Source organism: Raoultibacter timonensis, from assembly GCF_900240215.1.
Taxonomy (GTDB): domain Bacteria; phylum Actinomycetota; class Coriobacteriia; order Coriobacteriales; family Eggerthellaceae; genus Raoultibacter; species Raoultibacter timonensis.
Genome location: NZ_LT964679.1, coordinates 1,063,356 through 1,121,026, shown reverse-complemented (window position 1 = coordinate 1,121,026; position 57,671 = coordinate 1,063,356). Strand labels below are relative to the sequence as shown.

The 57,671-nt window shown below is 59.7% G+C and carries 52 protein-coding genes and 1 pseudogene (1 of these 53 only partly in view); 49 read left to right on the top strand and 4 right to left on the bottom strand.

What is annotated here, in order from left to right; all coding sequences use genetic code 11:
• Window positions 1–820, top strand: the 3' portion of a protein-coding gene (gene queD, locus C1722_RS17110) for a 6-carboxytetrahydropterin synthase QueD (RefSeq protein WP_219724275.1). The gene continues 257 nt to the left of window position 1, outside the view; 820 of the gene's 1,077 nt are visible here — the last part of the coding sequence; its start codon lies off the left edge, out of view; the stop codon is at window positions 818–820.
• Window positions 821–1,184: 364 nt separating this feature from the next.
• Here the strand turns inward: queD and rpmB are convergent, their stop codons facing one another.
• Window positions 1,185–1,388, bottom strand: coding sequence for a 50S ribosomal protein L28 (gene rpmB, locus C1722_RS04955; protein WP_425319338.1), 204 nt, complete (start codon window positions 1,386–1,388; stop codon window positions 1,185–1,187).
• 203 nt (window positions 1,389–1,591) lie between these two features.
• Between rpmB and C1722_RS04950 the strand changes: the two genes are divergently transcribed.
• From C1722_RS04950 to mtnA, 45 genes and pseudogenes are all read left to right on the top strand, one after another.
• Window positions 1,592–1,939: an Asp23/Gls24 family envelope stress response protein gene (locus C1722_RS04950; RefSeq protein ID WP_102378257.1), complete on the top strand. Its 348-nt coding sequence runs from the start codon at window positions 1,592–1,594 to the stop codon at window positions 1,937–1,939.
• A 77-nt stretch (window positions 1,940–2,016) separates the two neighbouring features.
• Window positions 2,017–3,651 (top strand): DAK2 domain-containing protein, encoded by a 1,635-nt coding sequence (locus C1722_RS04945; protein WP_102378256.1) that lies wholly within the window; start codon window positions 2,017–2,019, stop codon window positions 3,649–3,651.
• A gap of 21 nt (window positions 3,652–3,672) precedes the next feature.
• Window positions 3,673–5,904 carry an ATP-dependent DNA helicase RecG gene (locus tag C1722_RS04940; protein ID WP_102378255.1) on the top strand — a complete coding sequence of 744 codons (2,232 nt, stop codon included), beginning with the start codon at window positions 3,673–3,675 and terminating at the stop codon, window positions 5,902–5,904.
• 2 nt (window positions 5,905–5,906) lie between these two features.
• On the top strand, window positions 5,907–6,506 hold the full coding sequence (rsmD, locus tag C1722_RS04935; protein ID WP_102378254.1) for a 16S rRNA (guanine(966)-N(2))-methyltransferase RsmD: 600 nt from the start codon (window positions 5,907–5,909) through the stop codon (window positions 6,504–6,506).
• Entirely contained in the window at window positions 6,503–6,985 is a 483-nt protein-coding gene (gene coaD, locus C1722_RS04930; protein ID WP_102378253.1) for a pantetheine-phosphate adenylyltransferase, read from the top strand. The genes rsmD and coaD overlap by 4 nt, the downstream gene beginning before the upstream one ends.
• A 61-nt stretch (window positions 6,986–7,046) precedes the next feature.
• Complete coding sequence (locus C1722_RS04925; RefSeq protein WP_180995038.1) at window positions 7,047–9,617, top strand: YfhO family protein; 2,571 nt, start codon at window positions 7,047–7,049, stop codon at window positions 9,615–9,617.
• Between the two features lie 97 nt (window positions 9,618–9,714).
• On the top strand, window positions 9,715–10,650 hold the full coding sequence (locus tag C1722_RS04920; protein WP_102378251.1) for a glycosyltransferase: 936 nt from the start codon (window positions 9,715–9,717) through the stop codon (window positions 10,648–10,650).
• A gap of 26 nt (window positions 10,651–10,676) precedes the next feature.
• A complete protein-coding gene (locus tag C1722_RS04915) occupies window positions 10,677–10,916 on the top strand; it encodes an acyl carrier protein (protein ID WP_102378250.1) in 240 nt (79 codons plus the stop codon).
• Window positions 10,917–10,941: 25 nt separating this feature from the next.
• Window positions 10,942–12,309, top strand: a complete 1,368-nt coding sequence (locus C1722_RS04910) for an AMP-binding protein (protein WP_102378249.1) — start codon at window positions 10,942–10,944, stop codon at window positions 12,307–12,309.
• The gene (locus C1722_RS04905) at window positions 12,303–13,346 is read left to right on the top strand and encodes a LuxE/PaaK family acyltransferase (protein ID WP_102378248.1); all 1,044 of its coding nucleotides are present in this window, start codon (window positions 12,303–12,305) and stop codon (window positions 13,344–13,346) included. The genes C1722_RS04910 and C1722_RS04905 overlap by 7 nt, the downstream gene beginning before the upstream one ends.
• On the top strand, window positions 13,333–14,547 hold the full coding sequence (locus C1722_RS04900) for an acyl-CoA reductase (protein ID WP_102378247.1): 1,215 nt from the start codon (window positions 13,333–13,335) through the stop codon (window positions 14,545–14,547). The genes C1722_RS04905 and C1722_RS04900 overlap by 14 nt, the downstream gene beginning before the upstream one ends.
• Window positions 14,548–14,554: 7 nt before the next feature.
• Window positions 14,555–15,298: an SDR family NAD(P)-dependent oxidoreductase gene (locus tag C1722_RS04895; protein ID WP_102378246.1), complete on the top strand. Its 744-nt coding sequence runs from the start codon at window positions 14,555–14,557 to the stop codon at window positions 15,296–15,298.
• Between the two features lie 31 nt (window positions 15,299–15,329).
• Window positions 15,330–16,124: a GNAT family N-acetyltransferase gene (locus C1722_RS04890; protein ID WP_102378245.1), complete on the top strand. Its 795-nt coding sequence runs from the start codon at window positions 15,330–15,332 to the stop codon at window positions 16,122–16,124.
• A gap of 246 nt (window positions 16,125–16,370) precedes the next feature.
• A complete protein-coding gene (yidC, locus tag C1722_RS04885) occupies window positions 16,371–18,284 on the top strand; it encodes a membrane protein insertase YidC (protein WP_102378244.1) in 1,914 nt (637 codons plus the stop codon).
• A 127-nt stretch (window positions 18,285–18,411) separates the two neighbouring features.
• The gene (locus C1722_RS04880) at window positions 18,412–20,406 is read left to right on the top strand and encodes a sulfatase-like hydrolase/transferase (protein ID WP_180995037.1); all 1,995 of its coding nucleotides are present in this window, start codon (window positions 18,412–18,414) and stop codon (window positions 20,404–20,406) included.
• An 85-nt stretch (window positions 20,407–20,491) separates the two neighbouring features.
• Window positions 20,492–21,448: a dTDP-glucose 4,6-dehydratase gene (locus C1722_RS04875; protein WP_102379542.1), complete on the top strand. Its 957-nt coding sequence runs from the start codon at window positions 20,492–20,494 to the stop codon at window positions 21,446–21,448.
• Window positions 21,448–22,527 carry a DegT/DnrJ/EryC1/StrS family aminotransferase gene (locus C1722_RS04870; RefSeq protein ID WP_102378242.1) on the top strand — a complete coding sequence of 360 codons (1,080 nt, stop codon included), beginning with the start codon at window positions 21,448–21,450 and terminating at the stop codon, window positions 22,525–22,527. Before C1722_RS04875 ends, C1722_RS04870 begins: the two co-directional genes overlap by 1 nt.
• A 17-nt stretch (window positions 22,528–22,544) precedes the next feature.
• A complete protein-coding gene (locus tag C1722_RS04865; RefSeq protein ID WP_102378241.1) occupies window positions 22,545–22,934 on the top strand; it encodes a DMT family transporter in 390 nt (129 codons plus the stop codon).
• Window positions 22,924–23,271, top strand: a complete 348-nt coding sequence (locus C1722_RS04860; protein ID WP_102378240.1) for an EamA family transporter — start codon at window positions 22,924–22,926, stop codon at window positions 23,269–23,271. The genes C1722_RS04865 and C1722_RS04860 overlap by 11 nt, the downstream gene beginning before the upstream one ends.
• Window positions 23,272–23,439: 168 nt before the next feature.
• A complete protein-coding gene (locus C1722_RS04855) occupies window positions 23,440–24,564 on the top strand; it encodes a DegT/DnrJ/EryC1/StrS family aminotransferase (RefSeq protein WP_102378239.1) in 1,125 nt (374 codons plus the stop codon).
• The gene (locus C1722_RS04850) at window positions 24,564–25,529 is read left to right on the top strand and encodes a Gfo/Idh/MocA family protein (protein WP_102378238.1); all 966 of its coding nucleotides are present in this window, start codon (window positions 24,564–24,566) and stop codon (window positions 25,527–25,529) included. The genes C1722_RS04855 and C1722_RS04850 overlap by 1 nt, the downstream gene beginning before the upstream one ends.
• A gap of 3 nt (window positions 25,530–25,532) precedes the next feature.
• Window positions 25,533–26,114 carry an acyltransferase gene (locus C1722_RS04845; protein ID WP_102378237.1) on the top strand — a complete coding sequence of 194 codons (582 nt, stop codon included), beginning with the start codon at window positions 25,533–25,535 and terminating at the stop codon, window positions 26,112–26,114.
• 257 nt (window positions 26,115–26,371) lie between these two features.
• Window positions 26,372–26,842 (top strand): ATP synthase subunit B family protein, encoded by a 471-nt coding sequence (locus C1722_RS04840; protein ID WP_102378236.1) that lies wholly within the window; start codon window positions 26,372–26,374, stop codon window positions 26,840–26,842.
• Window positions 26,842–27,387: a YceD family protein gene (locus C1722_RS04835; protein WP_102378235.1), complete on the top strand. Its 546-nt coding sequence runs from the start codon at window positions 26,842–26,844 to the stop codon at window positions 27,385–27,387. Before C1722_RS04840 ends, C1722_RS04835 begins: the two co-directional genes overlap by 1 nt.
• Window positions 27,388–27,430: 43 nt before the next feature.
• A pseudogene (locus tag C1722_RS17795) lies at window positions 27,431–29,547 on the top strand (ABC transporter transmembrane domain-containing protein).
• A 181-nt stretch (window positions 29,548–29,728) separates the two neighbouring features.
• Entirely contained in the window at window positions 29,729–29,908 is a 180-nt protein-coding gene (rpmF, locus tag C1722_RS04820) for a 50S ribosomal protein L32 (RefSeq protein ID WP_102378234.1), read from the top strand.
• A 328-nt stretch (window positions 29,909–30,236) separates the two neighbouring features.
• Complete coding sequence (plsX, locus tag C1722_RS04815) at window positions 30,237–31,280, top strand: phosphate acyltransferase PlsX (protein WP_102378233.1); 1,044 nt, start codon at window positions 30,237–30,239, stop codon at window positions 31,278–31,280.
• A gap of 5 nt (window positions 31,281–31,285) precedes the next feature.
• Window positions 31,286–32,149, top strand: a complete 864-nt coding sequence (gene rnc, locus C1722_RS04810; RefSeq protein WP_102379540.1) for a ribonuclease III — start codon at window positions 31,286–31,288, stop codon at window positions 32,147–32,149.
• A gap of 6 nt (window positions 32,150–32,155) precedes the next feature.
• Entirely contained in the window at window positions 32,156–35,698 is a 3,543-nt protein-coding gene (gene smc / locus C1722_RS04805; RefSeq protein ID WP_102378232.1) for a chromosome segregation protein SMC, read from the top strand.
• 1 nt (window position 35,699) lies between these two features.
• Window positions 35,700–36,620, top strand: a complete 921-nt coding sequence (gene ftsY / locus C1722_RS04800) for a signal recognition particle-docking protein FtsY (protein ID WP_102378231.1) — start codon at window positions 35,700–35,702, stop codon at window positions 36,618–36,620.
• 126 nt (window positions 36,621–36,746) lie between these two features.
• The gene (gene ffh / locus C1722_RS04795) at window positions 36,747–38,162 is read left to right on the top strand and encodes a signal recognition particle protein (protein WP_102378230.1); all 1,416 of its coding nucleotides are present in this window, start codon (window positions 36,747–36,749) and stop codon (window positions 38,160–38,162) included.
• Window positions 38,163–38,192: 30 nt separating this feature from the next.
• Window positions 38,193–38,939, top strand: a complete 747-nt coding sequence (locus C1722_RS04790) for an ABC transporter ATP-binding protein (protein WP_102378229.1) — start codon at window positions 38,193–38,195, stop codon at window positions 38,937–38,939.
• Window positions 38,933–39,772 (top strand): hypothetical protein, encoded by an 840-nt coding sequence (locus C1722_RS04785; protein WP_102378228.1) that lies wholly within the window; start codon window positions 38,933–38,935, stop codon window positions 39,770–39,772. Before C1722_RS04790 ends, C1722_RS04785 begins: the two co-directional genes overlap by 7 nt.
• Window positions 39,773–39,807: 35 nt before the next feature.
• Window positions 39,808–40,299: a GNAT family N-acetyltransferase gene (locus tag C1722_RS04780; protein ID WP_102378227.1), complete on the top strand. Its 492-nt coding sequence runs from the start codon at window positions 39,808–39,810 to the stop codon at window positions 40,297–40,299.
• 172 nt (window positions 40,300–40,471) lie between these two features.
• Complete coding sequence (gene rpsP, locus C1722_RS04775) at window positions 40,472–40,717, top strand: 30S ribosomal protein S16 (RefSeq protein WP_102378226.1); 246 nt, start codon at window positions 40,472–40,474, stop codon at window positions 40,715–40,717.
• 4 nt (window positions 40,718–40,721) lie between these two features.
• Window positions 40,722–40,976 carry a KH domain-containing protein gene (locus C1722_RS04770; protein ID WP_102378225.1) on the top strand — a complete coding sequence of 85 codons (255 nt, stop codon included), beginning with the start codon at window positions 40,722–40,724 and terminating at the stop codon, window positions 40,974–40,976.
• On the top strand, window positions 40,977–41,492 hold the full coding sequence (locus C1722_RS04765) for a ribosome maturation factor RimM (protein WP_102378224.1): 516 nt from the start codon (window positions 40,977–40,979) through the stop codon (window positions 41,490–41,492).
• Window positions 41,493–41,553: 61 nt separating this feature from the next.
• Entirely contained in the window at window positions 41,554–42,300 is a 747-nt protein-coding gene (gene trmD, locus C1722_RS04760; protein ID WP_102378223.1) for a tRNA (guanosine(37)-N1)-methyltransferase TrmD, read from the top strand.
• Window positions 42,301–42,373: 73 nt separating this feature from the next.
• On the top strand, window positions 42,374–42,940 hold the full coding sequence (gene lepB / locus C1722_RS04755; RefSeq protein WP_102379539.1) for a signal peptidase I: 567 nt from the start codon (window positions 42,374–42,376) through the stop codon (window positions 42,938–42,940).
• Between the two features lie 198 nt (window positions 42,941–43,138).
• Complete coding sequence (lepB, locus tag C1722_RS04750; RefSeq protein ID WP_102378222.1) at window positions 43,139–43,708, top strand: signal peptidase I; 570 nt, start codon at window positions 43,139–43,141, stop codon at window positions 43,706–43,708.
• 40 nt (window positions 43,709–43,748) lie between these two features.
• Window positions 43,749–44,699 carry a glycine--tRNA ligase subunit alpha gene (locus C1722_RS04745; RefSeq protein WP_102378221.1) on the top strand — a complete coding sequence of 317 codons (951 nt, stop codon included), beginning with the start codon at window positions 43,749–43,751 and terminating at the stop codon, window positions 44,697–44,699.
• A 1-nt stretch (window position 44,700) separates the two neighbouring features.
• Window positions 44,701–46,788: a glycine--tRNA ligase subunit beta gene (glyS, locus tag C1722_RS04740; RefSeq protein ID WP_102378220.1), complete on the top strand. Its 2,088-nt coding sequence runs from the start codon at window positions 44,701–44,703 to the stop codon at window positions 46,786–46,788.
• Window positions 46,789–46,792: 4 nt separating this feature from the next.
• Window positions 46,793–47,680: a pyruvate, water dikinase regulatory protein gene (locus tag C1722_RS04735; RefSeq protein ID WP_102378219.1), complete on the top strand. Its 888-nt coding sequence runs from the start codon at window positions 46,793–46,795 to the stop codon at window positions 47,678–47,680.
• Between the two features lie 575 nt (window positions 47,681–48,255).
• A complete protein-coding gene (ppdK, locus tag C1722_RS04730; protein WP_102378218.1) occupies window positions 48,256–50,994 on the top strand; it encodes a pyruvate, phosphate dikinase in 2,739 nt (912 codons plus the stop codon).
• 287 nt (window positions 50,995–51,281) lie between these two features.
• Window positions 51,282–52,316 (top strand): S-methyl-5-thioribose-1-phosphate isomerase, encoded by a 1,035-nt coding sequence (gene mtnA, locus C1722_RS04725; protein ID WP_244902448.1) that lies wholly within the window; start codon window positions 51,282–51,284, stop codon window positions 52,314–52,316.
• Between the two features lie 182 nt (window positions 52,317–52,498).
• Here mtnA and C1722_RS04720 read toward each other — a convergent pair whose 3' ends face one another.
• Together C1722_RS04720 and C1722_RS04715 are read right to left on the bottom strand one after the other, a co-directional pair.
• Window positions 52,499–52,813 (bottom strand): hypothetical protein, encoded by a 315-nt coding sequence (locus C1722_RS04720; RefSeq protein ID WP_146040603.1) that lies wholly within the window; start codon window positions 52,811–52,813, stop codon window positions 52,499–52,501.
• The gene (locus C1722_RS04715) at window positions 52,758–53,276 is read right to left on the bottom strand and encodes a hypothetical protein (protein WP_146040602.1); all 519 of its coding nucleotides are present in this window, start codon (window positions 53,274–53,276) and stop codon (window positions 52,758–52,760) included. The genes C1722_RS04720 and C1722_RS04715 overlap by 56 nt, the downstream gene beginning before the upstream one ends.
• A gap of 376 nt (window positions 53,277–53,652) precedes the next feature.
• Between C1722_RS04715 and C1722_RS04710 the strand changes: the two genes are divergently transcribed.
• From C1722_RS04710 to C1722_RS04700, 3 genes are all read left to right on the top strand, one after another.
• Window positions 53,653–54,696 carry a deoxyguanosinetriphosphate triphosphohydrolase gene (locus tag C1722_RS04710; RefSeq protein WP_102378215.1) on the top strand — a complete coding sequence of 348 codons (1,044 nt, stop codon included), beginning with the start codon at window positions 53,653–53,655 and terminating at the stop codon, window positions 54,694–54,696.
• A gap of 493 nt (window positions 54,697–55,189) precedes the next feature.
• Window positions 55,190–55,873, top strand: coding sequence for an AzlC family ABC transporter permease (locus tag C1722_RS04705; protein ID WP_102379537.1), 684 nt, complete (start codon window positions 55,190–55,192; stop codon window positions 55,871–55,873).
• Complete coding sequence (locus C1722_RS04700) at window positions 55,870–56,205, top strand: AzlD domain-containing protein (RefSeq protein ID WP_244902447.1); 336 nt, start codon at window positions 55,870–55,872, stop codon at window positions 56,203–56,205. The genes C1722_RS04705 and C1722_RS04700 overlap by 4 nt, the downstream gene beginning before the upstream one ends.
• Here the strand turns inward: C1722_RS04700 and C1722_RS04695 are convergent.
• The coding region (locus C1722_RS04695) for a UDP-glucose--hexose-1-phosphate uridylyltransferase (RefSeq protein WP_102378213.1) at window positions 56,195–57,671 on the bottom strand (1,477 nt) is incomplete at its 5' end. The two genes, C1722_RS04700 and C1722_RS04695, sit on opposite strands and share 11 nt — an antisense overlap.

Genomic DNA, 57,671 nt, shown 5'->3' with positions numbered 1-57,671 from the left:
GAAGAGCGAGGATCTCAAGCCCTTGTTCATGCGGGCGAAAGATCTGTTCTCCCGGTTCGCGAAAGCGTCGATCGCGCATGTGTACCGCACGGAGAACAAGCGCGCCGACGCGCTTGCGAACGAGACCATGGATGCGCGCGGCCCGGTGGGCAGCTACCTCGTGGCATGGGAAGAATCGCCGACGAACCTGTTCGACGTCGGAGCCGCGGCACCGCTGCGATCCGAAAAAACCGAAGCGATGTCGTTTGCGGAATGGAACGCCCGGACATCGAACGGCGAGGGCCCCGACCGGACGGCGTCCGCCGGCAGCCGCGATCAAGCTGAACCGTGCGCCGAGCGCTGCCAGGCGGCGCTGCACGAAAACGAACCGATGAAAGGGACATCCATGGAGCACAATCCCGCCTATTCCGGCCCCGGCCGGCTGACGGGCGAAACGTACGAACATGCGGGCGGCCATTACGAGCTGACGGTGAAGGATCACTTCGACGCGGCGCACGCCCTTCCGGGCTACGATGGTCCCTGCCGTTTCCTCCATGGGCATACCTGGGATATCGAGGTCACCATCGCAGGCCAGCACCTCGACGACGTGGGGATGCTCTACGACTTCAAAGACATAAAGCGCGATCTGCATGCGGTTCTCGAGAACTTCGACCATCGCTGCATCAACGAGGTCGCTCCGTTCGACATCATCAATCCGACCGCCGAGCACATGGCGCGCGTTATCTTCTACGAGCTTGAGAAAACGCTGCCCGCCCCGATTTCCCTCAAAGAGGTCGCCGTGTGGGAGAGCCCTGCTGCCCGCGTGGCGTATCGCCCGTAGGGCGCAAGCCCTCCCGAAAGGCTTCGGGCTCATGTATCCGAACCCGAAGTTTCTGGCAGAAAAACGAAGCAATTCGTCGCAATTCGTTATCGTTTCTGCGGGCGATGCCAGTGTCGACTCGCTGAACTGGGGTCACGCGGTGGCTGCGAGCGGAATCAGCCGTACGCGCTTCGCCCAGCGGCTACTCGCGACGAACTGCTTGCATTTTCTGCCACGATGAGGGGGTGCGGCGGCCCGATGCTTACGGCGGGCATGCGTCCGTTCGGGGCCGCGGGGCACCGGATCCCGGCCCGATGCGCACGGCGGGTCAAACGCAAAAAAGCCCGCCGCGAGGCGAGCTTTCGAGGCAAGCGAAAAGGAGGCTTTAGGCGCGCTCGATCTTTCCGGCCTTCATGCACTTGGTGCATACGTTGGCGCGCTTGACCTTTCCGTCGATCTTGACGGTGACCTTCTGAACGTTCGGACGGAAGGTGCGATTGGTCACTCGATGCGAGTGGCTGACGTTGCGCCCGGCGACCGGTGCTTTTCCGCAAATTTCACAAACCTTAGACATCTTAATCAACTCCATGTACGTTTCGGCATTAAACCGTTGATGACAAAAAAGCCTAAACACTATACCACAGGAAATCCGGCGCATACAAGAATTTTTAGTGTATTATCGCCCGTGGAGTTATCAGGCATTCTGCACAGCATCTGCCCCATGCGCTATACTGCTTAGCTAGTCTAAGCACATAGGTTTACCATAGCAAGCTTGTTCGCGAAAGGACCATCATGACCCAGACAATTCCGGGCAACCTTCATGTTGCCAACGACGTTCTGTCCGATCTCGTCGGCAATGCTGCGCTCGAATGCTATGGCGTCGTCGGCATGGCGGCTCCCACTGCCGCTGACGGAATAGCGAAGATCCTGCCGGCGTCGCGCCTGCGCCGCGGCGTCATCGTGACGACCACCGAAAAGGGCGTTCACGTCGATCTGTACGTCGTGATCGAGTACGGAACCAACATCAACGCCGTGTCCCAGAACCTTATCGACCAGGTCTCGTTCGCTCTGACCGAATACGCGCGCGTGCCGCTCGACGGCGTCGACGTTCACGTCCAGGGAATCAAGGTTCGCAAGTAGCCCGTACGGTATATGGAAGACCGCGCCCGGCCCGGGTGGGATCGCGTGCGGATTGCAAGCTAGGAGTAAGACTCAAGATGCCAGAATCATACACAACGAACGACCTTCTCAACGCCATCGCGGTCGCCTCGAAGGCGTTGGCCGAGCGTAAAGAAGAGGTCAATCGCCTGAACGTGTTCCCCGTACCCGACGGGGACACCGGCACCAACATGTCGCTGACGGTCGAGATGGTCGTCGACAACATCGCCAAGCTCCCCATCGGAGCGCACGGCGCGGAAATTCGCAAGGCAATCACGACCGGCGCGCTCATGGGCGCGCGCGGCAACTCCGGTGTCATTACCTCGCAAATTTTGCGCGGTCTGTGCGAGGGCAGCGCAGACTACGACGAGCTCACCACCGAGAGCATCGATGCGGCTTTCTCCCATTCTGCCGAAGTGGCGTTCCAAGCGGTGCGCAAGCCGGTCGAGGGAACGATCCTCACCGTTCTCAAGGACAGCGCCCTGGCTGCCAAGAAGGCGCGCAAGAAGAAGCTCGACGTGGAAGAAGCGCTCGAGTTCATCGTCTCGGAAGCCTACGCCTCGGTTCGGCGCACGCCCGATCTGCTCCCCGTCCTCAAGGACAACGGCGTGGTCGACGCCGGCGGATTCGGCCTCGCGATCCTCTTCGACGCATTCGCCTCCGCGCTCGTCGGCAAAGAGGGGCCTATGGTCGACGAGCTTGCGTTTGCGCGCGGCGCGGTTCCTCGGGTAGAGATCGAGCAGGTTAACGATTGGGAGGGCTCCCAGTACCGCTACTGCAACGAGTTCCTCGTCGATTCCGACAGCCTCGACAAGGACGAGGCGCTCGATTTCCTTGCCACGATGGGCGATTGCGAGCTCTGCGTGGGCGAGGCCCCCAAGTTCAAGGTCCATGTGCACTCGAACACTCCCGATAAAGTGCTCAAGTACTTCCTCGATCGCGGTCAGATCTCGGAGGTCCACATCCATAACATGCAGCTGCAAAGCGAAGCGCGCGCTGCGGGACTTGAGGCCGAAGAAGCCGAAGCCGAGCATAAGCCGATCGGTTTCGTGGCGGTGGCACCGGGCAGGGGCAACGCGAAGATACTCGAAAGCCTGGGCGTCGACGTCGTCGTTTCGGGCGGTCAGACCATGAACCCGTCGACAAAGGATCTGCTCGATGCGGTCAACAAGGTGAACGCCGATGCGGTCATCATCCTTCCCAACAACAAGAACATCATCATGGCCGCCCAGAGCTGTGCGGGGTTGTCCGACGTGCCGTGCGCGGTCGTGCCCACCACGAGCGTACCCCAGGCGTTTTCGGCTCTGTTCGGGTTCGACGAGGAAGCGAGCCTCGAGGAGAACGTCGAGTCGATGACCGAGGCGTACGAGGATGTGAAGACGGGCGAGGTGACCGTTGCCATCAAAGATGCGAAGGACGCCCACGACAATCCGATCAAGGAAGGCGACACCATCGGAATAGCCGACGGATCGATCGAAGCGGTCGGCAGCTCGATTGCCCAGGTGGTCATGGATCTGCTCGATGCGATGGGCGCAGGCGATGCCGATACGCTCACCATCCTTGCGGGCGAGGACATGACCGACGATGCGTTCGAGGAGCTCATCGGTGCCATCGAGGACGCATACGAGGATCTCGAGATCGATTCTCACCGCGGCGAACAGCCCCTCTATCCGATCGTCATGTCGGTCGAGTAGGCGTTTCCGAAAGCGAGTCGCTTGAGCACGCAAGCCACAACAGCATCCAATGGCAAGGCGGCGGGGGAGCGAACCCCCGACCGCCTTGCTGCTACTTTGGCCTTCGACGAGCCGGTGAGCCGCGTGCGGCTCGTCAGCCCCGTGCGGGCGAGCGCCCTCGCCAAGCTCGGCGTGCGAACCGTGCGCGATCTGCTCACGCACTTCCCGCGCCGCTACATCGATATGTCGCGCATCGAAGACGTGGCCCATGCGCAGATCGGCGAAATGGTTACGATTGCGGGCACCGTGCACGAGATCAAGCTCAAAAAACCCAAACCGCGCTTTTCGCTCGTCGAGATCGCGCTGACCGATCGGTCGGGTGTGCTCATGATCACCTGCTTCCGTCAGCCGTGGCTTATGGACCAGGTCAAGAAAGGCGATCGGCTCGCCGTTTCGGGAAAGCTCGAATTCAATTACGGGTTCAAGCGCATGACCAATCCCTTCATCGAGGAAGCGGACGATTCGTTCGACGAGCGCCATGGGCGCATCATCGCCGTCCATCCTGCGACCGAGAGGATATCGACTGCCTGGATGCGCAGGCTGGTGGGCAACGCGCTTTCTCTGTGCCGCGGGGCGTTTGACCCGCTGCCCGTCGATCTGAGAGCGAAGTACCGCCTTCCGAGCAGGATGAGCGCCCTTTCGTCGATTCATTTCCCCGTATCGATGGACGAGGTGGCGATGGCGCGGCGCCGCCTCGTATACGAAGAGGTGCTGATGCTCGAGCTTCACCTCATGATGGACGAAACGAGGCGCAGCGCAGGCAAGCCGGTGACGGCGCACGCGACGGACGGCTCCCATATGAGGGCGCTCGAGCAGAATCTTCCGTTCACGCTCACCGACGAGCAGGCTTCGGCCCGCGACGACATTCTGCGTGCGATGGCGGCCGATCAGGCGGCTAACCACATGCTGCTCGGCGATGTCGGCACCGGCAAGACCGTTGTCGCTTCGTTCGGGCTGGCGGCGGTTGCCGATACGGGTACGCAAGCGGCCATGATGGCACCCACCGAGGTTCTTGCCCGCCAATACGCCGGCAAGCTCGGTCCGCTGCTCGATGCTGCGGGCATCACCTGGGAGGTGCTGACGGGCTCGACTGCGCCGGCCGAGCGCGAGGCCGTCATCGAACGGGTTGCAGGCGGAACGGTAGACGTCCTGTTCGGCACCCATGCGCTGCTAGAAGACGATGTGCGGTTTCGCAACCTTACGTTCGTGGTCATCGACGAGCAGCAGCGCTTCGGGGTCGACCAACGTGCGGCGCTGCTTGCCAAGGGCGAAGCGCCCGATGCCCTCTATATGACGGCGACGCCCATTCCGCGTACGCTCGCGCTCGCGCTGTACGGCAACCTCACGTTGTCCTACATAAAGAACAGGCCGCTCAATAGCGCGGGGAACACGACGAAGGTCTACGCGAAAAGCGAGAGGGGCCGCGCCTACGACGCCGCGCTCGCCGCGCTCGCCGAGGGGCATCAGGTCTACGTTGTCTGTCCCCTTGTGGGAAAGCCCCATCCGAATTCCGAGGCCGAACGGAAGGCGAAGCGCGAAAACGACCTCGAGTCCGACGAATACGAGTACGCCGTCATCAGCATCGAGGACGAGTCCGATATCGAAGACGATGCGAAGGCGGCTATCCAGGAGGCGGCTTTCCTTCAGGAAAAGACCTTTTCGAGCTATAGGGTTGACCTTTTGCACGGAAAGATGAGCGGTGCGGAAAAGCAGGAGGTCATGGATCGGTTTCGGGCGGGGATAAGCCAGGTGCTTGTGGCGACGACCGTGATCGAGGTCGGCGTGGACGTTCCCAACGCAACGGTGATGATCATCGAAGACGCCGAACGGTTCGGCCTCTCGCAGCTTCATCAGCTGCGGGGACGCGTCGGGCGCGGCACAGAGCCCGGCGAGGTGTTCCTTGTTTCGGGATCGAAGGCGCCGTCCGCCCTCGAGCGCCTTGCGGCCATGGAGAAGACCGAGGACGGGTTCGAGCTCGCGAGCTACGATCTGTCGCTGCGCCGCGAGGGCGACATCCTCGGAAACCGCCAGCACGGCGCTTCGATGCTCAAGCTCGTGAACGTCGTGCGCGACGGCAAGATAATCGAAGCGGCCCATGCGGACGCCCGCGCGATGCTCGCCGAGGACGCGGCCCTCGAATCTGATCGCTATCGTGCGTTCGGGCGTGAAGTCAGGCTTGCGTTCAGAGGTTTTGACGAAGTAAAGGGAGGATAGGCGTGAGAATCGTAGCGGGAGAGTACCGAGGCCGTCCCCTGAAGGCTCCGAGGGGAGACGCCACGCGACCGACGACCGATCGAGTGCGCGAGGCCCTCATGAGCGTAGTAGCCAGTGCGCGAGGAGGCTTCGGCGATGCGGTTGTGCTCGACGCATTCGCCGGCTCGGGCGCGCTGGGATTGGAATCGCTGTCCCGCGGTGCCGCATCGGTCCACTTCTTCGAGCGCGACGGCGCTTCGATGCGCACGCTTGCCGACAACGTGAAGACCCTGGGGATCGAAACGCTCGGAAGGGGCGCGCGGGCGCGCCTTCATCGCGACGACGTGCTCAAGAATCCGCCGACCTACGCGAACCCCGCCTTCGACCTCGTGTTCCTCGATCCGCCGTACGCGATGGATCCGACAGCCGTCGCGGATCTCGTCGATGCGCTCGATCGGGCGGGCGCGCTTGCCCCCGACGCTCTCGTTTCGTACGAATATGCGAAATCGGACGATTCTGCGGTTGAGGGGGCATTCGCATCGCTACAATGGGAAACCGTTTCGAAAAAACACTACGGCGATACGGGAATCGCCTTGTTCGGAAGGATGCGCGAAAACTCATGAAGCGAGCAATGACGCCCGGCACGTTCGATCCGATAACCGAAGGCCATCTGGATGTGATCACGAGAGCCGCCCAGCTTGTCGACGAGATCATCGTAGCCGTTGCGGCCTCCCCGAAAAAGAAGCCGCTCTTCACGCTCGAAGAACGCGTCGCCCTCGCACGGCAGGCGACCTCGCATCTGCCGAACGTCCGCGTCGAGCCGTTCGACGAGCTGCTCGTCGACTTTGCCGAACGCATGGAAACCACGGTCGCCATCAAGGGCCTGCGAGCCATTACGGATTTCGAATACGAGTTCCAGATGACCGCCATCAACTACCAGATCGACCGCAACCTCGAAACGCTCTTCATCATGTCGCCGCCTGAGTACATGTACCTTTCGTCTTCGGTCGTACGCGAGATAGCGAGCCTTCATGGCGACGTGAGCCAGTTCGTCCCCCCCTGCGTGCGAGAAGCGCTCGAGAAGAAGTACGCCGAACAGTAAGAAATTTGATACCATACACAGAATTGTCGGGAATAGCGCGGAAAGAATAATGCGATCACCTATGAAACGTTATGGCTTAAGCTCTCTGTTCTACGCATTGTCGTTTTTGGCACCATGCGGCATTGTCGTTGCATCGTTTTTCATACTGTCCATGTACCCATTCGGGGATCGAGCGGTCTCGGTATGGGATCTGCAGATCACCTACACGTACTTTTACGAATGGTTCAGGGATTGCCTAGCCGGCAATCAAAACATTTTCTATTCGTTTTCAAAATCGCTTGGCGGAAACATGTACGCTGGATGGTCTGGGCTTTTGACGAGTCCCATCAATTGGCTCATCCTGCTTTGCGGCGACAACCCGATGGACTTCGTCACGCTCATGATCGTTCTCAAATTCGGGCTTGCCGGTCTGACGTCGTATTTCTATGTTAGGCGGAGGTTCGCGCTGTCGCGCCCGATCTCCCTGTGCTTGTCGGTCTGCTACTCCATGATGCTCTTTATGACGACGCAGTCCGCCAATCCCATGTGGATGGAAGTGGTGATCCTCCTACCTCTTGTCATGTACGGCGTCTACTGCATTGTTCATCGGGGCAAAGTCGTCTTCTTCTACGTGAGTCTCCTTGCAACCATTATTTGCAACTACTACAACGGATACATGGTCTGCCTGTTCAGCATAATGTTCTACCTGTTCGAAAGCTATCTGTTCGTTCCGCAGGCAAAGCGGGTGCGGGCCGGAATCATGGTCAATCCGGGCAGGTTTTCGATCGCGTTCTCCCTTGCGGTCTTTTCGTCTCTTTTCATACTGCTGCCAACGGTGTTAGGCTTGCTTGGCGGCAAGGGGGCTGTTCCCGGTGGACTGTTCACGTTCGAGTTCCGCTACGATCTCAATGATCTTGCTCGAAGCTTCTTCCTCGGCGTATACGAGAAAGAACAGCTTCCCCAGATGTACTGCGGTACGCTCACGCTCGTTTGCGCGATCTGGTTCTTCCTCAGCGATAAGATAGGGAAGCGCGAGAAGGTCGCTGCCGGCGTATTCATCGGCTTTATGGTGTTCTCGACGTGGTACGCACCGTTTGACCGGATCTGGCTTGGCTTGCGCGACGGCAATTCGTTCTACTGTCGCTTTACCTTTCTGGTCTCGGCCCTGTTTTTGTTCGTCGCAGCCCGGGCCTTATCGGTCGGGTGGGAACATCGATCGTACAAGGGGCTTGTTAAGGCGGCGGTGATCGTTGGGATCGTCGCGGTAGTCATCTACTGTGACGGGAACTTCCCCCGCACGCGGTTTTTCGTGGCGACGATCGCCATGTGCGTTGCCATACCGCTTGTCGTTATCTTGCTGGATAGATTCCGGGATAATGCTTTTCGTCGGTCCGCCCTTTCGGCGATCCTTGTTTTGGCGGTGAGCTTCGAGGCGCTCTTGAGCTGTCATGGGATTTTCAGGACACGGCTCGATTCGGACAATCCCAGTTATTATTCGCGCTATGGTTCGTATTACGAAGAAGGAGAGAACGCGCTTGAGGAGGTCGATGCCAAAGACGGAACCGACGTCAATGCCTATAGGTTGGAGAAAACGTACAATTTCCTTTCACCGTTCCGCCGTATCGCGCTCAACGAGACGATGGCGTTTGACTATGCGGGTATAGCGCTTTACGATTCGGCCTATGACGATCGGGTGCAAAACGTGCTTTCCCGCTTGGGATACACGCCTGATCGCGGCATCAGAACCAGCTACAACGATCCCATGATCGTATCCGATGCCCTGCTTGGCATCAGATACGTTTCCGATGACGAATGCCCGCCCGGGTTTGTCGAATCCGATATCGAATCGACGTGGGAGGGCAAGAAATTCTACGAAAACCCCTACGCTCTTCCCCTTGGGTACAAAGCGAGTTCGGAGATACTCGACGAGATCGAATTCGACGGAGACCCGTTCGAGTACCAAAACGAATTGGTGAACAAACTTGTCGGCGAAGAAGTCGATTGCATCGTCGACGTGAGGGGTCGCCTCGTCGAACGAGGCGATGGCGAATGGGTTTGGGAAATCGAGCTGCCTGCGGATGCTCCCGAGGGTGCTATCCTGTACGGCTACTTCGAGTATGGCTGGCAGCTCTCGGTCGATCTCTACGATAACGACGAATACCTCTACGTCTATCTTGACGATTGGTCGCAAGGAGTATTTCCGATAACCGCCGAAACCGAGGACGGGGTCCACTCGATCATGCTCAAGGGCGATATTCCCGAAAACGCAGACGACCTGGTTTTCCATGCCGCTTATGTTGATATGGATAAACTCGGGGCAGCGTGCGACAAGCTTGCCAGCCATCCTTTCGAAATCGACACGTTTAAGGACGGCGAAGTCGCGGGGACTTACGTTTCCGATGGCGATGGCGTGCTATTCACGACGATACCCTACGATGCGGGTTGGACGATCGAGGTGAACGGGACGGTGGTCGAACCCCAGGTAGTCCAAGACGCATTCATCGCCTTCGATGTCGAAGCTGGTGAAAACACAATCAAGATGACGTATTTCCCGCCTGCCCTTGGCCTCGCGGCGGGTTTGTCGGGGCTTGCGGTAGCCGGTTTCATTGCTTCTGCAGTTGCCATGCGCCGGAGGGATCGGCAGCTGCGCTGATGGGCAAGCTAGCCATTTTATGAAAAAGATCGGCGGTCTGCATGGCTATGGTACTCTAGATAGGTTTGATGTCAGTGGAGCATGGTAAAGGAATGCAATGAAGCTTGATCTGTCCATAGTCGTCCCCGCTTACAACGAAATCGAAAGCCTCGAATCGCTCTACGAGGCGATCACGGGATACATCGATTCGACGGACCTTGATCTGCAGTTCGTCTTTGTCGACGACGGATCCGTCGATGAAACGTACTCAGTGCTGTGTTCGTGGGACCTCGGGAAAGCTCATAGCAAGGTGGTTAAGCTGTCTCGAAACTACGGTTCGCATGCGGCGATTCGAGCGGGTATATACCATGCCGATGCGGATGCCGTCATGGTTTACTCGTCCGATATGCCCGAGCCCATCGAAGACGCGGATCGGTTTTACCAGGGGCTCAAGGAAGGATACGAGCTCGTATACTCGGTGCGGACGGGGTATCGGGGCGATCTTGGGAGCAGGTTGTTTTCGAAGCTCGTCAATAGATGCATCGATGAGAATTACCCCGCAGAAGGCCTTATCGGCGTTGCTTTCGGAAGCAAGATAAAAAAGGAGCTCAACACCGACATAGAATCCAACTCATCGGTATTCTTCCAGATATTCCAAATGGGGTTCAGCAGACTTGCTATAGAGGTGCCCTACCTTGAACGAGAGCAGGGTGAATCGAAATGGACGCTTGCGAAGAAAGTGAAGTTGTTCGTCGATAGTTTCGTGATGTTCTCGTATGCGCCCATCCGCGTGATAACATCGATCGGGATTCTTCTCGCTGCCGTGGGAATCGTTTGCGCAATCGGAATCATCATTGCTAAATTGTTCAACATATTTGAATTTGCCGCCGGCTGGCCTACGATGATCAGCATAATGCTGCTCGGGTTCGGGGTAACGAACGTCTCGCTGGGCATCATTGCCGAATATCTTGTACGTACGCTCGATGCGGCGAGAAACAAGAAGACATTCATCGTCGATACGGTAATGGAAGACCATGCGCCGGATGGACGATAAGGACGTAATGAGTAGGAGATACTTTTATGAGCAACATCGAAACGTATAACACGGCTTTCAAGGATACCCTTGAAGTGGATGACGCCATGCTTGGTGCCGATCTCGTATACCAGAGCGTGGAGAACTGGGATTCGGTCGGGCACATGCAGCTTATTGCGGCGCTTGAAGACGCTTTTGACATCATGCTCGACACCGACGACATCATCGATTTCAACTCTTATGAGGCAGGCAAGGCAATCCTCTCTCGCTACGATGTAGAGCTGTAAGTTAGAATTGGGATGCTTGAGCAGCATGTTCGACGCTATTGCATACCATGACGAGGGACGCAGTGTCACCTACAAAGAGATGCTTGAGAATGCGGACCGCATAGGGAAGCGGGTAGAGCCTCGTTCCCTCGTTCTGTTCGTCGCTACCAATACCGGTGAATCCCTTGAAGGTTACCTGGGGTTTTTGAGAAATCGAGCCGTTGTGATGATGGCTGCTTCGAGTATAGATGCGGATTCGCTCGAAGCGCTGCTCGAGGCGTATAAACCCGAATACGTTTGGTGCCCGGATTCGTTCGGCTATTCTTCCGATTCCGAGAAATCGTACGGAAGATACCGTTTGTGCGAAACCGGCATGACGGGCGAAGCGAAACCCCATTCCGATCTCGCATTGATGCTTACGACTTCGGGGTCGACGGGAAGCAGGAAGTACGTGCGGCTAACCTATGAGAACATTCGGGCGAATGCGATCTCGATTGTCGATTACCTTGGGATATCGCCAGGCGATTGCGCGATTACGACGCTGCCGTTTTCGTACTCTTATGGGCTGTCTATCATCAACAGCCATCTTTTGGCGGGCTCTTCGCTCGTGCTGACCGAGAAGACGATGTTCGACAGGGAGTTCTGGGATCTCGTTCGCGCAAGGAGCGTCACCACGTTCGGTGGCGTGCCCTACACGTATTCCATGCTGAAGAGATTGCGCTTCGAACGAATGGATCTTCCCTCCCTTCGCTACATCACTCAGGCTGGAGGAAGGCTCGGCAGGGATCTGCACGAGCACTTTGCGCGCTTATGCGCCGAGAAGAACATCGATTTTATCGCAATGTACGGTCAGACGGAGGCGACTGCCCGCATTGCCTATGTGCCTGCAAGCCGCAGCGTCGAGAAGGCCGGCAGCGTCGGCATCGCTATCCCCGGGGGTGAATTGTCGATACGTGACGAGTCGGGCGGCGAGGTCGAAGCACCGGATACCGCTGGCGAGCTCGTGTACCGAGGTCCTAACGTTTCGATGGGGTATGCAAGCAGCCGCATCGACGTGTCAAGGGGCGATGATTTCGGCGGCGTGCTCGCTACGGGCGATTTGGCCTGCCGCGACGAAGATGGCTTCTACCGCATCGTCGGCCGCATGAAGCGCTTCCTCAAGGTATACGGCAATAGGGTCAATCTTGACGAATTGGAGTCGATGCTCGCGGTCGAGGGGATCGTTGCGGCCTGTTCGGGTGAAGATGATGCTCTCAGGGTGTTTGTTGAAGACGGCGATCCGAAAAGCATTCAATCGATCGTTTCCGAAAAGACCGGTTTATACAAAGGTGCTTTCGACGTCCGGCTCATCGATGCTCTGCCTCGCAATGATGCAGGCAAGATCCAATACTCTTCTCTGGAGGATCTATGCTAGATTACGACGAGCTCTTTTCGCTTGACCCTTACGGGCTTAATGCACAGGACAAGAGCCTGTTGTATCGTCGATGGCTTCGAGATCTATCGGAGCACCATCGAAAGCTCTGTGTTCCGTACGATCGTCTCGTTCGTGCCCTCGGCGAGAATCCGGCAATTCCCGTGCGGCTCTTCAAGGAATACGATCTGAGGAGCATCGCGCAAGACGACGTTGCCAAAACCATGACTTCATCGGGAACTACAGGGCAGCGTGTATCGAAGATATACCTGGATAAACAGACTTCGTTCCGGCAATCGAAAGCGCTCTCCCGGATAGTATCTTCATTTACCGGCAAGGCTCGCATGCCCATGCTTATCATCGATTCGAGCGCCGTTGTGAAAAACCGCGCGATGTTTTCCGCGCGAGGGGCGGGCATCCTCGGATTTTCCATGCTTGGGCGGGATTGCACGTACGCCCTTGACGAGAACATGGATCTCGACATCGAGGCCATCGAGTCGTTTTGCGAAAGGCATCACGGAGAGCGGGTATTTCTCTTCGGCTTCACCTTTATGATATGGGAGCATTTTTTCCAGGCTTTGAGGAGAAAAGGCAAGAAACTTGAAATCGACGGAGTACTGATACACGGCGGAGGATGGAAGAAGCTTGCCGATCAGGCCGTGTCGAACGAGACGTTCAAAAGGGTGGCAAGGGAGACCTGCGGCGTAGAAGAGGTTTACAACTATTACGGCATGGTGGAGCAAACAGGCTCGATATTCATGGAGTGCGAGTGCGGTCATTTGCATGCGTCGGTGTTCTCTGATGTCTCGATCATCGATCCGACGACCATGGAGCCCGTTGCTTCGGGAAGGGGCTTGATACGTTGCACGTCCCTTCTTCCCACAAGCTATCCGGGCCATATCCTCCTTACCGAAGACGAGGGCGAGATCGTCGGTGTCGACGATTGTCCTTGCGGTCGTAAGGGGACGTATTTTACCGTACACGGTCGCATGAAGGGCGCGGAGATCAGGGGGTGCTCGGATACTTATGAACGCCGTTGAGATGGATCCACGCATAAGCGGGACGATACAGTGCCTTGCGGGCTGCCTCGACGGTATCGTCGCAGAACCGCTGCTCCCTTATAGCGAAGAGGCGATATCCTTTCTTGCTGCGTTGTCGAGCAGGCTTATGAAGGACCGCTCTGCGAAGGGGTTCCCCGATATCATTTCGTTTGCGTATTGGTGCAGGAAGTCGAATATCGAAAGGAAACGCGACGAATCCCGGTCTCGAACAGCGTATTTCGATGAAAGGATCGGGCGAGGTCTGACCTTTCACATCGCTCCATCCAACATTCCTGTCAACTTTGCCTTTTCGTTCGCGTTCGGGCTTCTTGCGGGTAATGCATGCATCGTTCGTGTTCCGAGCAAGCCGTTCGAGCAGACAGGGGTGATCTGCCGTGCAATAGAGGACGTTTTACCCGAGCATCCGGAAATAGCGAAACGATGCGCCGTCGTCACCTATCCGGTCGACGACGAGGTAACAGGTGCTTTCTCGCTCGTTTCGGACGCTCGGCTTATCTGGGGCGGGGATTCGACGATAGCTTCCGTTCGAAGGTTGCCGTCGAAACCTCGTTGCGTCGACATCCTGTTCTCGGATCGCTATTCTGTCGCCTTGATGGATGGCAGGGCGATGAAGGATATCGGCGATGAGGACCTCTCTCGTTTAGCCGAGGGGTTTTACAACGATACCTACCTTATGGATCAAAACGCTTGCTCGTCTCCGCAGATGATCTATTGGCTTCATGACGTTCCCGAAAGCAGGGACCGATTTTGGGCAGCGGTACGCGAAAGCGCTGCTCGTCGGTATGTTTTACAGCCTCAAATCGCGATGGACAAGTACGTGCAGCTTTGCGAGGACGTACTTGATGCGGTTGCGGGAGGCGAGGTGCGCTTCGATGGCTTGCTCACCGTGGTTGACGTCTTGTCTACTCCGGACGATATCTGCGGATTGCGGGGAAAGGGCGGCTACTTTTATCAGCAGGTCGTCTCAGACCTTAACGAGATAGAGCCGTTTGTCACGGAAAGGTTTCAGACCCTTCTCTATTTTGGGGTCGAAGCGTCCGACATAAGGGATTTTGTACTGAAAAAGAAGCTGAGGGGAATCGATCGCATCGTGCCCGTCGGTCATGCAATGGATATAGACATCGTCTGGGATGGGTATGATCTTGTTGCCGAGCTATCCCGCATCGTGGACGTTCGATAGGAGGATTATGCTATTAGAAGAATCCGTATGCTTGGTAACGGGGGCAAGCAGGGGCATCGGGGCCTCGATTGCGATGCGTTTTGCCGAAGAGGGCGCGACGGTATACGCGAACGCGCGAAGCGAAGGCTCGCTCGACGCCCTTTGCGAGAGCAATGCGGGTCGACGCAAGGGAACGATCGTTCCCGTTTACTTCGACGTATGCGATGCCGCCGGGCAGAAAGCGGCGATCATGCAGATAAAAAAAGAGCAGGGAAGACTCGATGTTCTGGTGAACAACGCAGGCATCATGAAAGATTCCCTTATCGGCATGATCGATCGAAGCACCGTGCAGGCAACGTTCGAGACCAACGTTTTCTCGGCGATCGAGCTCATGCAGCTTGCAACGAAGCTCATGTTCAGGCAGGGGTCGGGAAGCGTGATAAACATGTCGTCGCTTGTCGGGGTCAACGGAAACAGGGGGCAGGCCGTTTACGCTGCGTCGAAAGGCGCCGTGATCTCTCTCACCAAGGCCGCTGCGAAAGAGCTCGCACCGAAAGGAATTCGGGTCAACGCTGTTGCGCCGGGCATGATCGATACCGATTTGTTCCGTTCGGCAGGTGAAGAGGCCGTTGAACGGTTTTCCTCATGCATCGGGATGGGCAGGGTGGGCGCACCCGAGGACGTTGCCGACGTGTGCGTATTTCTGGCAAGCGATCTTTCCCGGTATGTGACGGGGCAGGTCATAGGAGTCGATGGTTCGGCGCTGATGTAGGCAAGCGCGAACGGGCAAAGGGCATAGCGAGATGAAATTATCTTTTGATGTGAGCGACACGCAGGATGAGACGTTTTTCGGTCGCGAGGGGAGCGGCGCCATCGAGTACCGAGAGCGCACCTTCGAGAGCGAATGCTTTCATAACCGAACGGCGGAAGTGCTCGATTGGGACACGGAGTCTTTCCCCGAGCTTTTCGGCGAATTCATCGATGAAAAGGGGTTTGTCTCCGGCGATCTTCTCTATCTGAGGCTTCCCGCAGACGATATAGGCGCCATTCAGGCTGCGGAGGCGGCAGGCTTCTATTTCATCGAAAGCTCGATCATACCGTTTCTTAAAACGCGTCATTGGGACAGGCGCCGCTACGAGAGGTATGTTTGCCCCATGGTCGAAATCGATGACGAGAGGATAGGCGAGGTCAAGGAGATAGCTCAAGCCACGTTTCGCGGGCTGCGCTTCAATCTCGATCCGCACGTCGGCGATCAGCGCGCTGACGAGAGATACCTCCGCTGGCTGATGAACGCGTATGAGGGCGGTGAGGACATATGCGCCATCATGCATCATGGCAGCGTTGCGGGGTTCAGCCTTCTGCGTCACGAGGATGGCGGCAAGACGGTCTTTCGCCTGGCGGGGATGCGCCCCGACCTCAAGAACGCGGGTCTTGGGATGATGCTCTATGCCAGCACGGTTGCCCGTTGCCAGGATCGGGGCGTGAAACACATAGACGGGGGAATCAGCATGGCAAACTGCCCCGTCTTGAATGTGATGGCAAACCTTGGATTCTCATTCAGGGATCCCACTATCGTATTCCACTATTATGTTGAATAGCGGGTGTTGTTTTTCTGCTGCCGGAAACCGCGTCGGGATTTCATAGGCGACTGTTCGGTGTAAACCGTGTGGCCGCTTGCGACGGTTAAGCGGTGGATGCCATATCTGCTAGAATGAAGAAGATTATGGTTGGATACCGGTGCTGTCAGGTTTTCTTGACGGGTTGACAATGCCGAAGGCGGCGGTTGTTGCAGCGCTTTCGGGGTGATACTAGGTTTATTCTTTGCGAGAAGGGTCGATTTCATAATGCTCGATGCGCTAGCCAGCGTTCTTTCGCTGATCGTTCAGCCGTGCTATGACTTGACGGGGAATTGGTGGCTCGCCATCCTCCTGTTCACGGTAATTATCAAGATTGTTCTCATGCCGGTCGCTCTGTGGTGCCAAAAAAACGCCATCGTCATGGTGCAGCTCATGCCCGACCTCAATCGCATTACAGTCAAACATTTCGGTGATCGCGAGACCATCGGAGAGATGCAAAACGCTCTGTACAAAGAGCGCCGATACCATCCGATGCTGAGCCTCGTGCCGCTCGCCATCCAGATTATAATCTTGTTCGGGCTCGTCGAGGTCGTCCGTTCCATTACGGAAGGCGGTGCGCCCGGTACCGAGTTCATGGGCCTGGTGCCGTTCGAGGACGGCGGCGCCTCGTGGGCTATGCCTTTGCTTGCGGGGCTTTCTGCTGTGATCATGGGTTTTGCTCAGAACAGGATCAACCCCCTGCAGCGCGAGCAATCGAAAACCGAGAAGAACGTGACGAACGGCCTTTCGATCGCCCTGTCGTTCGTGCTCGGCATTTTCGTTTCGGCTGGCATGGCGTTTTACTGGATATGCTCGAACCTCTCGTCGATTGCCGTGCAGGCGCTCTGCAACGCCATCATCAAACCGAGCAAGCACATCGACTACGAAGATCTGGCGGAAAGCCGCGTCTCGCTCGACGAGCTGAACGCCCTTTCGAAAAGGACGACCAAATGGTATCAGCGCGATCCTCTCGCGAAGCGCGAGAAGGCCGATTACAAGCGCTTCTTCAATATCGTGAACAAGCACATCGTATTCTATTCCGAGGGGAGCGGTTTCTACCGATACTTCCAGGGCGCGATCGAGTGGCTTTTGGCTAATTCCGACGTGCGCATCCATTACATCACGAGCGATCCGAACGATCAGGTCTTCGAAATCGCAAAGACCGAGCCGCGCATGCTCCCGTATTTCATCGGCGACAAGCGGCTCATTACGCTCATGATGAAGATGGATGCCGACATCGTAGTCACCTCTCTCGAGGATCTGGAGAATTACTATATCAAGCGCTCGTATATTCGCCACGATATCGAGTACGTTTTCATGTTCCATCATATGACCAGCGCTCACATGGTTGCAAACAAGAATGCCTACGACCACTACGAGACGATAATGTGCGCCGGCCCCCATCAGGTTGAGGAACTGAGGCGAGCGGAGGAGCTGTACGGTTTGCCCGCGAGGAACCTTGTTCCATGCGGTTACGATTTGCTCGATCGCCTGATAGCGTCTTACGAGGTGTTGGAGAAGAGCAAGCACGAGCGACCTGTCGTCATCGTCGCGCCCTCGTGGCAAGACGATTGCATCCTCGATACGTGCGCCGATGAGATGCTGAAGCTTTTGCTTGCCGAAGGGTATCGCGTTATCGTGAGACCGCATCCCGAGTACGTAAAGCGATACCGACCTCGATGGGAAGCGTTGCAAGCCCGATTCGCTGATGTCGACGACGGGGATCTTTTCTTCGAGCGCGATTTCGGGTCTACCGATACCGTTTTCACCTCGGATCTGCTCATAACCGACTGGTCCTCGGTTGCATGCGATTTCTCGTTTTCGACAGGGAAACCCTCTGTGTTCGTCGATACGCCGATGAAGGTGGGAAACCCCGATTGGCGCGAGTACGGGATAGAGCCTACGGACATCTCGCTGCGAAACGAGATCGGTGTTTCCGTTTCGCCCGACAACCTCGCCGCCCTTCCCGCTATCGTTAAGGATATGCTCGGCAACCACGATGCGTGGGCTCATCGGATCGAGAGCGTTCGGGCGGGATTCATCTTCAATCTCGGACACGGTGGCAGCGCGGCAGGGGAGTACCTGCTTGAGAGCATATTGGCCAAGCAGGAGGCAAAGAAAGCGGAGATCGGTCATGTCTGATATGCAAGCGAAGACGATGACGCACCGTACGGCGGTGCTTCGAAGCATTTTTACAGCGTGCGCGCTGGTGTGCGTCGCGCATGTCGCATTTCCTCCCCTGGCGTATGCATACGTCGACCCATCTGTTATGACCTATACCATTCAAGCGCTTGCGGGCGTGGCCGTGGCTCTCGGCGCAGTTGCCGGCGTGGCCTTCAGGCGGACGCGAAAAGTGCTCATGAAGGCGCTGAACATCGATGAGAATGCCGGGAAGGAGGTCGAAGGCGATGTGCACCGCACGGGAGCGGCTTGGGCTGAGGCGGATTGCGACGAAGCGGGTCGGACGCGATCTTTCGCCGAAGCCCCCGACGCTCGATACGCCAAAAAGAAGGAAAGGTCGGGCAAGCCGCTTCCTTGGCCGAAGCGGATCGTCGTCTCTCTGGTCGCGGCAGCGTTTCTCGCATACACCGTGTTCGTGGTGGCCCCTTACGAGATAGTGGCGAGCAATTCAAGCAGTCTGGTGTTCGGCCTTTCCGATATATGGGCGCCGATAGCCGTCGGCGGCATCGTTATCACGGTATGTCTCGCGCTCGTTCTCTCGATTTTTCGCGGCAAGGTATTCGATGTAGCGGTTGTTTTGGTCGTTGCCCTTGGCGTATGCGCGTATGTGCAGGTCATGTTTCTTAACACCTCGCTTCCGACAGCGGATGGTGCTTCGGTGGTTTGGGGCGACTATACCACTGCAACGGCCGTCAGCGCCGCTGTATGGATTGCGGTAGTGGCCGCTTTCGTCGGTTTTGCCGCGTATCGGAGCCGCTTGTGCCGCGGGGTATCCGTTGCGATAGGCGCCTGCCTCATCATCGTTCAGTCCGTGGCGGTAGCAAGCTTGTTTCTGACGCCCCAGGCGGCAGATGCCGACACCGTGGCGGAAGCCTCCACGGAGCCGCTCGTGGTAACGGAGGACGGGCTGTACAGCGTTTCAAGCAAGGAAAACGTTATCGTGTTCATTCTCGATAAGTTCGATACGTTCGAGATGGAGCATCTGCTCGACGAAAACCCCGACTTGCTCGATCCTTTTACGGGCTTTACGTATTTCCCCGATTCTACCGGCTCGATGGTTCCCACCATGTTCGCGCTTCCTTACCTTGTGACAGGGGAGCTCCCTCAAGAAGGAGAGGAGTTCACCCGCTACATTGACGAGCGATACACCCGCAGCACGTTTCTCGAGGACATTGCTAAGCAGGGATACGATGTGGGGATTTATTCCGATTCGCTCGGGTGGGGAGATATAGGCGAGTTGGCGGACAAGACGGTGAACATCCATCCTCTGGGCGAGCGCCGAAGCTCTCTCGATGTCGAGGGCGCTGTGGGAATCCTGTATCAATGCGCTTTGTATCGCGATCTACCTTGGGTGTTCAAGCCTCCGTTTTGGTTCTACACCGACCAAGTCAACGATGCGATGGTCGTTCGGGACAGCGATGCAAACGGCGCGGACACCCCCTACACGATGAACGATTTGCGCTATTACGATATGCTCGCGAACGGCGGCCTGAAAGTTGAAGACGGCGGTGCCGAGGGAGATTTCCGGCTGATACATTTGAACGGCTCGCACGAGCCGTACGTGATGGATGAAAACTGCCAACCTGCCGAGGGAGGCGAATCGACGCGCGACGAGCAGAGCATCGGAGCGCTCGGCATCGTGGAGGAGTATATCAGCCAACTCAAAGAGAAGGGGCTCTACGAAAACTCGACGATCATCGTTATGGCCGATCATGGGGACTGGTATGTATCGAAAGACCCCCTAACGGAGCCGACGAGCCCTCTGATGCTTGCGAAACCCGCGCAAAGCAAGGAGGATTCGGAGAAGCCCTGCGTGATATCGGATATGCCGGTGAGTCATGCCGATCTTTTCCCGACCGTCATCGATGCGGTCGGGGGCGACGGTTCGAAGTACGGGTCGACCATGTTTGAGATAGACGATAAGGACCGTGCGCGTTACTACTACATGACCACAACCGATCACTCGGAAGGCTATGTAAACGAGATAATCGAATTCGAGATAGACGGACCTATGTCGGACTTCGACAATTGGCACCTCACGGGACGAAAGTGGTATTACGACTCGAAGAACTACACGAAATAGGGCCGTTGCGGAAAGACGGCGATCTATGACGGAAGCATGCGCCCTGCGCAGGTGCACGGCGGCGACAAAGAAGGACGTGAATCGCATGAGGAAGAGCATTGAGGGTTCGAACATTCTGGTGACCGGTGGAGCGGGTTTTATCGGCAGTCACCTCGTAGACAGGTTGCTCGATAAGGGGGCTGCAAGCGTCGTCGTCATCGACAACATGTTCCTCGGCAAGGAGGAGAACCTTGCCGACGCGATGCAGCGCGGCGCGATTCTGTACAAGGAGGACGCTGAGGACAAAGAGGCCCTCTCGCGCATGGTCGAAGAGCATGCCGTCGATATCGTGTTCAACCTCGCGACAAAGGCTTTGAACTATTCGTTCATCGATCCGTGCGATGCGTTCGAGACAAACGTCGTCGTTATCGGAAACCTCCTCGAGCTGCAGCGTGCAGGAGCTTTTTCGACGCTGTGCCATTTCTCGTCTTCCGAGGTGTACGGTACCGCCGTGTACGAGCCTATGGACGAGAAGCATCCGTATAATCCGACGACGACATACGCCGGGGGCAAAGCTGCCGCCGACATCATGCTCAGAACCTACGTCAACATGTTCGACCTCGATGCATTCATCGTGCGGCCCTTCAACAACTACGGCCCGCGGCAAAACGCCGAGCCGCCCATGGCTGCGATCATACCCCTGACCGCAAAGCGCATCATGGACGGTATTGCACCGGAGATCCATGGGACGGGGAAGCAGAGCCGCGATTTCATCTATGTGCTCGATACGGTCGATGCGGTGATCGATCTGTTCGATAAGATGGAAAAAGGCCAGGAGGTGAACATATCCGCCAATGGAAATACCTCGATGGAGGATGTGATCACCAAGATCAGCGCATATATGGGCTACGAGGGCGAGATTGTGCGCAAGCCAAGGCGAGGTGCCGATGTGGATTGCCATAACGCCACGAATGCCCTTGTCAAGAGTATGATCGACTTTAAGATCCGCTCGTTCGACGAAGGACTTGCCGAAACGCTCGATTGGTACAAGGAGAATCTGTGATGATCAAGCTCATTAAGCCCTACATCTCCTTCGATGAGGTTTCCGCGGAGCTCGAGGCGATCTTCGATTCGGGAATACTTACGAAAGGTCCGTATTCGAAACTTTTTCCCAAGAAGGTGGAGGCCTACACCGGGGCGAAGTACGCGTTCAACGCGACCTCGGCAACGACGGCGCTTACGATGGCGCTCAAGGTCCTTGAGGTAGGACCGGGCGACGAAGTCGTGGTCTCCGATTTTTCGTTTCCCGCGTCGGTCAACGTGATCGAGGATGTGGGGGCCACCCCGGTGTTCGCCGATGTTTCGCTTGAGACCTACAACATGACGCTCGACGAGCTCGCCTCGAAGATCACCGAAAGAACCAAGGCGGTAATTTTCGTCGATGCCCTGGGGAATCCCTCCGGGCTCGATCGGATTGCCGGGCTATGCCGCGATAAGGGTATCGTGCTGATCGAAGACGCCGCCTGCGCCATAGGAAGCGCCGTAGGCGGGCGCAAGGTGGGTTCCATCGCGGACATCACCTGTTTCAGCCTCCACCCTCGCAAATTGCTGACATGCGGCGAAGGAGGCATCATTGCAACCGATAACGATGCGTACGCCGAAATCCTCTCCTACAAACTGAACCATGGCGCCGACGCGTCGGGCGACTTCGTGTCGTACGGGTACAATTACCGTCTTCCGGAAATCCCTGCGCTTATGGGGTGTTCGCAGATCGACAAAATCGACGATATCGTCAAGGAGCGCAGGGCTCAGGCTTCCGAATACGCCCGTCTCCTCGAGCCGCTCGGTTTTACCGCCCAGAAGGCGGCGGAAAACGCTTACCATAACATGCAGAGCATCGTGTTTACCGTGCCCGAGGGCGTCGATCGCGATGACTTGTGCCGCTATCTTGCGGGTCGTGAGATCGAGAGCACAATCGGGACGTACTGTCTGAGCGAGTGCGCGTATTACAGGGCCAAGTACGACAGCGTCCAACCTAACGCGTCCTATCTGCAGCACCACACGATCACTTTGCCCTGCTATACCGACGTGCCTGTCGGCGAAGTGTGCGCTGCTATTGCCGACTACATGGCGTCGCGGTAAGCGCAGCCTACGGTATTATGGCGAACGACGAAACGGGAAATGCGCAGACGACAAGAGCTTCCGGCCAGAAGCTCAAGACTTATCTTATGCTGCACGGGATACTGTTTCTGTATTCCCTTGGTGCCGTATGCTCGAAAATGGCCTCGGGTTACCCCTTCCTTTCGGTTGGCTACATCGGATGGTACGCGGGACTGCTAGCCGTTTTGGTGGTATACGCGGCAGTTTGGCAGCAGGTGCTACGTCGCTTGCCCCTTATCACGGCGTTTGCGAACAAGGGCGTGACTATCATCTGGGGCGTTCTGTGGGGGGTTTTGCTGTTCGGCGAGACGGTGTCTTTGACGATGGTCATCGGCGCCGCAATCGTGTTCTGCGGCATCGTGTTGGTGGTGAGCAGCAATGTCGAATGATGCTTTGCCCTACATCCTTGTTTTCGTCGTGTCGGTGCTCATCAGCTCGGTATCTCAGGTGCTTTTGAAGAAAAGCGCCGATAAAGAGTACCCTAATCTGCTTGCGCAGTACCTTAATCCGCCCGTTATCGGCGCCTATACGCTGTTTTTCCTCTCGACTCTCGTGACGGTGTACGCATTCAAGTACGTGCCCCTCTCCATGGGCCCCATTCTCGAATCCCTCGCTTATGTTTTCGTGGGGATACTCGGTGTATTCGTGCTCCACGAACGAGTGACGCCAAAAGCCGCCCTTGGTATGGTGCTTATCGTGGTCGGTGTAATCGTGTTCTCTCTTTGATTCGGAACAGCCGCTTGCCTTTCGGTCAAGCTGTGCGCTTACCTGCACTTCCGATGCTTCCGCGTTGTCGAGAGTTGCTGCGGATTGCATCCTGATGTTCTGTTGGAAACGTTATGGGCTATACTGGAAACGCTTGCACGAAAGTTGCTCGTTGCGATAGGAGAAGACATGCAATTTATCGACTTGAAAACACAGTTCGAACGCATTGAAGACGATGTGTTCTCGCGCGTGAGTACGGTGCTTCAGAGCCAGAAGTACGTTATGGGCCCCGAGATTGCCGAGCTAGAGGAAAAGCTTGCCGAATACGCGGGCGTCAGGCATGCGATTTCCTGCTCGAGCGGCACCGATGCGCTTGTAATACCGTTGATGGGTTACGATCTCAAGGCTACCGATGCGGTTTTCGTGCCCTCGTTTACCTTCTTCGCTTCTGCTGAAAGCATAACGCTTGCCGGCGGCACGCCGGTCTTTGTCGACTCCGATGCAACGACGTTCAACCTGTCGCCAGCGGATCTTGATCGCGCTATCGACGAGACGCTCGCGGAAGGCAAGCTCACTCCGAGGGGCATCATCACCGTCGATCTGTTTGGGCAGCCCGCCGATTACGATGAGATTCTGGCCATTGCCGACAAGCACGGACTGTTTGTCATCGAAGATGCCGCGCAGGGGTTCGGCGGCGAGTACAAGGGTGCAAAGGCGGGTTCGTTCGGCAATGTTGCATCGACGTCGTTCTTCCCCGCAAAACCGCTCGGCTGTTATGGCGACGGCGGCGCCATCTTCACCGACGACGATGATCTTGCCGAGCTGATAAAGTCGATTCGCGTGCATGGACAGGGTAGCGATAAGTACGATAATGTAAGGATCGGCGTCAACGGTCGCCTCGACTCCATTCAAGCAGCGGTGCTCCTCTCCAAGCTCGCTATCTTCGATAGCGAAGTAGAGGCTCGCAACCAGGTAGCGAATGCCTACTCAGAGCGGCTTTCCGATGTGCTTGCTGTTCCGGCTGTGACGAACGGAAAGCTTTCGGTGTGGGCGCAGTACACCCTTGTTGCAAAGGACGCAGACGAGCGCACCGCAATCATCGATGCATGCAAGGCGGCGGGTGTTCCGACGGCCATCTACTATCCGATTCCGATCCATCTTTCGACAGCCTACAAGAACTTGGGATACAAGCTTGGCGATCTGCCTGTTTGCGAAGACCTTGCCAATCGCGTATTCAGCATCCCGATGCACCCGTATTTGCAAGAGTCCGATATCGAGCAAATCGTTGCAGCTGTTAAGGAAGGATTGAGATAATGAGTGAAACATTGAAGGTCGGTGTCGTCGGAACGGGCAACATGGGAAAAAACCATGTCCGCGTCCTCTCGACGATGGCCGAATGCCAACTTGTCGGCTGCTACGATGTTAACGAAACATTGGCGAAGGAGCAGGCCCAACGATACGGTATCGCGGCATTCGGTTCGCCTGAGGAGCTGTACGCGGCCGTCGACGTCGCCCATATCGTCGTACCCTCCTTCCTGCATAAGGAATACGCTGTTGCCGCAGCCCAGGCTGGCTGTCATGTTCTCGTTGAGAAACCGATAGCCCTAAACGTGGAAGATGCGCAGGCGATCATAGACGCCTGCAGCGATGCCGGCGTGCGCTTATGCGTCGGCCATGTCGAGCGGTTCAATCCGGCCATCTCAACGCTGATGAACATCATCGATCAGGAAGAGGTGATTTCGGTCGACTTCCGTCGCATGAGCCCGTTCTACGGTAGGGTGTCCGATGCAAGCGTCGTCGAAGACCTCATGATCCACGATGTGGATGTGCTCAACGCCATCGCGGGCGATGCGGGCATCAAGCGCGTTGCGAGCCAGGGTGCGAAGGTCTATACCGACAAGCTCGATTACGCTCAGGCGCTCGTTACGTACGACAATGGTCTTGTTGCCAGTTTGACGGCGAGTCGCGTCACGGAATCGAAGATTCGAAAAGCGGAGATCAGCGCTAAAAACTGCTACATCGATGTTGACTACCTCAACCGAACCGTCGAGATATCCCGGAAGACGAACTTTTCCCTCGATGTCGGGTATCCGGTTCAGTATCGGCAGGAGAACATCGTCGAGAAGGTCATGGTGCCGATCAGCGAGCCGCTGCGTGCCGAGTTCGAGCATTTCTTCTCGTGCATTAAAGACGGAAGCGAGATCGCTACATCCGGAGAGATGGGAAAGCGGGCCCTTGAGCTTTGCGAACGAATCCAAAACGAGGCATTGGTGGGGTAATCCATGGCGAGCGAAGATACGGGGTATTTCGTCCACGAGTCATCGTACGTCGATGAGGGGGCCGAGGTAGGCGACGGTTCCAAGGTTTGGCATTTCTCCCACATCCAATCAGGTGCACGCATTGGCAAAGGATGCGTGCTTGGGCAAAACGTCAACGTTGCGGGCGATGTCGTGGTGGGGGACCGCTGCAAAATCCAAAACAACGTTTCTCTGTACGATGGCGTCGTCCTCGAGGACGAGGTGTTCTGCGGGCCTTCATGCGTGTTCACAAACGATCTTATGCCACGAGCCCATGGGCCTATGGGTTGGACGGTAGGTTCGACGGTGGTGAAAAAGGGGGCTTCGATAGGCGCTAACGCGACGATCGTGTGCGGTAATACGATTGGCGAATATGCCATGATCGGATCGGGGTCTGTCGTAACGCACGATGTCGCATCGCATGCTTTTATGGCGGGCGTGCCCGCCCGCCGCATCGGATGGGTATGCGAATGCGGAGCGAAGCTCGAAGGGGAATTCACGTGCCCTGCCTGCGGCCTGCGCTATGTCGAGGCCGAAAACGGTCTGGCGGCGAGGAACGCCGAATAGGGATAGGGCGACTTTCGCCCGGCAGCTGCGTACTGCTTGGCGGGCGGCTTCGACGACGGAGCCGCCCGCCCGTTGTCGAAGCGCGTTTCGCGCCGATTGCGACACCGTAACCCTTCGTTGACGCAAATGTGCGGTTTATGCAGGGAGTTTCGATTTTATGGAGCTTCATGCTAAAATATCGCGATGGTGTATACCGAAGCAACGCTTCATACCCATAAACGCAGTTCAAACGCAGCAGCAAGGTTGGAAGGACAGCAATGGACGAAACGGGAGTGCTGGGCTTACTCGAAGAGCTCTCTATCCTCTTGGAAGATTCTAAGCCGGTTTTCGGCAAGAGCAATATGCGCCAGGTCGATATCGCAGCCGCATTCGAGATCATGGATGAGATCCGCGACACGTTCCCGAGCGAGTTTTCCCAGGCTCGCCAAATCGTTCGCGAGCGGCAAAGCCTGCTCGACGATGCCGAGGCCGAGGCGAGCCGCATGATCGACGATGCGCGCAGCCAGGCGATGACCATCGCAAGCGAGCAGGAGATCGTCCGCATCTCGCAGCAGCAGGCCGAAACCATCATGGGCGACGCCCGTGAACTCGAGCGCCAGACGCGCGCGGGAGCCGAAGATTACGCCGACGAGGTGTTCGGCCACGTCGAGCAGAGTCTCGACACCTTGCTTGGAAACGTTCGCCGCTGCCGCGACCGTTTGAACGCTAACTCGATGGCGGGTCGATAATGTCCGATACCCGCATACTGGTACCGAGCGAACTCTTCGCCCCTGCGGAGAGTTCTTATTTTGAAGGTACGTACGATCTCGAAATCCTCAAGGCAGGACCCGATCTCTACGAGTTCGCCGCCCCGCTTGCCTGGCAGGCGACTGTTACCAATACGGGCGGCGCCCTGCTCGTGACCGGAACGGTCGAGGGAACGGCGAAGACCGCTTGCGCACGCTGCCTCAACACCTTCGAGTTTCCCGTAACAGGCGAGATAGAGGGATATTACCTGCTTTCCGAAGAGGAAGACGCCCCCGAGGATATGGACGAAGACGAATTCTCTTACCTTCCGAAGAACAACGTGATCGAACTCGATCCGCTGCTCAAGGCGGCTTTGCTGCTGGAGATGCCGCTCGTTCCCCTGTGCGACGACGACTGCAAGGGCATTTGCCCCGATTGCGGCGCGGACCTCAACGAAGGACCCTGCGCATGCGGGGAGAAGCAGTCTGCCGACGAAGCGCCCGCCAATCCCTTCTCGGTGCTCAAGGACATTACGTTCGAAAGCTGAGACGGGCTGCACGACGCCCGAAGGAAGGCGATGCGAGGATCCGATGCGTCCAGGCGAAGAAACAGACGAGCCGTCCGTGCGCGCCTCCGAAGTGGTGGGGGCGTTCGTTTCGTATTACAGGCCCTATCGGGCGCTTCTGATCCTCGATCTGTTCTGCGCTTCGGTGCTTGCGGTCGTGGATCTGGCGTTTCCCCAGATACTGAACTTCTTCACCAAGGAGTTCTTCCTCGAGCCTCCCGACGTCATCGTCGCGTCGCTCGGGCTCATCGCGGTTCTACTCGCGGCCATGTACGCCGTCCGTACGGCGTGCCAGTACTTCATCACGAGCTGGGGCCACATCATGGGCGCGCGCATGGAGGCCGACATGCGCAAGGATCTGTTCGAGCAGTACCAGCGCTTGAGCTTCTCCTACTACGACCGCAACAACACCGGCACCATGATGAGCAAGCTCGTTACCGACCTGTTCGACATATCCGAGCTCGCCCACCACGGCCCCGAGAACCTCTTCATCTGCATCCTCAAGATCGCGGGCTCGTTCGCGCTTCTGTTCCTCGTCAACGTGCCGCTCACGCTCATCATGCTCGTCGCCACCGTGCTCATGGCGGCCTACGCGTTCTGGCGGAACTACCGCAAGCGGACGATATTCACCGAGAACCGCAAGAAGATGGCCGATATCAACGCACGGCTCCAGGATTCGCTCGGTGGCATCCGCGTGGTGAAATCGTTCGGAAACGAGGGCGTCGAGATCGGCAAGTTCGACGAGAGCAACCATCGATTCGTCGACACCAAGGAGCTGTCGTACCGGTTCATGGGATCGTTCCACGCGGTGAACTCGGTGTTCATCGGCGTACTCTATACGGTTACCGTCGTGGGCGGCGGCTACTTCGTGGCGCAAGGCACCCTCGAGGTTACCGATCTGGCCATATACGCCCTCTACATCGGCATCTTCGTCTCGCCTGTCGAGCAGCTCATCAACTTCACCGAGCAGTTCCAGAAGGGCTATGCCGGCTTCAGGCGCTTCATGGAGGTGCTGCGCGTGCGGCCCGACATCGAGGACGCTCCCGACGCCCGCGACCTCGACGAGATCGAACGCGAACAGCGATCCGATACGGTCGGACAGGCGACCGGCGAGATCCGCTACGATGGCGTGCGGTTCTCTTACGATGGGGAGCACGANTGGGCGGCGGCTACTTCGTGGCGCAAGGCACCCTCGAGGTTACCGATCTGGCCATATACGCCCTCTACATCGGCATCTTCGTCTCGCCTGTCGAGCAGCTCATCAACTTCACCGAGCAGTTCCAGAAGGGCTATGCCGGCTTCAGGCGCTTCATGGAGGTGCTGCGCGTGCGGCCCGACATCGAGGACGCTCCCGACGCCCGCGACCTCGACGAGATCGAACGCGAACAGCGATCCGATACGGTCGGACAGGCGACCGGCGAGATCCGCTACGATGGCGTGCGGTCCTCTTACGATGGGGAGCACGATGTGCTGCAAGGTCGCACCCTGCATGTCCCCGCCGGCTCGACGGTCGCGCTCGTGGGCCCGAGCGGGGGAGGCAAGACGACCACCTGCTCGCTGCTGCCGCGCTTCTACGACGTGTCGGCGGGATCGCTGTCGATCGACGGCATCGACGTGCGCCGCGTGCGGGTCGATTCGCTGCGCCGCTCAATCGGCATCGTGCAGCAGGACGTGTACCTGTTCGACGGCACGATTCGCGAGAACATCGCGTACGGTAGGCCCGACGCCTCCGACGACGAGGTGGTGCGGGCGGCGGTGCTTGCGAACATCCATGATTTCATCTGCGATCTCGAAGACGGCTACGAAACCTATGTGGGCGAGCGAGGTGCAAGGTTGTCGGGCGGCCAGAAGCAGCGCATCGCCATCGCGCGCATCTTCTTGAAGGACCCTCGCATCCTCATCCTCGACGAGGCCACAAGCGCGCTCGACAACGAGAGCGAACGGAAGGTGCAGAAATCCCTCGAGGATCTGTCGCGGGGAAGGACGACGCTCGTCATAGCCCATCGCCTTTCGACCATTCGCGGTGCGGACGCGATAGCCGTGGTGGAAAACGGCCGCGTCGTCGAGTTCGGCACGCACGGGCACTTGCTCGAATCGGGCGGCACGTATGCGCGCTACTACCGCATGCAATTCGGGGAGTAGCGCGGATTCGCGGGTTTCGGCGGACTCGATGCGCGCAAACCCAATGCCGCGTAAGATGCGGATTCCATAAAACCTATATTGCACGGGGGAGATGCGTTTGATAGAATATCTCTTCGCGTGTTTAACGATTGCTTTTTAATACCGGGCAGTCAGTCCGGCTTGGAAAAGGAGTACAAGGATCATGGCAGTACCTAAGCGTAAAATGGGTCGTGCTCGCACCAACGCCCGTCGGAGTGCTAACGACAAAATTGCAGCACCTTCTCGTTCCGTATGCCCGCAGTGCGGCGAAGTGAAGCTTCCGCATCGCGTGTGCCCGAACTGCGGCTACTACAAGAACCGCGAAGTCATCGAGACCGAGTAGATTCGGATCGCACATCCGTGCGGTGTTTCCGTTCGGGTTGAAAGCGAAGCTCTCCGGGCTGCCTTGTTCGAGGCATCTCCGAGAGCTTCGTTTCGTTTTGCGTGCAGGAAGCGCGCATGCCCGTCGCGTCGGGCGCCTTGCGCCGCGCTTTGCCAGCGGGTTTTCCGAGCCGATGCGACGGTGCGGGTCCGTGCCGTTTTTAGTTTTCGGATAAAGATGGCCGGGCGGCGCTGACGGTGCGTCTTCTTTGCCTATAATTGATTCGTGGCCGCAAGGCCGACCGAGTACGCAGCGGCGTTTCCCGCCGTCTGCAACGCAAGGAGAAACGATGTCTGAACAAGTTACCTTAACGGTCGATGCGTTGGGCGGAGACCATGCGCCCGGCGTTGTGCTCGACGGTGTTGCCGCAGCGCTCGCCGAAGATGCCGACCTGCATATCGTACTGTGCGGCCCCGCCGATACGGTCGAGCCGTTTTGCGCCGAGCACGAGCGGTGCCGGGCCGTCGCTACGACCGAGTTCATCGCCATGGACGAGCATCCCGCGAACGCGGTTCGCAAGAAGAAGGATTCTTCGCTTGTCGTCGGATGCAGGCTGGTCAAGGAGGGCGAAGCGAGCGGGTTCTTCTCCGCCGGTTCGACTGGGGCGTGCCTTGCCGCCGCCACGCTCGTGATGGGCCGCATCAAGGGCGTTTCCCGCCCTGCGCTCTGCACCGTCATCCCGTCGCCCGCCAAACCGGTCGTCATGTGCGACGTGGGAGCCAATGCCGATTGCAAGCCGGAGTACCTCGTGCAGTTCGCTCAGATGGCGACCATATACATGGAGCAGGTCATCGGGGTAAACGAGCCGAAAGCGGCGCTTTTGAACATCGGCGAAGAGGATACCAAGGGTTCGGCGTTCGCGCAGGAAGCCTTCGCCCTGCTCAAGGAACAGGTGCCCAACTTCGTCGGAAACGGCGAGGGCAACGACATCCTTCCGGGCAACTACGACATATTCGTGACCGACGGCTTCACCGGAAACGTGTGCCTTAAAACCATCGAAGGTACGTCCAAGACGCTTTTCAAGGCGCTTAAGGACATCTTCTATTCGAGCACGGTTACCAAGCTGGGCGCGCTGACCATCAAAGGGGGCTTAAAAGACCTCATGGCGCAAGTGAGCCCCGATACGTACGGGGGCGCGCCGCTGCTCGGCGTCAAGGGCGCGTGCATCGTCGGCCACGGCTCGTCGAACGCGACGGCCATCAAGAACGGCATCCATACGACGGCGAAGATCGTCCGCACCAATGTGTCGGAGATGATCGCCGAGACGGTTCTCGGCGGGAATTCGGCGAAGTCGGCCGAAACGGCCGACCGGGTAGCTGCGAAAGCGCGGTGATCGAGATGACCAGTTCGGAAGAGCAACGAGAAAAGCTCGATCGCGCCGAGGAGATACTCGACTATTCGTTCGGCCATAAAGAGCTGCTGCTCGCCGCCATAACCCATCCGTCGGCCACCGAGGGCAAGTCGGTCAAATTCTCCTACGAGCGCCTCGAGTTTCTGGGCGACAGCATCCTCGGCGCCATCGTGGCAACGGTGGCGTTCCATCGGTTCCACGATCTCGACGAAGGCGGCCTCACCCGTATCAAGGTGGCGCTCGTGTCGGGTACGAGCTTGTCGGATGTGGCGGCCGAGCTCGGGTTCGCCGACATCATCGTGTTCGGCTCGTCGGAGACGGGCACGGGCAAACGCGGGCTCCACTCCGCGCTCGAAAACGTCTACGAGGCGATCGTCGCCGCACTCTACCTCGACGGCGGCCTCGAGACGGCGACCGCGTTCGTGGAGCGAACCCTCATTCCGCGCATGTCGCTCGACATGGCCAAGGAACCCGAAAACCCCAAGAGCGCTCTGCAGGAGAAGCTTCAGGAAGACGGAATAACGCCAACCTACAAGCTCGTGGAGACGCAGGGCCCGCCGCACGACCGCACGTTCGTCGCGCAGGTTTTCGCGGGAACGCAGGGGCTTGCGCGGGGGACCGGAAGAACGAAGAAGGAAGCCGAAAGCCAGGCCGCGAAGTCGACGCTCGCCCGCCTGAGCGACTTTTTCGGTTTGGGAGCCGATGCGAAAGCGGCCCGTACCGAAAAAGCCGCTGCGAAAGCGGCGCTGGCTGCTGCGAAGGCCGAGGACAAAGCGCGCAAGAAAAGCGAGCGCGATCGCGCCAAGCAGAGCAAACAGAACAAGCAAAACCAAAAGAAAAACCGGGAGTAAAGAGACGTGTATTTAAAATCCCTTGTCCTCAAAGGATTCAAGTCCTTTGCCGATAGGAGCGTGCTTTCGCTCGAGCCGGGTATCACGGCTATCGTGGGCCCGAACGGTTCGGGCAAATCGAACATCTCGGATTCGGTGCTGTGGGTGCTCGGCGAGCGCAACGCGAAGAACCTGCGCGGCCAGGCCATGGAGGACGTTATCTTCGCAGGCTCGTCGGCTCGCAAGAGCGTCGGCATCGCCGAAGTCGATCTCGTGCTCGACAACACCGACGGAACGCTTCCGGTCGACTACACCGAGGTTGCCGTAACGCGCCGCATGTACCGGAGCGGCGAGAGCGAGTACCTCATAAACGGCGCGTTAGCCAGGCGCATGGACGTGCTCGACATCCTGCACGATTCGGGGCTGGGAACCGGCACCCATTCGATCATCTCGCAGGGCAGCCTCGATTCGATCCTGCAGTCGAAGCCGGAGGATCGCCGTGCCATCATCGAGGAGGCGGCCGGCGTGCTCAAGCACAAGCAGCGAAAGCTCAAAAGCCAGCGCAAGCTCGAGCAGATGGACGTCCACCTCACGCGCGTGAGGGATGTTGCCGCGGAGGTCGAGCGCCAACTCAAACCCCTTGAGCGCAAGGCGAAGCGCGCGCAGGCCTATCAGGGCCTTGCAGACGAGCTCGCCGAGCTCAACCTGATGCTTGCGGTCGACGATCTGCGCGTGCTCCAAGAGAAATGGGGTAAGGCGACCGGTCAGGAGAAGGATCTCGACGAACAGCTCGCCTCGATGCGCGAGGCGATCGACGCGGCCGAAAAGCAGATCGAGACGCTTCAGGAGACGATACAGGAGCGCAACGTCAACACCGGCGAGCTGTCCCGGCGCTACCGTCGCGCCCAGTCGGCACTCGAGCGGTTCGATGCGACGACGCTGCTGCTCCACGAGAAGAAACGCGCGGCGCAAAGCTACGAGGGCGAGATACAGGTTTCGCTCGCCGCAAACAAGGAGAAGGCCCGTCAGGCGCAGGAGGACCGAGCCCAGGCGCTTGCGCAGCTCGAAGAGGTCGCCGCAGAGAAACGTAAGGCCGATGCGCAGGTAGAAGCGCTGCTTGCCGAGCAGCGTTCGTTGACGGAAGCCCGCTCGGCGCTCGAGCGGAGCGTGCAGGAGTGGACGGGCAAGGAGAAATCGCTCGTCCGGGAAATAGAGACGACGAGGCTTGCCCAAGCGGAGACCAACGAGCTTTTGACCAACAGCCGTGCGCACGAGAAGCTCATCGCCGGGCACAGCAAGGAGCTCGAGATCCAGCTCGCCCACGCAAAGGGCGATTACGACCGCGCCCATGGGGCGGCGCAGGAAAACGAAGCGAAGCTCGCCGAGCTCAAGGAACTCGAGGGAAGGGCGCGCGAGGCCGTGTCGGCTGCATTCTCCGCGCGTGAGAGCGCGCGCGAGGCGTTCGACGGCACGCGCGATGCGGTATCGCTTCTCGCGTCGGAGATTCGCGGCCTCGAAGAGGTCGAGCGGGCAAGCGAAGCGGCGGGGCCGGCGCTTGCATGGCTTATGGATCACCGAAGCGAGTTCGAAACCGAGATCGAGCCGCTGTCGCATGTCATCATCGCACCGAAGGGGTCGGAGGCGCTCGTCGAGCATCTGCTCGGCAGCGACCTTGCAGCGCTGTTCGTATCGGATACGGCAAGTGCGAACGCCATCGCCGATGCGCTCGTCGACGTGGACGAGACGGGCGAGGTCGTCCTGCTTCCCGGAAAGAACATGAGCGCGCACGATCGGACGGCGAAATCGGGCGAACGGCTCATCGACCTGCTCGAGTACCCCGAGACGTACGCTGAGGCGGTTTCGGGCCTGCTCGGCGATGTGTATTTGTGCCAGACGAGGCAGGAGGCCATCGCCGCATACGAGGCGGACGATACGGGGGCCCGGTTCGCCACCCGCGATCTGTTCGTCATCTGGCCCAACGGCAAGATCGTCATCGGCGCGAACCGACACGACGAGGAGGGTACGCTTGCGCGCCATCGCCGTATCGAAGAGCTGAAAGCGGAGCTTTCCCGTGCGGAGAAAGCGCAGGCCGAATCCGAGGTCGAGCGGGATGCGGCCGATGCGGCACTGCGCGAGGCGCAGGGGGAGAGCCTGAAGCTCTCGCAGGATCTCGCTCAACTCAAAGGGCAGACCGACTCCTCGAAGGAGGAGCTCAAGCGCGCCGAGGAGAAGCTCGCTGCGCTGCAGCGCGAATTCGAGGATCTCGAACGGCAGCGCGCCGAAGCCCAGGAAGTGCTCAAAACCGCGCAACCGACTGCCGACGAGCTGGTCGCGAAGCTTGCGGAACTCGACCGTGCGCTCGAGGAGGCGAAGCAGAACGTCGCCCGTTTCCAGCAGGAGGTCGCTCCGCTGAGGAAACGGGGCTTTGATCTGTCGAACGAGTTTTCCGAAGCACGTCTTGCCGCGGCGACCTCCGCAGAGCGGGAGACCTATACCAAGCGCGTCGTCGAGGCGCGCGAACGCGAGATCGAATCGATTCTGGCGCAGGACGAATCGGCGAAGGAAAACCTTGCCAGAAAGGCGCTCGCGCGAACGCGCGTCGTGCCGCTGCTCGCCGTGTTCGAGGAGCTGTCGGACAGCGCGAAGAAATGGACGCAGCGCCTTGAGGACGAGACGCTTGCGGCGCAGGATTCCTCGAGCGGGCTGCATGCCGCCATGAACGAAGCGCGGAAGGCCGCCCGCGAGGCTCACGACGCCTTCGACGAGGTGAATGCGAAGCTCTCGCAGGCCCGCGTCGACAAGGGCAGGCTCGAGGTGCAGGTGGAGGCGGCGATCGGCACGATCGTGAACGATTGCAAAACGCCGCTCGAGACTGCCCTTGCGATGCCCGCGCTCGAGGATCGCGCCGAAACCGAGGATAAGACGTTCAAGCTGCGCCGCCGTATCGCCAACATGGGGACGATCAATCCCGATGCCGCCGTCGAGTACGCCGAGCTCAAGCGCCGCTACGATTACATGGCTGCCCAGCTCGAGGATCTGAATTCGGCACGTCGGTCGCTTTCCAAGATCGTAGGCGTGATCGATGCGCGCATGAAAGAGGACTTCATCACCACTTATGAGCAGGTGAACATCAACTTCCAGGAGATATTCGCGATCTTGTTCCCCGGCGGTTCGGCCGAGCTTTCGCTCGTCGATCCGGAGGATCCCGAGAACACGGGCGTCGAGGTGACCGCGCAGCCGCGCGGCAAGCGCATCACCAAGATGATGCTCATGAGCGGCGGCGAGAAATCCTTGACGGCGCTTGCCCTCCTGTTCGCGGTGTACCGCATCCGCTCGACGCCGTTTTACATCCTCGACGAGGTCGAGGCCGCACTCGACGATTCGAACCTGCGCAGGCTCTGCGCGTACCTCGATTCGCTGAGGCATACGACACAGCTTATAATGATCACCCATCAGCGCCGCACCATGGAGATGGCCGACGTGCTCTACGGCATATCGATGCAGGCCGATGGCGTTACGCGCGTGGTGAGCCAAAAGCTCGATCATGCACTTCGATACGCGGAGGAATAACATGGGATTTTTCGATAGGATCAGCGAGGGGCTCTCTCGCTCTCGTGAAAAGTTCAAGGAGCAGATGAACGTCCTTTTGGACCGCGGTCCCGATCTCGACGACGAGTTCTGGGACGGTCTCGAAGAGTCGCTCATTTTGAGCGACGTGGGTGCGTCCGCCGCCTCCACCATCGTGGAGAACCTGCGCGACCAAGCGACGCGCAAGGCGCTGCCCGATGCGTACGCGGTGCTCGATCTGCTCTACGACCAGATCGCCCGCACGTTTTCCGAAGGCGGCGAGAACGTGTTCGGGGACGGGGCGGCCATCGTCTTGTTCGTAGGCATCAATGGAACCGGCAAGACCACAACGGTGGGAAAGATCGCCAAGGAAGCAACGGATGCGGGTCGTCGCGTTCTGCTCGGAAGCGCCGATACGTTTCGCGCGGCGGCCATCGAGCAGTTGGAGGTGTGGGCGAAGCGCGCCAACGTCGAGATTTGCACGCGCGAGCGGGGGAGCGATCCTGCGAGCGTATGCTACGACACCATCGAGCGCGCCGAGCAGACGGGCGCCGACCTTGTGCTCATCGACACGGCGGGGCGCCTTCATACATCGGCCGACCTCATGCGCGAGCTTGAGAAAGTGGTGAACGTGGTGCGCAAGCGGGCGAACATGCCTGTGTACACCGTACTCGTCACCGATGCGACTACCGGGCAGAACGGTCTTTCGCAAGCACGCGAGTTCGACCGTGCGCTCGATCTTGACGGCGTGATCGTCACGAAGCTCGACGGTACGGCCAAGGGCGGTATCGCGCTCGCTGTTTCCCATGAGCTCGATCTGCCCGTGCTCAAGATCGGCGTGGGCGAGGGCTTGGACGACCTCAAGGATTTCGACCCGCTCGACTTCGCAAGAGCGCTGGTCGGGGATCTGGACGAGCGAGACTGAGCCGCACCTTTCGGCGTGCGCGCAGCGTTGCGCCGCCGAATGGGGTAGTTTTGTCGTATTGGGTTCGGTATGGAAGCGCTTTAGTATAATCAAGCGAACGCATACCTACGATGGGAGTTTACCGGAATGCTTGAGAACCTCTCCGAACGACTGCAGGGCATATTTTCGGGGTTGCGCGGCAAGGGCCGCCTGACCGAGGACGATATCAACCAGGCCATGCGCGAAATCCGCATGGCCCTGCTCGAAGCAGACGTCAATTTCAAGGTCGTGAAGACCTTCATCGCGAATACCAAGGAGCGCTGCCTCGACGCCGAGGTGCTCGAATCGCTGACCCCTGCCCAAAACGTCATCAAGATCGTGCTCGACGAGCTGACGGAGCTTTTAGGCCGCACCGATTCGAAGCTCGTGCTGGGCAGCCGCATCCCCAACGTCATCATGCTCGTCGGCCTGCAGGGCTCGGGCAAGACTACCGCTGCGGCCAAGCTGGCATACCGCCTTTTGCAGGAGAACCATCAACCGCTGCTTGTAGCATGCGACGTGTACCGCCCCGCAGCTGCCGACCAGCTCGAGACGCTCGGCGACGAAATTGGCGTTCGGGTGTACCGCGGCGAGGGCACAGACCCCGTGAAGATCGCAACCGAGGGCATCCGGGATGCGATCGACAGCCTGCGCGACGTCGTCATCATCGATACGGCGGGGCGCCTCCACGTCGACGAGGAGATGATGGCCGAGGCCGAGAATATCAAGCGAGCGGTCAAGCCCGATCAGATTCTCATGGTCGTCGATGCCATGACCGGGCAGGATGTGGTCAACGTAGCCGCAGCCTTCGCCGAGCGCGTCGACTTCGACGGCGTGATCATGTCGAAGATGGACGGCGACGCCCGGGGCGGTGGCGCCCTCTCCATCAAGCAGGTGACGGGCAAGCCCATCAAGTTCATCTCGTCAGGCGAGAAGCCCGATTCGCTCGAGGAGTTCCACCCCGACCGCATGGCCAAGCGCATCCTCGGCATGGGCGATGTGGTGAGCCTTATCGAAAGCGCTGCGAAGATAGAAGCCGAAGAGATGGAGGCCGAGGCCGCCGAGCGCATGATGCGTGCGCAGCTCAATCTCAACGACTTCTTGGACATGAACAAGCAGATCCGCAAGATGGGCGGCGTCTCGAAGCTCGTCGCGGCGCTGCCGGGCGGCGACAAGGCCATGTCGCAGGGTCAGGTTGACGAGAGCGCCCTCGACCGCATGGAGGTCATCATCCACTCCATGACGCTGCAGGAACGCGAGAAGCCCGATCTTTTGAACGGCAGCCGCCGCGCGCGCATTGCCGCAGGCGCCGGCGTGCAGGTATCCGACGTGAACCAGGTCATCAAGAAGTTCAACGAGACGAAGAAGATGATGAAGCAGTTCATGCCCGCCGACGACGGCAGGGGGAGAAAGGGCAAGAAGGGGAAGAAGGGCCGCCGCAGGCGCTCGATTCCCGGTATGGGCTCCATGAGCATGGCCGACATGAAGAAGATGCAGGACCTGTTCAAGGATCTCGATAAATAGAAGCGGCATTTCCTTTCGATAGGAGGTCCAATGGACCAAGCGTATGCACCACCGACCGTACCCGCTCCCGACCCGGGGCTCGCTCCGGTACTCGACTGCCGGTCCCTCACCAAGCGCTACGGGAGCGTCAACGCGCTTAACGCCGTGACGTTTACGATTCCGCGCGGACGCGTGGTCGGCTTGCTCGGGCCGAACGGCAGCGGCAAAACCACGCTCATCAAGCTCATAGCGGGGCTTTTGCAGCCCACTGCGGGCGCCGCCTACATCCTCGGCGAAGAGCCCGGTGCTTCGTCGAAGGCGCGGGTGTCCTATCTGCCCGAGCGGCCGTACTTCAGTCCGTCGATGAAGGTGACCGACACGCTCTCGTTCTTCGCGGATTTCTACGCGGACTTCGATCGCAGGCTCGCCGAGGACATGCTTCTGCGCCTCTCGGTGCCCACGACGGCAACCATGGGAGCCCTATCGAAGGGGACGAAGGAGAAGGTGCAGCTCGTACTCGTTATGGCGCGCAGGGCGGCGCTCTACCTGCTCGACGAGCCGATCGGAGGCGTCGATCCTGCGGCGCGCGATTTCATCCTTGGGACGATTATTGCAAACTACCATCGGGATTCGACGATTCTCGTCTCGACGCACCTCGTATCCGACGTCGAGCGCGTGCTCGACGATTTCATCCTTTTGCAGTACGGCAACATCGCCATGTACTCGTCGCCTCAGTTGGTGTACCAGCAGACCGGGCGAAGCCTTGACCAATACTTCAGGGAGGCTTATCGATGCTAGGAAAACTGCTGAAATACGACTTGAAGGCGCTTTCCCGCATTCTCGTCCCCGTGCACATCGCGGCGCTCGCCGTGGGTCTCGGCGCTGCTGCGTGCTTCTTCGGCGTGCACATGTTCGACTCGTCCTACGGCTCGTGGAACAGCTCGTCGGGCTTCGGCACGTCGATGCTCGTCATGCTCGCGATGACGGGTGCCTTTTTCCTGTTTGCGCTCTTCATGGCCTCCGCGGCTACGCTCTTTGCGATCGTGCACCGCTTCTATAGGAATTTCTTCACCGATGAGGGGTACCTGACGCTCACGCTTCCCGTCACCGCGAACCAGCATATCGCGTCCAAGGTGATAGCGGCTATGGTGTGGGTGCTCATCGATGCGCTCATCGTCGGTTTCTGCGGGTACTTCGCCTCGATCGCGGCTATGGGGTTTTCAGGCGATTTCGACGAGACGATACCGTACTTCATGCTCGTGTCGTCGTTCGGGTTCTCCGACATCGTCTCGTTCGTCAGCTTCCTCGTCGCCGCAGCCACGGCGGCAATGCAGGCGCTTACGATGGTGCTCACGGCCTACGCCGCCTTCGCCCTCGGAGGAGCCCTCGCTTCGAAGCACAAGGTGGCGGCCGGTATCGGTTTGTTCTTCGCCCTTTCGTGGGCTGCGGGGCTGATCCACAGCATAAAAAGCGTTTTCATTGCGACCGGTTTCGCCTACGATTCAACGTTCGGCTACGAAGCGATGAACGTGATGTCTTCGGGCGTCTCGCTCGTCTTGTACCTCGTGACCGCCGTTGTCTTCTACGCCATCTGCGTATTCGTCATCGATCGAAAGACGAACTTGTCATAGGGGTCGTTCGGAGCAGGAAGGATTAAGTGGCACGTATGGAAGAGCCGTTGGTCATCCGTCTTTTCAAGGAGACGGACATCGAAGCCATGTGTGCGATATGGAACGAAGTCGTCGAGGGCGGCATCGCGTTTCCCCAGGAAGAGCTTCTCGATGAAGCGTCGGCTCGCGAGTTTTTCGCGTCGCAGTCGGCAACTGCGGTTGCCGAGGGCGGCGGGAAGGTTCTCGGCCTCTATATTCTGCACCCCAACAACGTCGGCCGGTGCGCACATGTTGCGAATGCGAGCTACGCGGTCGCTTCGGCGGCGAGGGGCAGAGGGCTTGGCAGGATGCTTGTGAGCGATTCGCTTGTGCGTGCGGGCGATCTCGGGTTTTCCGGTCTGCAGTTCAACGCCGTCGTCGCAAGCAATGCGGGGGCCGTTCATTTGTACGAGGACCTTGGATTCGCCTGCATAGGCACGATACCCGGAGGGTTTCGCCTGAAGGACGGCACGTTCGAGGATACGCGGATATACTTCCATCGAGTGTAGGCGCCCTGCTGCGCAATGGTGCACTTTCTGTAATTCGTGCCGCCTTTTCGCTGAATGCTTGCCAGAAGCGCATTTTCACCCTATTATTAGCAATTGCTGTTTTTCAGGAGGTCGATTCGCGCAGAGTCGAGCACCCAAACGTTGTATTTCATGGTAAAAGGAGTTCATCTTCATGGCAGTTAAGATTCGTCTCGCCCGCCACGGCGCTAAAAAGGCACCTTACTACCGCATCGTCGTCGCCGACGCCCGCGCTCCGCGCGATGGCCGTTTCATCGAGGAGGTCGGCCGTTACAACCCCTGCGTCGATCCCGCTATGGTGAAGTTCGATTTCGAAAAGGTCGATACCTGGCTCAAGAACGGTGCGCAGCCGACCGATACGGTTGCCCGTCTGCTCGAAACCGCTCGCAAGGGCGAGTAGCGCCATGTCAGCGCAAGCGACAGACATCGCCGGATTGGTGAGCTCGGTCGTAGAGCCGCTGGTCGAGTTTCCGGACGACCTCGAGATCACTTCGAGCGAAGCCGACGACGGAACGATCCTCGTCGAGATTCGCGTGCACGAAGACGATGCCGGAAAGGTCATCGGGCGCCAGGGTAGGGTTATCAAGGCGATCCGCACGCTCGCGCGCGCGGCGGCCTCCCGCACCGACACGCATGTCGAAGTCGAACTCATCGATTAGATGCACGACTGGGCAAACGTCGCCGAACTGGTAAAGCCGAAGAGCCTGCAAGGGGGGCTGGTCGCACGCAGTGCGCCTGGCCTTCCTTTTTTGCTGCATGGGGGCACGGAGGTCGCGTTCGTTCCGCCGGTGCTCGACGCTCCGAGGCGCGGAGTCGTGCGCGAGGTGGGCCATCTGGGCGACGGTGCGTATCTCGTTTTGTTCGACGGCGTCGATTCGATCGATTCTGCCGAAGCCCTTGCGGGCTGCTCGTGCCTTGTGCGCCGGTCCGATCTTCCCGACGGCTTCGATCTCATAGCCGAACGGGAACTTGCAGGCTTCGAGGTTTACGACGAGGACGCCGGTTTCGTCGGCAGCGTGCGCGAGATCATCGACAACACCGCGCAGCGGCTCATCGCGATCGACGGCGAGGCGGGCGAGGTGCTTGTCCCGTACGTCGATGCGATCGTAATCGACGTCGACCGGGAGGCTCGCACCGTGAGGACGCGCATGCCACAGGGCCTGCTCGATTGTTGAGGTTCGGCGAGGATGCGAAACGGGATCAACCGGTTCGCTTGAGATGGGAAAGGACGGATCCATGAGGATCGAAACGCTTTCGACGTTTCCCGGCATGTTCGACTCGATCATGGGTTCGTCGATGATGCGCATCGCCCAGGAGAAGGGCATATTGGAATTCACTGCTCACGACCTTCGGGACTGGACGCACGATCGTCATCGCACGACCGACGACGATCCGTACGGAGGCGGTCAAGGGCTCGTCATGAAGTGCGAGCCGATATTCGAGGCGTACGACGAGATCGCGGCCTCGGGAATTGGCAAGCCCTGCACGATCTTCCTCAGTCCGACTGGCGAGCCGTTCTCCGAGGCGCTTGCCACCGAGCTGTCGGTTTGCGAGCGCCTGCTGTTCGTGTGCGGGCATTACGAGGGCATCGACGAGCGTGCGTATTCGCTCGCCGATAAAACGATTTCGATCGGCGATTACGTGCTGACGAGCGGCGAGCTCGCATCGATGGTGATAATCGATGCGGTGGTGCGCAAGATCGATGGCGTTCTCGGCGACGAGGCGGGCGCGATCGACGAGAGCTTCTACGACGGCCTGCTCGAATACCCCCAATACACGAGGCCTGCGAGCTTTCGCGGCATGGACGTTCCCGCCGTGCTTCTCAGCGGGAACCATGCGGCCGTCGAGCGGTGGAGGCGCGAAATGAGCCTCGAGCGTACGGCGAGGTTGCGTCCCGACCTGCTCGCATCGGCGAATCTCGACGCAAGCGACCGGACGTTTCTCGGATCGCTCGGTATCGGCGGGGAAGGCTGCTCGCGATGACCCCGGATTTCCCTCGCATCGCTTCGCATGCGGTTCGATCGGCGGGCCGCTGATGGCCGGCAAGCAGGCATTCATGGATGCCGGTCGGCACGCCGACCCCGATAGGCCGTCGCTTCTCAAGGGGCTTGCGAGCTTTGTCGCAACCATCGCGATCGCGCTCGGCATCTCGTGGTTCCTCATGACGTTCGTCATCCATTCCTACGAGGTCCCCTCGGGGTCCATGGAGACCACCATCATCACCGGGGACAAGGTGATTTCGGAGAAGGTCAGCTACTACTTCCGAAACGTGGAACCAGGAGACATCGTCACGTTCGACGACAAGGAGATTCCCGGCAGGATACTCCTCAAGCGCTGCATCGCGGTAGGCGGCCAGACCGTCGACCTCGTCGACGGCAAGGTGTACGTGGACGGCGTCGCGCTCAGCGAGCCCTACACCCACGGGCTCCCGTCCGATCCGTTCGCGAGCACGCTCGTAGACATAGCCTACCCCTATACGGTGCCCGAGGGCGAGATATGGGTGATGGGGGACAACCGCACGAACTCGAAGGACTCCCGCTACTTCGGCTCCGTCAAGGAAAAGAGCGTGACCGGGAGGGTGTGTCTTGTCTACTGGCCGTTCGGCGATTTCGGTGTCCTTTAAGGCGTGCGGAGACCCGTTTCGCATGCGGTGTCCAAGGCGGTTTTCGAACCTGCTCGCGTGACCGTGCCGCTGATCATGGATTTCTGAAATCTTTATCGAACGGCGTTCCCGACTAGGCGCGAAGCGGTATCATATACCGTCGAAGCGTATTCAGGCGTATCGATTGGCGAGGTCTGGATGGAAAGGAAGCAAACGTTCATGGATGCCGGTCAGCACGCCGATCCCCGTAGGCCGTCCCTCTTTCGGAGCCTGCTGAGCCTTCTTATCATGGTCGCCCTCGTCGTGGGACTCTCGTGGTTCCTCCGCGAATTCGTCATCCAGCCCTACGAGATTCCCTCAGGGTCCATGGAAACCACCATCATGACCGGCGATAAAGTGTTCTCCGAGCGGGTGAGCTATTACTTCCGCGACATCGAGCCGGGCGACATCGTCACGTTCGAGGACAAGGAGATCCCGGGACGCATTCTCATAAAGCGCTGCATCGCGGTAGGCGGCCAGACCGTCGACCTCGTCGACGGCAAGGTGTACGTGGACGGCGTCGCGCTCAGCGAGCCCTACACCCACGGGCTCCCGTCCGATCCGTTCGCGAGCACGCTCGTAGACATAGCCTACCCCTATACGGTGCCCGAGGGCGAGATATGGGTGATGGGGGACAACCGCACGAACTCGAAGGACTCCCGCTACTTCGGCTCCGTCAAGGAAAAGAGCGTGACCGGGAAAGCCTGCTTCATATACTGGCCTTTGGAGAACTTCGGGGTTCTCCAGTAGGGCTTTCGGGAAAAGTACGAATCAGATCGCAAGGAGAACCATGTCATCAGCTGTCGAAACCGAAACCGAGTTCGCACCCGAATCGCTGCCCCCGACGTTCCAGGACGTCATCATGGGCCTGCAGCGTTACTGGGCGAGTGCGGGGTGCGTCATCTTGCAACCCTACGACAACGAGGTGGGCGCCGGTACGAACGCGCCCGCGACGACGCTCAGGTCGCTTGGCCCCGATACGTGGCGGACGGGCTATGTGCAGGGATGCCGCCGTCCCACCGACGGCCGCTACGGCGAGAATCCGAACCGCCTGCAGCACTACTACCAATTCCAGGTGCTCATCAAGCCCTCGCCCGACAACATCCAGGATCTCTACCTGGGCAGCCTGCGCGCTATCGGCATCGATGTGGACGCCCATGACGTGCGCTTCGTCGAGGACGACTGGGAAAGCCCGACGCTCGGCGCATGGGGTCTTGGCTGGGAGGTTTGGATCGACGGCATGGAGGTCACGCAGTTCACGTACTTCCAGCAGGTCGGTGGATTCGAATGCAACCCGGTGCCGGTGGAGATCGCCTACGGCCTGGAACGTTTGACCATGTACATCCAGGGCGTCGATTCCATCTACGACATCGTCTGGTCGCGGGGCGACGACGGGGTCGTGTTCACCTACGGCGATGTGTTCCTCGAAAACGAGCGCGAGTACTCGGCGTACAACTTCGAGGTGGCCGATACCGAATTTCTGTTCCAAGAGTTCAACGAGCGCGAAAAGGAGTGCATGCGCGTGCTCGACGCCGGGCTGCCGCTTCCCGCCTACGACAGCGTGCTCAAGTGCTGCCATGCCTTCAACCTGCTCGACGCCCGCGGCGTGATATCGGCAACCGAGCGCATGGCCTACATCCTGCGCGTGCGCACGCTCGCCAAGGCGGTGTGCGCATCGTATCTGGAGCACGTGGTGGGCGAAAAGCCCGCAGGCGGCGATGAGGAAGGGAAGGAGGCGTAAGATGGCGGAGAATACCCGTACGCTCGCATTCGAAATCGGAACCGAGGAAATACCCGCATTCGACCTGGCGAACGCCACCAAACAGCTCGAGACGCTCGTGCCCGCAGCGCTCGACGCCCTTCGCATACCGCACGGGAAGGTGCGCCTCTACTCTACGCCGCGCCGCCTGATCTCCATCGTCGAAGAAGTCGCCGAGGAAACCGAGGCGCTCGTCCTGGAGCATAAGGGTCCCTCGATCAAGATCGCGTTCGATGCTGACGGCAACCCCACCAAGGCTGCAGAGGGTTTCGCCCGCGGCAAGGGCGTGAGCGTCGCCGATCTCGAGCGCAGGGAGGTCGACGGCATCGAGTACGTGTACGCGACCAAGAGCATCGCGGCGCGACCCGTCGCCGATCTACTCCCCGATGCGCTCGGCGGTCTCATCGAGGGCATCTCGTGGCCGAAATCGTGCCGCTGGGGCACCCAGACGGTACTGTTCTCCCGTCCCGTGCGCTGGCTTCTCGCCCTGTTCGGCACCCAGGTCGTGCCCGTAACGTTCGCTAACCTCGTTGCCGGCGACACCACGAGGGGGCATCGCTTCCTCGCACCCGGGCCCCATAAGGTCGCTTCCGCCGACGAGCTGATCGATGTCGTGCTGAACGCGAAGGTCGTCCCGAGCGAGGCTCTGCGCGAAGAAGCCATCCGTGCAGGCGTCGCCGCGGCCGAGCGCGAGACGGGCTTTACCGCCGAGCTTCCGGCCAAGACGCTCACCGAGGTGATCAACCTCACCGAGTTTCCGACGGTCCTCGTCGGTTCGTTCGACGAGGAGTTCCTGCGCGTTCCCGAGGAGATCATCGTCGACGCCATGCTCATGCACCAGCGCTATTTCCCGCTCTACGACGGCGAGGGCGGGCTTACGAACCGCTTCATCGTCGTGACGAACGGAAACCCCGACTGCGCCTCGACCATCATCGATGGAAACGAGCGCGTGGTTCGCGCGCGCCTCGCCGATGCGAAGTTCTTCTACGAAGAGGATCTGAAGCAGCCGCTCGAAGCCTACGTCGACCGCCTCGACGAAGTCGTGTTCCAGGAAGCGCTCGGCACCATGAAGGCGAAGACCGATCGCGTGGTTGAGCTCGCCGATGCGCTTGCGGGCGATGCGGGTTTGTCGAAGGCCGACGCCGTCGACGCCCATCGCGCCGCCTATCTCAGCAAAGCCGACCTCGTGAGCAACGCGGTCGTCGAGTTCACGAGCGTGCAGGGCATCATGGGCTCCTACTACGCCGAGGCGTCGGGCGAGACGGCCCAGGTGGCCCGTGCCATCGCCGACCACTACCGCCCGCGCTTCGCGGGCGACGAGCTGCCGGAGAGCACGGTTGGCAGAATCGTCGCCGCCGCCGATAAGCTCGATACCATTTGCGGCCTATTCGCGGTAGGCCAGGGGCCGACCGGATCGTCGGATCCGTTCGCGCTGCGCCGTGCGGCGATCGGCATCGTGAACATGCTCGCTGCGGGCCTGCCCGTTTCGCTCGACCGCGCGATCTCGGCTTCCCTCGATACCTATTCGGCCGTCGAATTCGATCGAGAGGCTGTTCAGCGCGAGGTGGCCGACTTCTTCGTTACGCGCACGAAAGTCATGCTGCGCGATGGCGGTAAATCTCCCGACGTAATCGATGCGGTGCTCGCCACCGGCGTGACCGAACCCGCCGAGATCATCGCCCGTGTCGAAGCGCTGCAGGGCGCTCGCGACGATATGGCCGACGTTATGGACGATCTCGCTACGGCGTACGCGCGCGCGAACAACCTGCGCGACGCATCGCTCGGCGATACGGTCGATCAGGCGCTTATGGGGGAGGCCGAGAGCGCGCTCGCCGAGGCGCTCGAGGGCGTGCAGGCGAAAGCTGACGCTGCGCTCGCTGAAAACGCGTATGCGACGGCTCTGCGCGAGCTGGCGGCTCTGCGCGGCCCGATCGACAGGTTCTTCGAAGACGTCCTCATCATGGACGAGGACGAGGCGCTGAAAGCGAACAGGTTGAAGCTGCTCAACCGCTTCGTCTCGGTGTTCGCCCGCGTAGCCGACTTCGGCAAGATGGCCAAATCGGGTAGGTAGGGTCATGGTTCTCGAGCCGGTTACGGTTGACAACAACACGCCGCTTCCGACGATCCACGTCATAAGCGACTCGGTGGGCCTCACGGCGCAGGCGGTCGCCCGTGCGGCGACGAGCCAGTTCGGCGTCACCGATCCGTGCATCGAGGTGCTGCCGAAGGTGCATACGTTCGGCGACATCAAGGAGTTCTTCGAGGAGCATGCGGCCTACCACAGGCAGGTTCTCGGCACGGACCGCATGCTCGTCTTCTACACGCTCGTCGACGAGGCGCTGCGCATCCAGCTCAAGGCGTACGTCGAAGAGCATGACAACATCGTCGCCGTCGACCTCCTGTCGGCGGCGATCGACGCCATCGCCGATATGAGCGGGCTTTCGCCCTCCACCAAACCGGGCGGATTGCACGTTGCCGACGAGAACTACTTCCGCCGCATCGCCGCCCTCGAATTCACGATTGCGCACGACGACGGGCGCAATCCGCAGGATCTCACCCAGGCCGACATCGTGCTCATCGGCGTGTCGCGCACGTCGAAGACGCCGCTTTCCATCTACCTCGCGCAGCAGGGTTACAAGGTGGCGAACATCCCCCTCGATCTGCACACCGACCCGCCTCGCGAACTCGAAGACGTCGAATCGACGCGCCTGTTCGGGCTCATGACGACGGCGGAAGTGCTCATCAACATCCGACAGCGCCGCCTCGGAAACGCAAGCGCGGTCGCGGCGAGCTACGCGGATCCCGAAGAGGTGCACCGCGATCTCGAGGAATCGAGGGCGCTCATGCGCAAGCTCGGCTGCATCGTCGTGCGTACCGACAATCGCGCTGTCGAGGAAACGGCCCAGGAGATTCTGCGCTATTTCGAGCGCAGCCATCCGCCTTCAGCGGAAGCGCTAATGTAGCAAAACGCAGTCACGTGCGACATGCGCTCCGCGTGTTTCATGCGGCGTGCCGCGCGTCGTGAGTCTCGTGTCGCCTGCCGCACGCCGTAGGCACTTTCGACGACGGGAAGCTCGGAATGGCAGAGAATTCGACCTGTGTCAATTATAGAATATATTACAAAGTTGGAATTGAGGAAAAGCCTCGTGAAATGCCAGGTCGTAATTTTTGCATACAGCGATTAGTTCAAATATACTATATTACATTTTGACACAGGTCGAATTCTCTGCCATTTCAGGGGATCGCGCCGCTGGATACGCCGTCAATTCCCGGCACTTTCCGTCCGCGAAACGTTCTTGTCCAGAGCCGCCGTCGATCCGCTGACCGTCCGCCGCCGTTAAGGGCCGCCCACAACCCGTCCGCCTTGCTCCAGATGCCGAAAAGCTCATGGATGATGCGTCGAGGCAGCGCGTTTGCGGTACTATAAACAGCGCGCCCGACCTCTGCTGATATGATGAACGGAGGCCCTCGGCGAGGGCTTTGGCTCATAATGAGTACGTGGTGTGTGTTTTGGCAACCAAGCGCTAAGGAGAAAAAGGTGACCGAAGAAGTGAAGCGCGTCTATGCGTTCGGCAAGGACGCACAAGGCAACAACGTGACCGAGGGCAACACGAACATGAAGGCGGTTCTGGGCGGCAAGGGCGCTAACCTCGCCGAGATGGCCAACATAGGCCTGCCGGTGCCTCCGGGATTCACCATCTCGTGTCAGACATGCATGGAATACGCCAACGCCGACAACACGTGGCCCGAGGGCGCTTTGGACACCATCGAGGAGTACCGTGAAGATCTCGAGGCCCGCATGGGCAAGAAGATCGGCGACGCGGAGGATCCGCTGCTCGTATCGGTTCGCAGCGGCGCGCCGATGTCGATGCCGGGCATGATGGACACCGTGCTCAATCTAGGACTCAACGACGAATCGATCAACGGCCTCATCAAACAGACCGACAATCCCCGCTTCGCGTGGGACTCCTACCGCCGGTTCATTCAGATGTTCTCCGGCGTGGTCATGGGTCTTGACGGCGATCTGTTCGAAAACGCCATCACGGCAATGAAAAACGCACGCGGTGTGAAATCCGATACCGATCTGACCGCCGAGGATCTGCAGGAGCTCGTGGTCGAGTTCAAACAGATCTTCTCCGACAACGTGGACGCTTCGGCGTATCCCTCGCTCGTCGTCGATGGCAAGCCATCTTTCCCGCAGAATCCCGATGTGCAGCTGCGTCTCGCCATCGAAGCGGTGTTCGGCAGCTGGAACAATCCACGCGCAACGCTGTACCGCAAGCAGAACAAGATCGCCGACGATCTCGGCACCGCCGTGAACGTGCAGTCGATGGTCTTCGGCAACAAGGGCGAGACCTCCGCAACGGGCGTTGCCTTTACCCGTAACCCCGCAAACGGGGAAAAGGAATTCTACGGCGACTATCTGGTGAACGCCCAGGGCGAAGACGTCGTCGCAGGCATCCGCAATACGAGCCCCATTGCCGATCTTAAGCATGTGGCCGGTCTCGAAGATGCGGGCCGCGAGCTCGAAGAGGTGTTCGTCACCCTCGAGAACCATTTCCGCGATATGTGCGACATCGAGTTCACGATCGAGCAGGGCAAGCTCTGGATGCTGCAGACCCGTGTGGGCAAGCGCACCGCCGCCGCCGCGCTCCACATCGCAATCGAGATGGAAAAGGAAGGCCTTATCACCAAGGAAGAGGCCGTCATGCGCGTCGATCCCGAGCAGCTCGACCAGCTCCTGCATCCGCAGTTCGACAAGACCGCCGACTACGATGTGCTCGCCAAAGGCCTCAATGCGAGCCCGGGCGCCGCTGTTGGCGAAGCGGTCTTCTCGGCTGTCGATGCCGTGGCCGTCGCCGAAGCGGGCCGCAAGTGCGTGCTCGTGCGTTGGGAGACCAACCCCGATGACCTCGCCGGCATGATCGCCGCCGAGGGCATCCTTACCTCCCATGGCGGAAAGACCTCGCATGCGGCCGTTATCGCCCGCGGTATGGGCACCCCGTGCGTCTGCGGCGTCGAAGCGCTCAAGATCGATGCCGAGAAGAAGGAGGCCTCCGTTATCGGAACCGACATCGTCATCAAGGAAGGCGATATGATCTCGATCGACGGTACGACGGGCATCGTTGTCCTGGGCGCCGTCGAGCTGGTTCTCCCCGAGCTCACGGGCGATCTCGATACGATCCTCGAATGGGCCGACGAGTTCCGCACCATGGGCGTGCGCGCGAACGCCGACAACCCCGAGGATGCCGAGCTTTCCCGCTCCTTCGGTGCGACGGGCATAGGTCTCTGCCGTACCGAGCACATGTTCCTCGGCGATCGCAAGCAGATCATCCAGTCGTTCATCCTCACCGACGACCCCGCGGTGCGCGAGAAGGCCCTTTCCGACCTGCTCGCCGCTCAGACGGGCGATTTCTACGGCATGTTCAAGGCCATGGACGGCCTGCCGGTCATCGTGCGCCTGCTCGATCCTCCGCTGCACGAGTTCCTCGAGAGCCCCCGTGAGCTCGATGTCGAAATCGCGCGCATGGAGGCAACCGGCGCCCCCGCTGCCGACATCGCCGCGAAGCGCAAGCTCATGGATCAGATCGACGCGATGAGCGAAGCGAACCCGATGCTCGGACTTCGCGGCTGCCGCCTCGCGATCCTGTATCCCGAGCTTCCCGCCATGCAGGTGCGCGCTATCGCCGCGGCTATGGCGCAGCTTAAGAAGGAAGGCCTCGATCCCGAGCCCGAGATCATGATCCCGCTCGTGTCGGTGCTGCCCGAACTCGCCGTGCTGCGCGAGGAATGCGAAGCCGCCATCGCCCAGGTGTGCGAAGAGGAGGGCGTCGAGCTTGAGATTCCGATCGGCACTATGATCGAGCTGCCGCGTGCCGCCGTTACGGCTGACGAGATCGCCACCAAGGCCGACTTCTTCAGCTTCGGCACCAACGATCTCACCCAGACGACGTTCGGATTCTCGCGCGACGATGTCGAGTCGAAGTTCATCCCGCGCTACCTCGAGCGCCGCTTGATCCCGTACAACCCGTTCGAAACCGTCGACCCGGGTGTCGCCGCACTCGTCGATATGGGCTGCACCAAGGGTCGCGCGACCAACCCCGACATCACGCTCGGCGTCTGCGGAGAGCACGGTGGCGACCCCGATTCGGTGAAGATGTTCCACAAGATCGGCCTCACCTACGTGAGCTGCTCGCCGTACCGCGTTCCGCTCGCGCGCCTCGCCGCCGCCCAGGCTGCCCTGGAGGAGAAGATGGGCAACACGCGCGACAAGTAGGATTGCGCGCTTGCGGCGGAGGATGCTGTAATGCGCGGTGCCGAGACGAGGCGAATCGCAAAGCCGGCTTGCCTGTCCATAGCGCTTAGAAAGCGCCCCGACCTTCGATGGTCGGGGCGCTTTGCGTGATGCGAGCGGAAACCGTCGCTTTCTGGCAAGGTTCTACATTGAGGGAGACGGAAGCTTACGGTGCCGTGAGGTTCAAAGGCCGATCGGGGGATTTCCCAGCCGTTCCGCTATACTTACGTTCGATCCCTGCAAGGAAGCGCACACGATCGGAGGAACCGTTGGGTATCGAGAACCTGCCCCGCACCATAGAGATGACCGAATCGGCCGATGGGCGCCGAACGGCCCGTATCGTCGACCAGCGCGCACTTCCCCGGGATCTGAGCTATTCCGACGTGAAAACCCACCGCGAGATGATCGATGCCGTCAAGACGCTTGCGCTTCGCGGCGCGCCCGCCATCGGCATCGGGGGAGCGGCGGCGCTCGCGCTGTATGCGGAGAACGAATCGGGGGCGGACGATGCGGCCGCGCTGCTGTCGGAGCTCGAAACCGTCGCGCAATCCGTTTCGACTGCGCGCCCCACGGCCGTCAACCTGTCCTGGGGAGTTGCCCGAGCGCTCGAAGTCGCCCGCGTTGCAGCGGCTGGAACCGCAGCGGCGAGCGCAGTAGCGGATGCGCTCGTTTCTAACGTGCAGGCCATGATCGCCGAGGACGAGGCGGCCAACCGTGCGATCGGGGCCTTCGGCGCCGAGCTGCTCGGCGCCGGCACCCGCATCCTCACGCACTGTAACGCGGGAAGTCTCGCCACGGCCTTTTACGGTACGGCGCTCGGGGTGGTGTATGCGGCGCATCGGCAAGGCAAGATTGACATGGTGTACGCCGACGAGACGCGTCCGGTCGGCCAAGGCGCGCGGCTTACCGCCTGGGAGCTCGGTCGAGCCGGAGTCCCCTGTACGCTCATCTGCGACAACATGGCTGCTTCGGTCATGGCTGCCGGCAAGGTGGATGCGGTCGTCGTCGGTGCCGACCGCATCTGCGCAAACGGCGATACCGCGAACAAGATAGGCACGTACGGTCTAGCCGTGCTCGCACGTCATCACGGCATACCCTTCTACGTAGCAGCGCCGACTTCCACCACAGACGCCTCGCTTACTGCGGGTTCGCAGATTCCCATCGAAGAGCGCGCCGCGACCGAGGTGTCGGCCTGCATTCCCCAAGGCGTCGAGGTGTTCAACCCCGCGTTCGATGTAACGCCTGCGAACCTGATAACCGCGATCATCACCGAGCGGGGCGTATTCGATCCGGAATCCGTCTAGAAGGCGCTGCCGGCCAAACTCCGCTTCGGGGTAGGGCGCAACGCGAATTGCGTATGCATGAAAACCGCCTCGAGCGGACACAGGGGATGCGCCGTTCGAGGCGGGTTGATACGCGCGGAGATATCGGGCTCGGAAGTCGTCACGTATTCTCTCGGGCTACGACGCCTGCCGGCGCGTTTTCGTCAATCGCGCACGTAGGGCACAAAGGAAACCTCGTACTTGCCCGTTGCATACGCAGGGGGGATGTAATCTGATTCCGTCGTAGCGAAGCCCTTCGCCGTATCTCCCCCGAGAAAGCCGCCCTCACCGTCCATGGCCGCAAACGTTACATAGTAGCCGATATCTCCCTTGGTCGTGAATTCGGGCATCTCGACGGATAGCCTCAGATGCTCGGGCTCCATATTGCTTTGTTCGGTCAGCACGGCTGTGACGTTGGGGGCGTCAAGCTTCTGGCCGAGGAATTGAGCCCACGTCTCGGGGATCTCCGCCTCGCTCATGAAAACCGCGCCTTCCAAGGGGGGTGTTCGCGGAGACGGCGAAGGAAATCTCCGTATCGGTTTTCTGGGGGGTATGCGCAACGACCTGTATCGTCTCATTGGGTTTGATGACGATGGTTTGATGGATGACGAGCGCAGACGGATCGATGACGAGACCGGACTCCAAAACGGCATAGGCGTTGCTGTTCGGATTGGTGATGGTGAAGCGCTGCGAAACCATCTGTTCTTTATCGATCGCGGTGGACACGTTGCTGAACGGCGTCGAGGTCTTTTCCGACTGCTCTAGTTCCAAAGGCTTTATCTCGACGGATTCGTCGACGGGCGCTTCAGGGGATTCACTGCCGGCCTCTGCCGGAGCTGACGCCGTCTCCTCGCTCGGCGCATCGGATCCCCCGCATCCAACCAACCCGATGGCCAGGCACGCAACCATACCTGCACTTACAAACAACCCGCTCTTTTTCACGTTAGACCCTTTCGAGCGAATGCTTTTCGTTTGCACGCGGCAACGCAGCCCCTGTCCCAGCCGGTATCCTCCGCGTTTTCCAAACGACTATACCCGATAGTGAGGCAAAAAATGAGAAGAAATTACCTTAAAAAGGCAGGGACCGGAAATACCGGGGATCGACCGTCTGCGATATCCCGGAACGCGAGAGCGGGGTTCGGTGCGGCCGCATCTTATGCGCGGTTACGCCTGTTTCGTTCGCGCGCTTGAAGGAAGTCGTGCGAGCGCGCCGAAGCTCGCTACGCAAGCCCTGCAGTTCGTTTCGGCATCGGGGCGTTCTTCTGCTACACTTGCGGAAAACGGATAAGGACCTTGTGTTCGACGCCGAGGAGGAGCTATGCGCATTATCTACCGCGAGGATCAGGAACAGCGTGAGCACGTTTCGCTGTCCGAGGAAGCTGCGTTCGCCGACGAGAGCGAGGGCAGGGCGCGCTCGACCGAGCCCGATATCCTGAGAAACGACTACCAGCGCGACCGCGACAAGATCCTTCATACGAAGTCGTTTCGCCGCCTGTCCCACAAGACGCAGGTGTTCCTTGCGGCTGAAGGCGATCACTTCCGCACGCGCTTGACCCATACGCTCGAAGTTTCCCAGATCGCCCGGACGATCGCCCGGGCGCTCGGCCTGAACGAGGATCTTACCGAGGCGATCGCGCTCGGGCACGATCTCGGCCATACGCCGTTCGGCCATACCGGCGAAGAGGCGCTTTCGATCTGCATCGCCCGGCATCGCGGCATCCCGCACAGCGATGCCGACAGTCCGCTTCTCTACCACCACAACGCACAGAGCCTGCGCGTGGTCGAGGTGATCGAGAACGGGGGCAAGGGCTTGAACCTCACGCCCGAGGTGCGCGACGGCATCATCTGCCATACGGGCGAGCAGCGCGCCGAAACCCTCGAGGGGCGCATCGTAGCCACCGCCGACCGCATCGCGTACGTGAACCACGATATCGACGACGCGATCCGTGCGGGCGTCCTGCGGGAATCAGACCTTCCCGATTCGACGCACGAGGTTCTGGGCCCCGATCACTCTTCGCGCATCCAGACGCTCGTGCTCGATATGGTGGAAACCTCGGCGGCAAACGACGATATCCTCATGAGCGGGCGGGTGTGGGACGCCATGAGCGAGCTCCGATCGTTTCTGTTCGATCGCGTGTACATGGCCCCCGTCGTCATGGTCGAAGTGCGCAAGGCCATGCACCTCATCGGGGATCTTTTCGACTACTACGTCGAGCATATCGACGAGGTTCCGCAGGAGTACTGCGCCATATCCGAGGGAGACGATCTGCGTGCGGTGACCGACTACGTGGCAGGCATGACCGACCGCTACGCGAAGAGCCTCTATCAGGATCTGTTCGTGCCCCAGTCGCTTCATCGCTGAGCCGCGCCGCCAGCCAGGCTGCCGCGCTATCATCCCGCTGTCCTCCCGCCAGGCTGCCGCGCCGGCCTCCCGCCAACCGAGGTTTTGTCGGAAATCGGCCTTCTGATGGCGGTCAACCGTCGATATGCGATATGCCGACGAGGAAGTTAGCCTCTATTAATTTTCTGACCTGCGGTTTTGCCGGACTGTTTGCTAGCGGGCGCTCTGAAGAGATCTCCAGGCCCCCGATCTCGTCGCATAACGGCGGTTGACCGCCAGCAGAAGCCTGTTTTCGCACAAAACCTCTCGATTGCATGGGACAGAAGTGCAAAAGGCTGCTCGGATATCGCTCGGGTGTCCGGGGCGAGGAAAGAGGCGCTCGGGAGCGCGCGGCGAGTTCGCCTCCGTCTGGTTGCTCGGGGTAGTTTGGAACGGCTCGGTTTATCGGGAATACTGCCGCGAAGGCGGATAGGGGCTTACAAAACGGCAGCGTACCGCTATAATCATGCAGGTTATGCCATCCAGAGAACACATACAGCAGTCGCTTTCCGCAGCGCTTCCGATCATGCTCGGATACGTTGCCATCGGTATTCCGTGCGGCATCCTCTGCTCGTCGATAGGACTCGATGCGCTGCAGGTGTTTCTGCTCTCGGCTCTCTTCTATTCGGGGGCGGGACAGTTCATGATCCCCAACATGTGGATCGCGGGCGCTCCCATCTCGGCCATCGTCGCATCGGTATCGCTTGTGAACACGAGGCAGATGCTCTACAGCGCATCGTTTGCGAAAGCTTGCGAAGGCGCGCGCAAGCGGGTATCGTTTTTGTTCGCCGCGACGGTGACCGACGAGAGCTACGGTGTGAACATGGCGAAATTCGAGGAGGGCGGCTGGTCGGTGGGCAGGGCCACCATGGTGAACCTGTTCTCCCAGACCTCGTGGGCCCTTTCGAACGTGCTCGGCGTGCTCGTGGGAAACGCGATCGGCATTCCGCTCGCCATCGCGTCGTTCGCCATGACCTCGATCTTCATCTGCCTTCTGTGTACGCAGAAGATCACAGCGGCCAACGGAGTCGCAGTCAGCGTTGCCATGATCGGCGTGTTTTTATGCAAGGCAGCAGGGTTCTCCGGTCCGGCGATTCTGATCGGAGCCGTTGCGGGCGTGGTGGCGGCCATGGTCTTTTCGGGAGCGAGGGCCCGATGAACGAGTTGATGGGGTGGCCCGAGTTTCTCATCGTGTTCGCGTGCTGCGCGGGCACGATGCTCGTCTGCCGTGTGGTGCCTCTGTTCCTGCTCAAAGGCAAGGAGTTGCCCGAGAGCGTCAGCCAGGCGCTCGGATTCATCCCCCCTGCGGCGTTCGCGGCTCTCGTTGCGAACGACCTGCTTACGCCTGGAATGTTCGATGCGGGTCTCTGGCCGGCTGCGGCGCCTCTGCTCGCAGCGGCGATCGTGGTCGTTGTGGGTCTTAAGACGAAATCGCTTCTATGGTGCGCGATTACGGGTGTTGCCGCCTATGCGCTCCTGCTCATGATCTAGGGCTGTCCGTTCGCCTGATCGCTTCGATGAGCGCGTTCCAGCCCGCTGCGCCCGTCTCGTCGCGCTTGAAGACCCCGGTTGTCTCGAGGATGGTCTCGAACACGCGCCCGACCTCTTCTTGCATGGGAGGCGAGAGCCTGCGCGTCGGCTCGGGGAAGCCGTCGGTCGAGCCTTCGTTGTCCGACTTCTCGCCTGCGTCGAGGAATTCGGCGGCTCTGCGGGCGTACACGTCTGCCGCCCACGATGCGTGGGGTGCGGTCGCCTTCTGTTCGAGCAGCTTCGCCTGCACCCAGGCGACGCTTCGGTTTTTTCGGGCGGCCCGCACGAGTTCGCGCTGTACTGCGGGAAGCTCGCGGGCGAGCCGTGCGGGCAGGATGGCGAGCCCCATGATCTCGATGAGCCCGATGTTCTCCTTCTTGATGTGGTGCAGCTCGTCTCCGGGATGGAAGATGCCCCAGGGGTGCCCGGCGTCGGTGCGGTTGTTGCGCAGCACCAGATCCATCGTATAGGTCGCACCCATTTTGCGCACGATGGGGTTGAGCGTGTTGTGGGGGACGGCGCAACCGTCCTTCGACGGGTTCGGACTGTGCGAGGCGATCGCGCACGCGTCATGCGAGAAGCTCTGCCATGCGCGAAGGATCCTCGCCGCCGCGCAACAGAGGCTCGCTCGATCGGCGGATTCCAGGCGCAGCACCGAGGCGGGCCAGCGGACGATGCCGCACCGTACATCGGGGAAGGTCTCCAGGGCGACGTCGCGTTCGACTGGCGCCTTCATGAGGGGAAACGTATGGCGCCCGCCCTGGAAATGGTCGTGGGAGAGGATCGAGCCGCCCACGATGGGCAGATCGGCGTTCGAGCCGATGAAGTAGAACGGGAAGGCATCGGCGAAATCGAGCAGCCGCTCGAAGCAGGCGGCGGCGATCCTCATGGGTCGATGCTTTTCGGAAAGCGCGATGCAGTGCTCGGGCACGTAGGCGTAGGGGGAGTACTGCAGGCCCCATCGCTCACCGCCGAGTTCGATGGCGGCGATGCGCAGGCCGGGCTTCGCGGGATGCTCGGGGCTGCCGGCGAACCCTTCGTTCTCCCAGCAGAGGTCGCATCGGGGCACGGATCTAACCGGGGCCGAGTCTGACGAAGAGCATGAGGAAGGGATGCGGTTTTCCGCTTCGGTCGCGTCGGCGACGGCGTCGTGCGCGCCCGCGGCGGCGGATTTGGCGGGCGATGCCGCGGCTTCGGCGATGGCGCGCGGATCTTTTTCGGGTTTAGACAGGTTGATGGTGCATTCGAGCGTTCCGTAGGCGCTCTCGCTCGTCCAGCGGATGTTTCTCTCGACCGCCTCCGTTTCGATGTAGCCGCTTGCGACGCCCAGATCGTACAGGTAAGCGGTAGCCTTCTCGGGATCGTCGGCGAACAGGCGGGCGAAGGTTGAGCGCACCTCGTCGGGGTCTGGCAGGCGCTTCGACATC

Excerpts from the sequence above, each read along its gene's own strand:
- C1722_RS04785 (WP_102378228.1), top strand. The coding sequence starts at position 38,933 with ATGCTAGGAAAACTGCTGAAATACGACTTGAAGGCGCTTTCCCGCATT.
- rnc (WP_102379540.1), top strand. The coding sequence starts at position 31,286 with ATGACCAGTTCGGAAGAGCAACGAGAAAAGCTCGATCGCGCCGAGGAG.
- C1722_RS04790 (WP_102378229.1), top strand. The coding sequence starts at position 38,193 with ATGGACCAAGCGTATGCACCACCGACCGTACCCGCTCCCGACCCGGGG.
- C1722_RS04845 (WP_102378237.1), top strand. The coding sequence starts at position 25,533 with ATGGCGAGCGAAGATACGGGGTATTTCGTCCACGAGTCATCGTACGTC.
- rpmB (WP_425319338.1), bottom strand. The coding sequence starts at position 1,388 with ATGGAGTTGATTAAGATGTCTAAGGTTTGTGAAATTTGCGGAAAAGCA.
- C1722_RS04745 (WP_102378221.1), top strand. The coding sequence starts at position 43,749 with ATGTCATCAGCTGTCGAAACCGAAACCGAGTTCGCACCCGAATCGCTG.
- ftsY (WP_102378231.1), top strand. The coding sequence starts at position 35,700 with ATGGGATTTTTCGATAGGATCAGCGAGGGGCTCTCTCGCTCTCGTGAA.
- C1722_RS04735 (WP_102378219.1), top strand. The coding sequence starts at position 46,793 with ATGGTTCTCGAGCCGGTTACGGTTGACAACAACACGCCGCTTCCGACG.
- C1722_RS04855 (WP_102378239.1), top strand. The coding sequence starts at position 23,440 with ATGCAATTTATCGACTTGAAAACACAGTTCGAACGCATTGAAGACGAT.
- C1722_RS04770 (WP_102378225.1), top strand. The coding sequence starts at position 40,722 with ATGTCAGCGCAAGCGACAGACATCGCCGGATTGGTGAGCTCGGTCGTA.
- C1722_RS04720 (WP_146040603.1), bottom strand. The coding sequence starts at position 52,813 with ATGAGCGAGGCGGAGATCCCCGAGACGTGGGCTCAATTCCTCGGCCAG.
- C1722_RS04925 (WP_180995038.1), top strand. The coding sequence starts at position 7,047 with ATGAAACGTTATGGCTTAAGCTCTCTGTTCTACGCATTGTCGTTTTTG.
- C1722_RS04905 (WP_102378248.1), top strand. The coding sequence starts at position 12,303 with ATGCTAGATTACGACGAGCTCTTTTCGCTTGACCCTTACGGGCTTAAT.
- C1722_RS04840 (WP_102378236.1), top strand. The coding sequence starts at position 26,372 with ATGGACGAAACGGGAGTGCTGGGCTTACTCGAAGAGCTCTCTATCCTC.
- C1722_RS04765 (WP_102378224.1), top strand. The coding sequence starts at position 40,977 with ATGCACGACTGGGCAAACGTCGCCGAACTGGTAAAGCCGAAGAGCCTG.
- plsX (WP_102378233.1), top strand. The coding sequence starts at position 30,237 with ATGTCTGAACAAGTTACCTTAACGGTCGATGCGTTGGGCGGAGACCAT.
- rpsP (WP_102378226.1), top strand. The coding sequence starts at position 40,472 with ATGGCAGTTAAGATTCGTCTCGCCCGCCACGGCGCTAAAAAGGCACCT.
- C1722_RS04950 (WP_102378257.1), top strand. The coding sequence starts at position 1,592 with ATGACCCAGACAATTCCGGGCAACCTTCATGTTGCCAACGACGTTCTG.
- lepB (WP_102379539.1), top strand. The coding sequence starts at position 42,374 with ATGGATGCCGGTCGGCACGCCGACCCCGATAGGCCGTCGCTTCTCAAG.
- C1722_RS04945 (WP_102378256.1), top strand. The coding sequence starts at position 2,017 with ATGCCAGAATCATACACAACGAACGACCTTCTCAACGCCATCGCGGTC.
- glyS (WP_102378220.1), top strand. The coding sequence starts at position 44,701 with ATGGCGGAGAATACCCGTACGCTCGCATTCGAAATCGGAACCGAGGAA.
- C1722_RS04895 (WP_102378246.1), top strand. The coding sequence starts at position 14,555 with ATGCTATTAGAAGAATCCGTATGCTTGGTAACGGGGGCAAGCAGGGGC.
- C1722_RS04900 (WP_102378247.1), top strand. The coding sequence starts at position 13,333 with ATGAACGCCGTTGAGATGGATCCACGCATAAGCGGGACGATACAGTGC.
- C1722_RS04870 (WP_102378242.1), top strand. The coding sequence starts at position 21,448 with ATGATCAAGCTCATTAAGCCCTACATCTCCTTCGATGAGGTTTCCGCG.
- C1722_RS04850 (WP_102378238.1), top strand. The coding sequence starts at position 24,564 with ATGAGTGAAACATTGAAGGTCGGTGTCGTCGGAACGGGCAACATGGGA.
- C1722_RS04860 (WP_102378240.1), top strand. The coding sequence starts at position 22,924 with ATGTCGAATGATGCTTTGCCCTACATCCTTGTTTTCGTCGTGTCGGTG.
- C1722_RS04920 (WP_102378251.1), top strand. The coding sequence starts at position 9,715 with ATGAAGCTTGATCTGTCCATAGTCGTCCCCGCTTACAACGAAATCGAA.
- trmD (WP_102378223.1), top strand. The coding sequence starts at position 41,554 with ATGAGGATCGAAACGCTTTCGACGTTTCCCGGCATGTTCGACTCGATC.
- C1722_RS04915 (WP_102378250.1), top strand. The coding sequence starts at position 10,677 with ATGAGCAACATCGAAACGTATAACACGGCTTTCAAGGATACCCTTGAA.
- C1722_RS04835 (WP_102378235.1), top strand. The coding sequence starts at position 26,842 with ATGTCCGATACCCGCATACTGGTACCGAGCGAACTCTTCGCCCCTGCG.
- C1722_RS04910 (WP_102378249.1), top strand. The coding sequence starts at position 10,942 with ATGTTCGACGCTATTGCATACCATGACGAGGGACGCAGTGTCACCTAC.
- C1722_RS04710 (WP_102378215.1), top strand. The coding sequence starts at position 53,653 with ATGCGCATTATCTACCGCGAGGATCAGGAACAGCGTGAGCACGTTTCG.
- yidC (WP_102378244.1), top strand. The coding sequence starts at position 16,371 with ATGCTCGATGCGCTAGCCAGCGTTCTTTCGCTGATCGTTCAGCCGTGC.
- C1722_RS04780 (WP_102378227.1), top strand. The coding sequence starts at position 39,808 with ATGGAAGAGCCGTTGGTCATCCGTCTTTTCAAGGAGACGGACATCGAA.
- ffh (WP_102378230.1), top strand. The coding sequence starts at position 36,747 with ATGCTTGAGAACCTCTCCGAACGACTGCAGGGCATATTTTCGGGGTTG.
- C1722_RS04875 (WP_102379542.1), top strand. The coding sequence starts at position 20,492 with ATGAGGAAGAGCATTGAGGGTTCGAACATTCTGGTGACCGGTGGAGCG.
- coaD (WP_102378253.1), top strand. The coding sequence starts at position 6,503 with ATGAAGCGAGCAATGACGCCCGGCACGTTCGATCCGATAACCGAAGGC.
- C1722_RS04890 (WP_102378245.1), top strand. The coding sequence starts at position 15,330 with ATGAAATTATCTTTTGATGTGAGCGACACGCAGGATGAGACGTTTTTC.
- C1722_RS04865 (WP_102378241.1), top strand. The coding sequence starts at position 22,545 with ATGGCGAACGACGAAACGGGAAATGCGCAGACGACAAGAGCTTCCGGC.
- C1722_RS04700 (WP_244902447.1), top strand. The coding sequence starts at position 55,870 with ATGAACGAGTTGATGGGGTGGCCCGAGTTTCTCATCGTGTTCGCGTGC.
- rpmF (WP_102378234.1), top strand. The coding sequence starts at position 29,729 with ATGGCAGTACCTAAGCGTAAAATGGGTCGTGCTCGCACCAACGCCCGT.
- C1722_RS04880 (WP_180995037.1), top strand. The coding sequence starts at position 18,412 with ATGACCTATACCATTCAAGCGCTTGCGGGCGTGGCCGTGGCTCTCGGC.
- lepB (WP_102378222.1), top strand. The coding sequence starts at position 43,139 with ATGGATGCCGGTCAGCACGCCGATCCCCGTAGGCCGTCCCTCTTTCGG.
- C1722_RS04705 (WP_102379537.1), top strand. The coding sequence starts at position 55,190 with ATGCCATCCAGAGAACACATACAGCAGTCGCTTTCCGCAGCGCTTCCG.